Here is a 57,671-nt window from a genome sequence, read left to right as displayed (position 1 = left end):
CTTTTAAATCGCCTCCTTGTAGTAACTCTTTTGCTTTTTGTAAACGCTTATCTTTTAACCATTTTCCTGGAGCTTCTTTATATTCTGCAGTAAAATGTCTTTTAAATGTAGACAAACTCATGTTGCATAAAAAAGCAATTTCCTCTAATTTTAAATTCGAATGCACGTGATCTTCTACTATATTTTTAAAAGGTGATACTTCTTTAGAGATTAAAGCATGTAAGTAATGCTCAAACTCACTACCATATTTGTCTAGTAAGTACAATAGTATTTCGTCAAATTTAAGCGCTAATATTGCATCGCAATATGGAGAATCTTCAAAAGTTATAGAAGACAACGAACTTATAAAAGACGCAATATAATCATCATTTTCAATAACAAAATATGGCACTTTTTCTTGGTAAGGCTTAACGTTTTTGGTGTATTTGCTTAAAAAATCGGTTAGTTTTTTTCTGAAAAAAAGAAGAGTTTACAATAGTAAATCGCTTCGGTATCTAACAATTCTGTCCAAAGCCAATTTCCTTTTTTTAGTAATAAAGATTGCTCGCTATTAACAGCTTTTGATGTGTTTGCAAAATGAACTTGCTTTTTACCAACTTGCAGGAAGCTAAACATATTCATGCTCAAATTCACTTTACTTTTAACCACATCGCTAGTCATTTTAAAATCGTACACAAAAATGTCTTTGCTTTTACTAGGATTGTCAAAGTAAATTTCTGGAATGTTTTCTATTGCCATTTTCTAGTTAATTTGAGATTACAAAGGTAGTAAGCTATTTTTTAGGTCTGTTATTCCAATCCCGTTTTCTCAGGATTCCAAAACGGTTTAGTTTTTATTTGTTTGCTGTCCCAATGTAATTCTTTTCTGAAATAATGATTTAAAGCAACGCAAACTCTGCTATCTCCTGCAATATATACCATTTTTTTCCTTTAAGATTTGGTAGTTGTTCTTTTACTTTTTCTAAAATACTATCGATAGCATTTTCGTCTAATTCATAAAATTTAAAAGGTTTAGTACCATCAACATCTTCAAATAAATCGCTTAGTGTATTATTATAGATAATGCTTTCCACAGGTTTATTTTCTAAACTTCTATTTATAATATATAAATGCGATAAAGCACATAAATCTCCAATCATTAAATAACTATCAGCAGAAGTATCTAACGTAAAAGTTCCTTTTTTTGTTTTGTAATAAACCGTATCTCCAACATTACAATTTTTTACCCATTGTGCTCCAATACCATTGCTATCCGTAGCTATAGCTAGACTAATTGTATTGGTATCTTTATTAATATCCCAAATGGAATAGCTTCTAACCATATCTTTTTTTGAATTGGTGTTTGTGCCAATACCAATACCTAATCGTATAAAATAACCAGCCATAAAATCCATAGTTTTTATCGCATCGCTTGTAATATCTATTTTATAAACGCTATCTGTTAGCCTTGTTTTGGATGTAATCTGGCCTTTATCCATTATTTTTTTCATGATGGTTTCTAATAATGCCATAATTTTATTTTTTAATTTCTTTTTAATTTTAATTACCAGTCCTGTTAGTAGCGCAGGAATGCTTAGGAATACAATAACTTTTACCAATGGTAATACATAAATTAACCAGGATTGTATTGGTTTTTTAGCATTTTCAGTGGTGTTTTTAGCAGCATTTAATGTGATTTGCTGTGCCCAATTAGAGTATTCAATCCACCAAATTCCTAAAGACAAGATTATACTTAAAGCTAGTAAAAGCAATAATGCCTTACGCTGCTCTTTAACTACAGTTGCGATTTGTTTTAAGTAGTGTAAATCTGCTATTAACTTTAGTTTTTTTATGGATTGGACAATCCACTTCCAATGTAATGCTAAATGAATACCTAAAAAAGCAATAAATAAAGTAGCCGATAAATTATGGGTTGCTGTCCAAAAGGCATTGGTTTTAAAATGAATACCAAAAACAGGTAATGCAGCTTCTGAAATTACAATTCCGGAAACCGTTACTACTAACATTAAAAGATATAAAAGCCAATTAAAAACATAATCAAACTTAGTTTTCTGAATTTTATTTTTAATTAGTTTTTTAGAATGGTTTGTAATCCAATTCCAGTTAACTAATAAGTGTAAAAAGAAAGGTAACAGAATAACAAAACTTAACCATTCGTGTATTGGGATACCTGTACTTTGCGGTATCAATACTAAAACCATAAGGATAAAAAATAACAGGTCTAGAATGACACGTAATTTTGCTGAATTTTTGTTTGACTTTTTCAATATTTTTTTGGTTTTATAATTAAAAAATAGATGGCAGAAAGCAAGTATTCTCTAAAGTTTTATTTTGTGTCATTTTTACGTATTGCAAAGTGTTGATTAATCAACAATTATTATAATTTTTTTATTCTATGTGATTTAATAATTTATTTAATAAATTGTTTAGCGTTTTGGCTTCCGTTTCTGTAAAGCAACTTAATGCTTCCGTAACTGTTTCTTTAGAGGCTTCTTTAAAAACTTGTACTACATGCTCGCCATCTTTGGTTAATGCAATAGTATTAGATCTTGCATCTACACCAGATTTTCTAATCACCAATTGTTTGTTTTCTAAATTATCCAACATACGTTTTGTAGCAGCTCTATCTTTATGTTGCAATTTGGCAATTTGGCTTTGGTTCATGTCACCTTCGTTAGAAATTAAAACCAATAATAGCCATTGTTCTGGAGTGGTATTTAAATCTAAAGTATTAAAACGACCTTGCAGTTTTTGTTTTAATATTCGTGATATGGTCGTGGTTAAATACCCAACCGAATCTGTAAATATATATTTTTTAGACATTTGCAAAACTGTTGATTAGTCAACAAAATTACACAATAATTTGAATACACTATTTTTTTTAAGATAAAAATATGATTTGGATGTTTTTGAGGTATTAAAACGAACTAAAACAAGGTTAACACAAAACCCAATAAAGCGCCACCAATAACAATAAAAGCACTATTTACTTTTTTAAATATAAAAACACAAAGGATGCTAACCACAGCAATGACTATAGTGCGCCAATCCGTTAGCGTGTCTTGTCCCATAGCTACACAAACAGCTATAATAACAGCAACAGCAGCAATATTTACCGCATCTAAAAAAGCTGAAATAACTTTAGATTGTCGCATTTTAGGCACAAACGGATTTAATATAGCAACAAATACAAAGGAAGGCAGAAAGATACCAACAGTTGCAGCTATTGATCCCCAAAAACCTCCTAATTGCCAACCAATAAAAGTCGCAGTAGATAATACTGGTCCTGGTGTAAATTGTCCAACAGCAACTGCATCTATCAATTCTTGTCTGGTTAGTAAGCCAGTAGAAACTAATTCGGCATCCAGAAAACCAAATAATACATAACCACTTCCGTATAATAAGGCACCAACTTTAAAAAAGGTCCAAAGTATTTTTAATGTGCTTGGAGTTAATGCTACTTGAAGCACCACAAGAGGTGTAAAGCTGTTTAGGTTATTTTTATTGTTTTCAAAAAAGTATAATAGTAAACCTAAAAATCCGCAGGCAAACAACGCTACAATTTCGTTAGCACCAAGTAAACATGCAATTAAAGTTAATGCGCCTAAAATACCCAATTTAACGTTTTTAAGTGCTTTTTTACCAAGTCTATAAACTGCTCCCAAAATAATAGCAATTACAGCTGGTTTAATGCCATAAATAAAAGGTTCTACTTTTGGAAGTTGTCCGTATTGTTGATACAACCAAGCAAAAAGCATGGTAATAGTTACCGCAGGAAACACAAAACAAAAACCAGCTACAATTAGTCCTTGCCAACCTGCTTTTTCATGTCCGCAATGCATGGTCATTTCGGTGGAATTTGGGCCAGGAATTAAATTAGTAGCACCAACCAAATCTAGAAAATGTTGCGGTGTCATCCATTTTCTTTTTTTAACTACTTCGTCTTCCATCATCGCAATATGCGCTGCAGGACCACCAAAAGCAATGCTCCCTAATTTGAAAAACAGTTTTGCAACTTCTTTAAGGTCTTTTTTGTTGGGCATTTTTTTATATGTAGTTGATAATAAGTTTTACTTCTTTTAGAAATGGAAATATTATTCAATTTTTTATTTCTAATATTCTAACATACTTATCTAATCCGCCAATTTTCACAGTATCTCCAACAGATTTTCCGTTTAAAGCAACTCCTAATGGTGTTTTTATATTTATTTTTTGAATTCCATTTGATTTTTCAAGTTTAGACACAATCTGGTCTACTAAATGAACTTTCAAATCTTTGTTAATATTCAAATAATTTACTTTTACTTTACTATTGACAGTAATAGTTTCTTTAAATAATGTTGTTTGAACTTCCTCTTTTTTACTAACAGCTTCAATAGTTTCTTTTAATTCCTTTTTTAGGTTTGGTGAAACTTTAGAAAGCTCATTTTCGATTATCGTAATATTATCTGTAAATGCTAAACCTGATTTTGATTTATCTTCAAAAATTGAAGGACTACTATTTTCAATACTTCTTATAAATTCAACTAGTTTTTTTGTTTCCTTTTGAGGGTTTCTCCACCAATTTGTACTCCATATTCTATGAAATACAAAACCGTGTCCTTCAAGAATCTTTTGTCTATGACTATCGTGTAAATATGCTTCTTGACTTGAATGATAAGCAGCTCCATCGCATTCTATTGCGATTTTTGGAAGTCCAATATGTTTCGTGTCGTAAACCATATCAATTCTAAATCCTGCAAATTGAAGTTGAGGAATTATATTTTTTTCGTCAAAATGTTCGGTTAGAGCTTCATAAACTTCCTCCTCGAATGGTGATTCGAGATCTTCATTTAAGTTGTCGATTGTGGTACTTTTTGTAGAATTTTCTGCTAGTGTATTTAAAACTGAAATTCTTGCTTCATTATCTTGCTCACTAACAGCTTTTGAGTACGCTAAATAAGCGTATAACGCACCTCTTCTGTTATTTGAACCTTCATTTATTAAGTGTTCTTTATAATTTAAAAACACATCTTCTGGGATTGAAGAACATACATATACTTTGTATTTTGCTCTTGTAACAATAACATTTAAAAGTTTGTATCCTTTTTGATGATTTATTGAGCCAAATCTTTGTGCAAATTTCCCTTCTTTATTAATTCCATAAGTAGTTGATAGAATAATTACATCTCTTTCGTCTCCTTGAATATTTTCTAAATTTTTGACAAAAAATCCGTTTTCTTCTAGTTCAACTATTTTGTCATTAAAATTTCTATATTTTTCAAATTTTCTTCTTTCATTAATCTTTCCTAAAATTAGGTTTCTTTGATTGATGTTGAAAGTTGCTACTCCAACTGTTGGGTATTCTCCGTTTGGAAGTCTTGAAATATTGTTATCAATAATAGACAGAATCGTTTCAGCTTCTGCGTCATTTGAAGTGTCGGAATATGTGCCATTTACGGGAACATAATTTATTGGAATGTAATCAAAGCTGTTTGGTAGTGGTTTTAATCTTTGATTATAAAAGGCATAATTTGAATAATCAATTAGGTAAGGATGTCTTGAACGATAATGAAAGTCTAAATGTTTTTTCTCGAAACCTAATTCTGATGCAAAATCAAGAAGTGATTCACAATCTGAAAGTGAATTGCTTATATCGTTTTTAATTTTATCCATTTCGTCTTCAAATTCGTCTTCATCATCAATCAAACCGTCAAATACTTTGCTGAAATAATTTGAAGGTGGCATTTGGTGTTCATCTCCAGCAATGATTATTTGTTTCCCTTTTAAAAGTGCAGGTAAATTATCTTCTAATTTTAATTGACTTGCTTCGTCAAACATAACAATATCAAAATATTGATTTTTGCCTTTAAAGAGATTACTTGCTACGTCTGGTGTTGTTAGAATTATGGGAAAAAAGGTTGTGAATAAATCCATATCCAACTTTACAATTTCTCGCAATGATAATCGTTTATGTCTTTTCCCTGCTCTTTTATTGTATAGATTTTCGACAGCTAAATTTGGATTCTTATTGTCAAAATCTCTGGTTGCATCTATTTGTTTTGAGAACCAATATTCTTTAATGTATTTAATCTGTTCCTTTTCAAGTTCAGATAAAGATTTTCCTAATTCAATATGGTCGTTGTCATTTGTTGGTAAATCTGTGTTCGCAGAATTTACAAGCATAGAATTAAGATAGAATATTAAAAATGTTTTTCTCCAATTTGTTTTTTTCCTTAATTGATCAATGATTAGTTTATTATTTGTTGATAATGAATTGTAAAATTGAAACCACTTAAACTCAATAGAAAAAAGGTCATTTTCATTTGCGAAAAATTGTTCTTTTGAATCTAATAAAGTCTGAATTTGAGAACTTAAAACGTTGTGAGAATCTCCATTCAGTTCTTTGTTTGTCCAATTTTGTTCTTCTATTTTAGCTTTTAAATTACTGAAATTTGTTTTTATTGTTTGTAGTAATTTTGTGTCAAATTCCTTTTCAGTTGATTTAATTAAGTTTAGGGATTTGTATTCATTTTCTATCTTTTCTTTAAATTCTTTATCAATTCTCTCAATAATTAACTTGTAATCTTTAATGGTATCTTGATTAATTTTAATTGATTTAGAGAAATCTATACTATCAAAGTCCTTACTTTGATTAATTTTTGAGGAATATTCTTGAAAAAGTGTATTTATTGTTTGTTGGTCAGTAAGTATAGTTTTCTTTTCTTTTGAAAAGATTGAAATAGTTTTAAATAAAAATCTATTTGTTTTTTCTTCATCAAAAAAATCGTTGTTTACTTCGTATTTTGTTAGGATGTTTTGAATAGAATTTTCAATATCACTAATTAAGTTTTTTTGCAAATTAAATTGCTCATATCTAATTTTATAATATTCTTCTTCATAGCTTGAAATGTCATCTAATATGATTTTCAACTCTTTTTTATAGATTGTAAAATCTTCTTCAATCTGTTGTTCTATAATAAATGGATTGTCTCCAACTAATTTTGCAGCGTTAATAAAAGAAAGGTTTGAATGAGGTCTAAACTCGTCATATAAATTCTGTCCTTTTCTTATTAGTTCTAATAATTGATTTAATTCAGTTGATTCATAACTGAATGTGTCTTTTGCTAAATCAAGATTGTATTCTTCTGAATTGTCTTTTAATTCTGATAAAAGTGAACCAACAACGTGAGTCCAATTTTTATTTCCGACTAAATTCGTTCCTAATTTTTTGTGTTTCTTATTTATTGAATCAATTAGGTTCTTTGACTTTTCTATTATATTATCTAAAGTTTCTTTGGAATGAGTATATCTATATCTACGATATGAGGAATTATCGACTCTGTCTCTTACAGAATCAACTGCAACTCTTCTGTCTTTAACAATGTCTTTAAGCAAAACGCATTGATAATTAAGACCTTTTTCATTTAGTGCATTGTGAAGCACTTCTAAAGCTGTTCGTTTTTCACAAACAACAATTGTTTTTTTATGATTTTCTAAAGCATTTACTAAAATAGCTGTAAGCGATTGACTTTTTCCTGTTCCTGGTGGTCCTTGAATTAAGATATTTCTAGATGCCTTCAAAGAATGTAAAATTCCTTGTTGTGATGGGTCAGTTTCAACTGATGATATTGGTTGAAAAGTGTGTTCTTCCATATCTTCAAGGTCAATTGCAGCACCTTTTAACTCTAATAAATTGCCATAATCGCGAATAATATTTTGCTTCTGAACCTCGAAAATTGAAAAAAGTCCACCAAAATCTATAAATGAATTATTAGATGTTAATGGTAGCTTTTCGTAATATTTCTTTTCTGGAATCGATTTTACTTCATTTAGTTTTTTCTCAAATGTTTCACGAAGGTCATCTGGAATTGAGCTATTTATGGATTCCATGATATTTACACAAATATCTAAAAGTTCACTTTTATTAATTAAACCATCATCTAAAAACTCACTAGAAATTTGATTGATTTCAATTTTGGAATCATTTTGTAAATGATTTATTAGAACCTCGTTTATGTAAATTGGGTCGTCTTCTGTTCGCAGTATTTCCCAAGTATTAAATTCTTTTGTTCTTCGTATTCTTAATGACCAAATTAAAATAGGTGCAACTGTTAATTTGTTATCTGATTGGTCACGTCTTACAAGTATTGGAAAACCAAAACCGAATGTATTTATTCCTTTTTCTGATTCTATAGCATCAGTTTGATTGATTAGATTTTCAAAAGACTTTGTGATTTTGACCAATTGTGTTTGGTCATCTTCAAAAAGTGAATTCAAATCAGGAACATTATCTTTCCAACTAATTTTAAATTTTAAAGGTAATTCGGTTAATAATGCATTAATAAAATTTGTGGGAAGGTTTTCGTCAATGTGAGATAATCGCGTTAGGTCAAACTTGTATCTTGAACGAGCTGGAATTGCATTTAAATGTACTCCTCTTCGGCTACCAACTTTTAGTCGGTTTTGTAATTCAATCAGTAGCTTTTCGGTTATCTCCATATTTTATTTTTAAAAATATGTTGTTTCTTCTAAAACTTTTTACGGTTTACCTCAATTTACTTTAAAAAAATAAGTAAAACTGCTTTATTTAGTCATATTTAGTTTCTGAAATATGACTAAAAGTTTTCAGAAGTTTCCCAACACATTAATTAATAGCCCAACGAAGTTACCAAAAACCGAATGAAAATCAACGATTATTCCAAACAAAAAACCACCAAGCTGTCGCTAAGTGGTTTTCCTATTCATGTTTCTAAAATATTATAAAAAACTAGCTCTTACTTCTGCAACTAATTTAGTACCATCTGGATCGGCTTTTGTTTTAAGATTTGTAAAATCTTCAGCCCATTTTGAGGTACGTAAACGTAAAGGTGGGTTTTCGTTTTGTGCAACTTGTAAAGCTACATTTGCGACTTCTAAACCAGTTTGGTACACTTGTGTTGTACTTTCTTTAGCTCTTTGTTGGTTTCCAGCCATGTATGCCTCAAAAATAGGAGCGTACTCGCCAGTTGCAAATTGACCTTCGGTTACTGTTTTGTCTATAGCAGAAGTCATAAATTCGGTTGAAATTCCGCCTGGTTCTAAGCAGGTAATTTTTATATTAAACGGATCGCTAACATAGGTTGCTAAGCCTTCCATAAAACCTTCTACTGCAAATTTTGCTCCACAATACAGCTCATTGAATGGTTGACCAACCAAACCACCAACAGAGGTAATGCTTATAATTTGTCCCGATTTTTGTTTTCTCATGTGTGGTAAAACCGCTTTTGTGCAATATACTGTACCCAAATAGTTAACATCTGTTACCCATTTAATTTCTTCTTCGGAAGCTTGTTCGGTTGTTTTTGCAAAACCAGCACCAGCGTTATTATAAAGCACGTCAATTTTACCATCGTTTTTAATAATGGTATCTACAGCAGCTTTTATGGTTTCGGTTTTTGTAACATCTAAAGGCAATAGGTGGATGTCTAAATTATCGTTTTCTATCTGCTCTTTTAAAGCAGTGGCTTTGTCTAGGTTTCGCATGGTAGCATAGACTTTAAAATTGTTTTTTGCGAATAGGATGGCGCTTTCAAAACCGACTCCTGTTGATGTTCCTGTAATTAATACGTTTCTTTTCATAATGTTTGTTTTATTGGAGTGAATGTTCATTCCAAATTAATATTAAATTTTTTTATGCTTTGATGGCATCCCAAAGCATGTGCAATTGATTATTAAGTGTGACTTTTTTAGTATGGTTTTGACTAAAATACCAACGTAAATAGGATAAAATAGAACCACCAATAAACATTAATAATTCGTCTATATTTATAGATTTAATAATGCCATCTTGTTGCCCTTTTACTAATAATTTATTGACCTCTGTAATAGATTTTCCGCCTTCGTTTCTGCTCTCTTCTGTAATAATAGGAGAGGCTTGCAACTGTTCCATAAATTTGAAATAGGTAGGATTTGCTATAAAAAAATCGATCATAGCAGCGTAATACGTTTCAAATTGTGTTTTAATGGATTTGTTAGCATCGAAATCTGAAAATAGCTCTTTTTCTTGGTGTTTTATACTAACGTAAATAGTATTTATTAAAAGTTCCTTGTTAGGGAAATAGTTGTAAATAGTACCCATACCAGTTCCTGCAGCTTTAGCAATAGCAGACATTGGTGTGTTGTGTACGCCTTTTTCAGTTAGTAACGTAATGGCAGCAGATAGTATGGCTTCTTTTTTATTCACAAGGCAAAGGTATTCGTTTTGGAATGATTATTCCAAAATTTTAACTTTAATTTAAATATTTAGTTTCTAATAACGCTAAGTTCGGTTTCTAAAGTGGCTTTAGCATTGGCTTGCTCTTCCGTTAATGTCGTGTTTAGTAAGTTAATGCTTTCGTAAGGATCGTTATTAAGATTGTAAAATTCTTGTGAGCCATTAGCGTATGTTATCAACTTAAAGTTTCCGTTGTTTATCGTCCAATTATTAACATTTCCATCGTCTTTTTCAGCATATTGAAAATCTCTTATCGTAGTGTTTTCAGTCAGTAACGATTTAAAACTTTTACTATCGTTAATTTGACTTGTTCCAACACCTGCTAATTGGGCAATGGTTGCAAACAGGTCTGTGCTAGTAATTAAATTTTGATCTGTTCCTGTTCTGGTTACACCATATCCAGAAACAAAAAGCGGTACATTTATTCCGCCTTGATATAAGGTTCCTTTGGTAGTTGTGGTTAAATAAGGTGTTTGTGCGACTTCATTTGGCGTACCATTATCTCCAATAAAAATAATAATAGTATTGGCTTTTTCGGTTTCCGATAAGGTATCTAGTAAACGACCAATTTGGAAATCCATAGCCTCAATAGCTGCCATGTAATAGGGTGTTTCGTCCATTCCGTTAGCATATTCTGGCAGATTGCCTTGCGAATGCATGTTGCTTGGTGGTACATGAAACGGTGTGTGTGGTGCATTATAGGCCAACCACATAAACCAAGGTTTATTTTGTTGTTGTATCCAGTTTATGGATAAATCTGTGAAGGCAGTTGTGCTATAATCGGTTTGTAAAGTACTGCTTCCGTCTTCTGTTAAGAGCCAGTTGTAATAACTTTGTGGTTCGCCTCTAAGTAATCCAGCATAATAATCGATACCAAATATTTCGGGATTAAAAGTACTACTGTTGCCTGCCAAATGCCATTTACCAACAACTGCAGTGGCATAACTGGTACTGGTTTGATTGTTAATGTATTGTTGTAAACTGGTTTCGGAATTTTGAATAACGTCTCCAGCCCATTTTACATCGGTACGGTAACCATATTTTCCAGTTAAAATGGAGGCTCTGGTTGGGGAGCAGGTTGGATACGACCAAAAGTTATTAAATGTTAATCCTGCATTACGGATAGCGTTTATATGTGGTGTGTTGGGTTTTATGCTGCCTTCCGTGTAACCATTTATAGCATCTTTACCTAAGTCGTCAGCAATAATAAGCAGAATATTTGGTGTGTTTTGTGTTGGGTTTTCTGTTGGGTTTTGTGTTTCTACGGAAGTGGTATTATCGCTACTACAGCTAAATAGTGTACATAGGATAGTGATTATAAAAAGGTGTTTCATATTAATCTATAAACGGATTGCTATATTTTTCATCAGTAAGCATGTCGTTGTCTGTTAATGTATTTAGAAAAGCGACTAATGCATTTTTTTCTTCTTGATTAAAATTAAATTGTCCAACTTCTCCAGCATCATTTACTAAAGGCGTAATTAAATTTTGATGGTTTTGAATGCCAGAACTGTAATGCTCCACAACTTCCATTAAAGTGGTAAATCTTCCGTCGTGCATATAAGGCGGACGCACACCAATATTTTTTAACGATGGGAATTTAAATTTACCAATATCGTTGCTGTTTCCTGTGGCTTCGCTAACACCTAAATCTGTTGTAGAGGTAGCGTCTAAACCATTGGATGTTGCAAAAGTTGTAAGTGGAAAATTAGTGTTTGGAAAAGGTCCAATAAAGGCTTCGGTTTGGTGGCAACCAACGCAGTTTCCGCTAACACCATTGGTTAACGTTCGTGGTGCATAAAATAGGGTTTTACCTTGGTTTTCTTGGTCTGTAAAACTCGGGAAGTTAGCCATAGGAGAGGAGACTTCGCTTCTGGCAACATCATATTTTGAAGTGACGCTAACTAGGCTACGTATAAATTGTGCTAAGGCTTTAGAAATTTTATCGCTTGTAATAGTTTGATCGCCAAATGCATCCTGAAATAATTGCAGATAGTAATCTTGACTATTAGTTATATTAACTAATTCTTGAAGCGTTAAACCCATTTCTACGTCGTCTTGAAAAGGCATTAAGACTTGTTCTTCTAAAGTGTTGGCACGCTCGTCCCAAAAGAATTTTCCGCCAGCATAAAATCTAGCATTTACAATGCTCATGGAATGTCTTCTTGTTAATCCACCTTCAAAACCTTGACTTAATGTATTCCCATCCGAAAAACCATGTTCCGCTTGATGGCAAGAAGCACAAGCAACTGTACCATTACCACTTAATTTTTAATCATAAAAAAGAACACGACCTAAGGTTGCACCTGCATCTGTTATTGGGTTGTCTGCAGGAGTATTGTCATAAGCTGTTACTGCTTGAAACTGAAATTGTGGCGGGAATTCGCTAGCGGTATAATAACTAGGTAATGCAATGTTTGCGTAGTTAAAATAGGCGTCAGGTAGGTTTAATTGTGTTATAGTATTGTTGTCTGGAATAGGAATGTATTCTTCTGAATCTGAATCTGAATCGGAACAAGATGAAGCAAAAAACAATAAAGCGAGTAATCCACAAGATAATAAATGGTTGGTTTTCATAAATTAAAAATAGTTAGGTTGCGCTATTTGGACTTAAAAGATGAAAAAAGGTTTAATTTTAAGGAATTAGTTTTTGTTTAATAGACGCTTGTGTCCAACTGTTTAGCACAATCTATAACCTTAGTTATGGTTTTGTTGACTTCGTTTTTTCGCCAATGAATAAATAAATCAATGGTTTGATCGATGTCTATAAAACGCACATTATTAAATTTTGAATATTTAAAAGAATGTGGTAAAATAGAAATACCAAGTCCTTTGGACACCAGATTTAAAATCATACCACCAAAATCAGATTCGATGCTAATTTTAGGTTCAAAACCATACTGATTAAACAAATTACGTAATAAAGACGAAAAATAGGTGGTTTGGTGTAAACCTGAAAGTATAAAGTTTTCGTGTTGCAGTTTGTCTATAGTGTTAATGGTATCTGTATTTAACCAATGGTCGTTGGGAACAGCAATGCAAATAGGCTCTGTAAATAATTTAAGCGATTGTATATTAATATGCGAAATAGAATCGCGACTAAACGCAATATCTGTTTTGTAATTTAGGAGTAGTTTTTCGTGGTTTTCATCGGTAAGTTCGGCTAATTCTAATTTAAGATCTGGTAAATTGGTTTTAATAAGATCTAGAAAATTAGGAAGTAGACTAAAGGTGATGGAACCAGGATAGGAGATAGACACCACACCAGCATCACCTTGATTAATTTTTTTGGCTTGTTGGTAAATGTGGTCTAACTCGTTAATGGTTTTGCTCCAATGTTGTTGCAGGAATTTACCAGCATCGGTTAGTTTTACGTTTCTTTTATTTCTTTCGAATAGTGAAAAACCAAGTTCGTCTTCCAACGCTTGTATTTGTCTAGTTAATGAGGATTGTGAGATGAAGACTTTTTCGGCAGTGTTCCAAAAATGAAGCTCTTCGGCTAAAACTAAAAAATATTTTATTTGCTGTGTGGTCATAACAAATGCGTTTTTTGCATTACTGAATCAAAAATATGTATTTTTTAGCACTTATTATCATGGTTTCTTTGTATAACATTTTTTTATAATCCGTAAACTGAAATAGTATGTTAGGCATCGAGAATTTTATAACCTTTATGGTTACCGCTTTATTTTTTGTAATGACACCAGGAATTGATACTGTATTTGTGTTAAATAAATCTATTGGTCAAGGTCGTAAATCTGGAATAGTGTCAGCAATGGGTATTAATACAGGTGTTTTAACGCACACGTTTTTGTCTGCAATTGGTTTAACTGTTTTAATTGCAAAATCTGCAATAGCCTTTATGGTTATTAAGTATATTGGCGCAGCTTATTTGGTTTATATTGGTGTAAAAAAGTATATGGATACTTCTGCTTTATTTACAGAAAATACGGTAAGTAAAGCTAAAAACAGTTCTAAAAACGACTTTTGGTCTGGGTTTTTTACAAATTCTTTAAATCCTAAAGTTGCATTATTCTTTTTGGCATTTTTTCCGCAGTTTATTACACCTTCAAAATTAGAAGATCCTGTTCCTTTTGTTTTATTGGGTTTTACGTTTGCAATTATAGGTGTGATTTGGTATGTGATTTTGACCTTGTTTGCTAGTACGTTTTCAACTAAAATTAAAGGCAATCCAAACTCTGGGATTTGGCTTAATAAAATAAGCGGATTTGTATTTGTGTTAATGGGATTACAGATTGCTTTTGGGTAGTTGTAGTATAAAAACAAAAAAACCACTTGATATAAATGAAGTGGTTTTTTTGAAATATAATGTTATAATAAGTCTGCTGTGTAGCTACTTGGGTAATACTAAGTGCTGTTTTAAAAAGGAGCAATAGTATCTTTAGGGCCATCTGGCAAACTCCAACGTTGGCGGGCAGTTATTTGCTCTGGTGCATTAACAGTTGCGGCTGCATCGTTACTATTACCGTAGCTGCTTGTGCTACCTCTTGGGATTTGCATACGATCGCCATACAGCCAAACGACTAAATTATTACGTTGTCCTGTTTTTATAGCATGTGTTGCATGCGGAACATTACCACGATGAATTATGGCTTTACCAGGCTCAAAAACCGCTTGTACAGTTTGTTTTGTCGTTTTATCAAAGAAATCTACTTCCGATCCTGTAAATTTTTCATCAGGTAAGTTAATGTTGATATTTAAGGTTGCAGCAGAGGCATCTGTGTGTGCTTGTAAATCCTTGTCTTTATCTGGATTGTACTGAATAGAGAATCCAAAGGTTTGGTTATCATATCCATAAGTATCAAACAATAAACGCGAGATAGGACGCATGTAACGATCCATCATGTCATTATAAAAAGCTTGAAAATTTGGTGCAGCAAGATGACCTTCCGAACGTGGATCTAACATAAAACCATAACGGTTTAACTGGATACCATAAGGCGGACGCGCAGGTATTTTTGAATTTGCAACAGCTTCTAAATAATTACGGAATTCTGCTAAGCGTTCAACATCAAAAAATTGGATAGAATATACATCAGGAATTATTTCTTCCCATAAATCTGCAATCACATTTTCTTTTTCTGGGTTTTCCCATGCATCCTTTACAGCTTGGCGTAATTTAGGATCTAGTAATGTTTCGTCAGGAATTAATAAAGTGTCTTTGTTTTCTATTTCCCATTCTACCCATGCATCTTCCAATAGCTGTCTGTTATTGTTCCAAAATTGAGTTACAGTTGTATCACGTTTTAGCATAGCTTCTCGAGATGGTATTTCGAGCGCACGAACTTGTGCGAGTGCATTATTATTTTTCATTTTAATATGTGTTTTAATTATGGTGTAAAGGTAGAACCACAATGCACCTTTTTTTAGGTAATAAAAAGGGCTTTTTTAGTATAAAACGAAGATTTTAAGGATGAATTTGGCAAAAAAACACAAATTGAGTGATTGGAAGTTAATTTATAGGAAATGACTTTGAATTGGTTTATGGCTGTTAAACTAAAAACCACTTTACATTTGTAAAGTGGTTTTGGTAAATATTATACTAAGTGTTTTTAATCGTTTTTAGCAAAATACCCATCGTTAGAAACAGCAGTATCACTTACAGATATACTTCCTGTTTTAAACCAAACTTCGGCATAGTTACCATCCGCATATTGCTTTTGGATGTCACCACCATGTGTTTCTGCACCAGAACACCAGTTTTTATTCACTTCAGGAGATTTTCCGTTAGTCTGATTGTAACAACCAAGTTTAAAGAAACAACCTTCGCTTGTATAGGCTTCTGGACGTTCTACACCATCTTGTCCAATTGGAAAAAACAATTTTTTAGTTTGCTCTGGTATGTCTGATTTAGTAGTGTATTCTGAGAGTATTAAGTTTTTTGTAAAGGTTTTGGTTTCATGATTAGGACTTGTAAAAGTTAAATTCATTATACCATCTTTTACTACGATTTGGTAACTAAATTCTTCTCCTAATTCTATTCCTTCTTTTGGTTCTTCAGGGAAAGTAGAGGCGTCACTACCAACAACAGAAAAGTCATTACCCCAAACAGCAGAGGAGTAGTCCCAACGTTTTGCATTGTCGTCTCCTGCGGTATTAATTTCGTAATGCCAGAATACAGAACCTTTAGTTTGACCAGGGTATTTTTTGTAAAATATTTTTAATGGCTCGTTTTCAAAAGCATCTGCACTATGTATTTGGCCAACTACCACGGAGTGTGATGCAGCCACATTTGCATCTCCTGTTGCAGATACATTCATTACTTTTAATGTTGCAGATAATTTATCATTGGCAGTTTTTGGATACCATTTTTTTGTTTGGGCTAATTCGGTTCTAGTATTATTTGATGTCCCGTGGGTATCACCACCATTAGGCGATTTAAATACTACCCAGTTGTCTTTTCCATCGTTTGCAGTGTAGAAAAAATCTTTGTTTTCAAAATCAGTTGCTATTCCAGCATTTGAACCATCACCTAAAATAAGTTTCCATTGGTCAAAGAACGGAATAACACTACTAGCGTATACTGTTTTAGAAACTTCTGTTTGCTCTGTTTTAGTTTGATTTTTACTATTTATTTTGTCTTTACAGCTATTAAATACTAATATAGTAGTAATTATAAAGCAGTAAGATACTTGTGATAAGTGATTTTTGATCATGGCATTGGTTGTTTAGGTTTGCAATACCTTGTAAGGTACTAAAAATTGGTTAACCAATTAATTGTTAGATATAAAAAAACCACTTTAGTATATAAAGTGGTTTTGATAATTCTTTTTCTTTCTCTTAAGCTTACTTATCAATAGAACCTAAAACACGTTTCATAAAGTTGTTTACAGCCTCTTTTTTAGGTGTACCATCTTTAATCATTTTATTAACTTCAATTGCGCCATACATGTTAGAGATTAGCTCTCCAATAACGTCTAACTCTTCATCTTTTAAAGATGGTACTTCGGTTAGTGCTTCTAGAGTTTCAATAGTTTCAACGATGTAATCCTCGTCATTGTCTTCTATAAATTGAGCTAAATGTTTTATTACAGGTAATTTCATTGATAATTATTTTTTTTAATCCGATTGAAAATAGCCGAAGTATTTTACGCTTCGACTATACTCAACCTGACTTATTTGTTGTTATGCTACTTCGTCAACTAACTCTTTTAAAACGTCAAATTTGTTAGTCTGTGTTTGATTTACAAATTTTCCGCCTTTAAAGGTTGCGAATGTTGGTAAATTATCGACAGTAGCTAATGTTCTTGATTCCGGAAATTTTTCCGCGTCAGCGATAACAAACGTTATATTTTCCAACTCGCCAGCTAATTTTTTAACTTTTGGTTTCATGATACGACAGTTACCACACCATGTAGCCGAATATTGCACTACTACAGTGTCGTTGTTTGCTATAATTTCGCTTAAGTTATCTTGACTTAGTTCTTGTAACATAATAATTTAGTTTACGTGGTTTGCTAAATAAGCTGCAGTACCTTTAGCGTTAGCTTGCATTGCATCTTTACCTTCTTCCCAGTTTGCAGGACAAACTTCACCTTTTTCTTGTACGTGCGTTAAAGCATCTACTAATCGTAAGTATTCTCCAACGTTTCTACCTAATGGCATGTTGTTGATACTTTCGTGTTGTACGATACCATCTTCATCAATAATATAAGTTGCTCTGTAAGTTACGTTGTCACCTTCTACTTGTACAGTTCCAGTAGCTTCATCGTAAGTTTCGTTTTTGATATCTAAAATACCTAATATGCTAGATAAGTTACGGTTGCTGTCTGCAAGGATTGGGTAGGTTACACCTTCGATACCACCATTATCTTTAGATTGGCTTAACCATGCAAAGTGTACTTCTGGAGTGTCACATGATGCACCAATAACGATTGTGTTTCTTTTAGCAAACTCTTCTTGAGCAGCTTGAAACGCGTGTAATTCTGTTGGACAAACAAAAGTAAAATCTTTTGGGTACCAGAATAAAACTACTTTTTTATTGTTGTTTTTTGCTTCTTCAAGAACGTTGATTTTAAAAGTATCTCCCAACTCGTTCATTGCGTCTACGTTTAAATCTGGAAACTGTTTTCCTACTATTGCCATTTGTTTAAAATTTTAAAATTAATTACTTTGTTTTTACAGTTTGCAAAAGTACAGCATGATATTAAAAAAACAAGCCTAATAAAATTTTTAAATCTTATTAGGCTATAAATTTTAATTATAGTTTATTTGAAAAGGTATAATTTATAATGATTTATCTTTTAGCATTCTTATTTTAAGATTAAGAGCAGCAAAAAATAAGGTTGTAAATGGGCTAAGCCAATTAAAAATAGCATACACAAAATACTCACCAACACCAACACCTAAAACTCCCGATTGGTATGCACCACAGGTGTTCCATGGGATAAGTACAGAGGTTACAGTTCCAGAATCTTCCAAAGTACGACTTAAGTTTTCTGGCGCAAGTCCTTTATCTTGATATGCTTTTTTAAACATTTTACCAGGTATTACTAACGCTAAATATTGGTCGCTAGCAATAGCATTTAAGCCTAAACAACTAATAACAGTACTAGCAAACAATCCAAAAACTGTAGTAGCTAATTTTAAAAGTGCTTTAGTTAATCTAGATAATGCACCAATTGCATCCATGATACCTCCAAAAACCATAGCACAACAAATTAATAGGATGGTCCAAAGCATACCTTGCATACCACCAGCACTAAATAAGTCGTTAAGTTTATCGTTATCTGTAGTGATTTGCGTGTCTGTTAAAATAGATTTTATAATGGCAGTAAAGTTTGAGTCTGCTAATCCATTTAATACGTTTGATTGAAATATAAAAGCAAAAATAGCTGCTAGAATAACTCCAGTAACTAAGGCGATTAAAGGTTTAGTTTTAAATAATATTAAAACAATTACAACCAATGGTACAATAAATAACATTGGTGTGATATTAAATGTGCCTTCTATACTAGTTAATAAGCCACTTATATCAGCACTTCCTGTGGTTTCTATTGTCGCACTCATAATTCCAAAAGCAATTAGAGTGATTATTATAGTTGGTACAGTTGTATAGGTCATGTACCTAATGTGTGTAAATAAATCTGTTCCAGCCATAGCAGGAGCTAGGTTTGTGGTATCACTTAAAGGAGACATTTTATCTCCAAAATAGGCTCCAGATATTACAGCACCAGCAATCATACCAGGACTAATACCTAACGCGCTTCCAATACCTATTAAAGCAATACCAACGGTTGCAGAGGTTGTCCAAGAGCTTCCTGTTGCTATGGATATAATAGCACAAATAATTACAGAAGCTGGTAAAAATATAGCAGGACTTAACACTTGTAGTCCATAATATACCATTGCAGGAATTACACCACTGACTAACCAAGTACCAGCTAAAGCGCCAACTAAAAATAAAATCATAATAGGAACAAAAACACTTTGTAGGTTTTCCCAGATTTCTTTAATCATAGGTTTAACAGAAACTTTATTAAATAATCCTACAACAGTTGCAGATGCACCACCTAAAAGCAGTATAATTTGGTTAGTATAAGTTCCAAACCACTCTTGACCTTCTACAAAAAAATGTTGTATGCCAACATTGCCATAAGTATCACGACAGGAATTAGAGCTTCAATAAAATTAAGTTCTTTATTTTCAACTATATTTTGATCGTTTGCTTTAAATTCTGAAATATTGTCGTCTTGCATGTTAGTTAGTTTTTTTAGTGTTGTAATGTTACGATTTTACAATAAGTTATGCAAATGGATTTATGTACTGAAAATTAGCAAGTTAAAAGTAATTGGCAACAAAATTTATTATTCTACTAACTTCTGATTAATATTTATGTGAATTTGGAAAGGGTAATTTAGCATTGAATTTAGGTTAATTTGAAGTATAATTACAAGCTTTAATACATGTTATTTTTGTACTTTTTTAAATGAAAATATAAAAGCCTGAACATTGTATTTGCTCAGGCTTTTATTAAAAAATTACTAATCAAGTTATGCTGTTTCTAATTGTAAAACACCAACTTCAATCATACATGCTTTTATCATGTTAAAAGTACGCTCTATATCGTCATCCAATCCAATAGAAAATCTAATTAGACCTTCGCTTAATCCCATTTCTGCTTGTTCGTCTTGTGGTATTTCTGAAGATGTAGAGGTTCCTGGAGCACTAAATAAGGTTTTATAAAAACCTAAACTTACCGCTAAATAACCTACGTTTTTTTCTTGCATTAATTCCATTAACGCATTGGCTTTATCTAAAGATCCTGCATCAATAGTAAGCATACCTCCAAAACCATAGGCTTCATTCATCATAGATTTAAAAACGTCATGAGATGGGTGAGAAGTTAATCCTGGATATACTGTTTTAATGCCTAGTCCTTCAAATTTTTCGGCTAAATAAGACGCATTTTTACTGTGTTGCTTCATTCTGATATGCAGTGTTCTCATATTTTTTAAAATCGAAGCAGAGCGTAAACTGTCCATAGAAGCACCAAGTAGCATACTTGCACCATCAATGACACTTTTTAATGAGTTGACAAACTCACTACTACCACATACAACGCCACCCATAGTATCCGAAGATCCATTTATAAATTTAGTCAAACTATGTATTACTATATCTGCACCTAATTGTGCTGGCGAAATAGATAAAGGTGAAAACGTATTGTCCACAACTAAGGTTAAGTTGTGCTTTTTAGCCAAAGCAGCTAAACCTTTAATGTCTGCAACTTCCAATAAAGGGTTACTAACAGACTCGCAATACAAAACTTTTGTGTTTTTATTAATTGCAGCTTCGACTACGTCTAATTTTGTAATGTCTACAAACGATGTTTGGATATTCATTCTAGGTGTAAAATTCTTTAAAAACGCGTAAGTACCACCATAAATCGTTCGGCTAGAAACTATATGATCACCAGCACCACAAAGTTGTAATAGGGTAGGTGTTATTGCTCCCATTCCTGATCCTGCAACATTGGCACTTTCTGTCCCTTCCATAGCAGCTAATGCTTCACCTAAATAAAGGTTTGAAGGTGTAGAGTGTCTAGAGTATAAATAGCATCCATCTGTATTACCCTCAAAAGTATCAAACATGGTTTTTGCTTTTAAAAAAGTGTAGGTAGACGAGTCTGATATTGAAGGGTTTACTCCTCCAAATTCCCCAAAATATTGTAAGTCTTGAATATTATCTGCTGGTTTAAATTTCATTTGTGTTGGTTTTAGTAATGATTACATCAAATATCAATGATGTTAGATTAATAATCAATAGATATGGTTAAATTTAGATTTTAAAACTAAATATTGTTAATTATACAGAAAATAAATTATGTATATTTGATTTTAATTTAATTCCACTGAAAATTTTTCGATTATGACCTTTGATGCAATTGATAAAAAACTACTACAATTATTACAAAACGATAGTAAACAGACTAATAAAGAGTTGTCTAACAAGTTAAATTTATCCGTAACTGCTGTTTTTGAGCGTATTAAAAAACTTGAAAACAATGGCGTTATTAATAAATATGTCGCTTTAGTTAAAAAAGAAAAGGTGGAAAAAAGTTTTGTTGCTTTTTGTCATATAAAACTATCGCAACACATCCAAGAATATGTGGTACAGTTTGAAAAGGAGGTAACCAACTTAACAGAGGTTTTAGAATGTCATCATATTAGTGGTGATTATGATTACTTATTAAAAGTTATGGTTAAAGATATGGAAGCATTTAGGGAGTTTATGGTAGAAAAACTTACCAATATAAACCACATTGGAAGTACACATAGTATGTTTGTTATCAGTGAAGTAAAAAGTACTACTGCCATACCAATTTAATTTTTTTTATAACTTGTTTAATAATTAATCGCTATTAATAATTTTTAAATGAAGTATTCACAAATCAAGGAACTATATAAAAATATATTTAAATCCTATGAAAAACCGTCACTAGAAACACATATTAAAAAAATGATGGAATTGGATAGTTACTTACCCTATAGTTCCACCTTTTTTTGCGTAACCAATACACAGGATTTAAAATTTGAGTATATCAGTAAAAATCTTAGTTCTTGCTTAGGTATAGATCCTAACGTATTAAAAACACAAGGGATGCGCTATTTTTGGAGTCGCATTCATCCAGAGGATATCGAAGTTTGGTTAAGTGCAATGAACCAATTAATGGAGTTTACATTATCTGAGATTAAACCAACAGACAGGAGTAAGGCTAACTATACTTGGAACTACAGATTTAAAAACGGTAGTGATACTTACGTTAATATTGTACAAAATACAACACCATTATCTTTTGATTTAGACATGAAGCCAATAATTGGATTGGCGCATTACACGGTTTTAGACCCAAAAATAAAAATGCAAATTACAGCTTCAGCTAAATTACTAAATGCTAATAATGAGTATGAAACAATATATTTTAATAACTTTTCCCAGAAATTATTAAAAGAGTCTATTAGTAATAGAGAGCGTGATGTTATTAGATTATTAGTGTTAAACTTAACAAGCAAGGAGATTTCAGAAAAATTAAATATCAGCTCACATACCGTAGACACACACAGACGTAATATTCTAAAAAAATTAAAAATTTCTTCTACTGGCGAGTTAGTGGGTATGCTAAAATTTAATAAAAATCTAATTTAAAATTAAAATTACTCAATTTAAGTATTGTGTTAATTATCAGTATTGTGCAATTTTACAATGCTATTAATCTTAAGGGAAACCTTCATAACAAGTCTGTAATTAGTCAAATAATAATTTGATTAATATGGACTTTTATGTTTTTAAGACCTACTGTTAAGCGTATATTAAAATTAGGTGTTTCTGCTTCTTTATTACAGTCACAAATCGTACTTTTGTTTTAAATTATAACAATTATTAATTTCCGCGAAAGCGAAAAAACAAAATATATGAGTCAATACGACGTAGCAATTATCGGTTCAGGTCCTGGTGGATATGTAGCAGCAATACGTTGCGCACAATTAGGAATGAAAACTGCAATTATTGAAAAATATTCTACTTTAGGTGGAACATGTTTAAATGTAGGATGTATACCAAGTAAAGCACTATTAGCCTCTTCGCATCATTATGAAGAAGCAACTAAGCACTTTGAAGATCATGGGATCGAAATTCCGGGAGATATTAAAGTGAATTTAGAAAAAATGATTGGTCGTAAGCAAGCAGTTGTAGATCAAACTACTGGTGGAATTGATTTTTTAATGAAGAAAAACAACATCGACGTTTTTACAGGTGTTGGTAGTTTTAAAGATGCTACTCATATTGTTATTGAAGGTGAAGAAACAACTACAATCGAAGCAAAAAATACCATTATTGCAACAGGTAGTAAGCCATCAAGTTTACCATTTATAACTTTGGATAAAGAGCGTATTATTACTTCTACTGAAGCTTTAAAACTTAAAGAAATCCCTAAGCACATGATTGTGATTGGTGGTGGTGTTATTGGTTTAGAGTTAGGTCAAGTTTACAGACGTTTAGGTGCAGAGGTTACTGTTATCGAGTATATGGACAGAATTATTCCAGGAATGGATGGAGCTTTATCTAAAGAGTTGAATAAAGTCTTTAAAAAGGCTAAGTTTAACATGATGTTATCTCACAAAGTACAGTCAGTAGAGCGTGTTGGAGATGAAGTAATCGTAAAAGCAGAAAACAAAAAAGGAGAAGTTGTTGAGTTTAAAGGAGACTATTGTTTAGTATCTGTTGGACGTAAACCTTATACAGACGGTTTAAATGCTGAAGCTGCTGGAGTTAAATTAACAGACAGAGGTCAAGTAGAAGTTAATGACCACTTGCAAACTAATATATCTAACATTTACGCTATTGGAGATGTTGTAAAAGGTGCAATGTTAGCACATAAAGCAGAGGAAGAAGGTGTTTTTGTAGCTGAAACTTTAGCAGGTCAAAAACCACATATAGATTATAACTTAATTCCTGGTGTGGTTTACACATGGCCAGAAGTTGCTGCTGTTGGAAAAACAGAAGAAGAGTTAAAAGAAGCAGGTGCAGATTACAAAGTGGGTCAATTTCCGTTTAGAGCGTTAGGTCGTGCTAGAGCAGGAGGTGATATAGACGGATTTGTTAAAATTCTTGCAGATAAAAAGACAGACGAAGTATTAGGTGTACACATGATTGGTGCACGTTGTGCAGATTTAATTGCAGAAGCAGTAGTTGCTATGGAATTTAGAGCATCTGCCGAAGATATTTCACGTATGTCACATGCACATCCAACATTTGCAGAAGCGGTAAAAGAAGCTGCTTTAGCTGCAACGGATGATCGTGCTTTACACGTTTAAAAATTAAATTAATATTCCGCTTTCGCGGAAATAAAAAAAGCGAACCTAATAGGTTCGCTTTTTTTTGTTAAAACTGTAACATATAATTATTTGCAATCTCTTTATTAAGTAATTAATCAAGTAATGCCTAACCAATAACAATTAATCATGAAAATTAGCATAACTAAAAGTCTTATTTATTTACTATTATTAGGAGTAATAAGTTCCTGCAAAATTAAAACCGTTATAAAAGTAGACAACGTAAAGCCTCAGGAGATTGTAAATAAAACCTTGTATAATACAATTTTAGAGCAAGATCGTATTTATTTTGAAGCTTATAATACATGTGATTTAATCTTACAAAATAAAATGATTCCTGAAAATTTGGAATTTTATCATGATAATGGTGGTTTAATGACTTCTAAATCAGATTATATGGAAGGCTTAAAAAATAATATTTGTGGTAAAGTAACTAGACAATTGGTAACGGGAAGTGTTGAGGTATATCCAATTAATAATTTTGGAGCAGTGCAAATAGGTATGCATACATTTTATAATAATCAAGAACCTAATGCCATATCCAAGCCTAGTAAGTTTATAGTGATATGGAAAAAAGAAGCAAATATATGGCAAATGAGTCGTGTGGTTAGTTTACATTAAAATTTGGAAACTTATTTAAATAAAAAAAGCGAGCTAAATAGCTCGCTTTTTTTATTTTTTATTACGTTTATTGTAATTTTTATCACCTCTTGTTTTTGGCTTTTTATACTTGGCAGCAATTTTAAATTTATAACTACCACCTAAATTTTCTTTACTATTTTTTTCTGATTTTTCATGAAAAGCAGGTCCAGGTGCATCAATGTCTTTACGTTTGGTTGGATTGTTGCGTTCTTTAATTACAGTACGTTCTTCTTCAATCAACTCAGTAGAAATTTCAACTTCCTCTGGAATTTGTAATTCCGGAATGTCCATTTGCATTAGACTTTCAATTTTTTCAAGACTGTCTTGTTCTTTTTCGGTACTAAAAACAACTGCTTGTCCTTCGCGTTCTGCACGACCTGTTCTACCAATTCTGTGCATGTAGTTTTCAGGATAGTCTGGTGTATCAAAGTTAAAAACGTGTGTTACGTTATCAATATCTAATCCACGTGCCATTACATCAGTAGCAACTAAAACACGATTTATACCTTCTCTAAATTGCTCGATACTACGTAGTCTGTAGTTTTGCGTTTTGTTTGAGTGGATAACACATAACTCTTCTTTAAAAAACTCGTCTAAAGCTTCAAAAAGTCTATCTGCCATACGTTTATTAGATACAAAAACTAATACTTTATTATACGTTTCAGCATCTTGTAATAAGTGTACTAATAAATTAAGTTTAGTGTAATAATTAGGGACACTATATTTTGTTTGTGCTATGTTTTCTAGTGGAGTACCAGAAATAGCAATAGATACTTTTTGTGGTGCTTTAAAAAAGTCAGTAATTAATTCGTCAACATCTTCTGTCATTGTTGCAGAAAACATAATGTTTTGTCTACGTTCTGGAAGGATATCAAAAATATTAATTAACTGATGTCTAAACCCTAAGTCTAACATAACATCAACTTCGTCAATAACTAAACGCTCTAAAGATTTAAGTTGTAATACACGACTAACTGCTAAATCATACAATCGTCCAGGCGTTGCAACAATAATATCTTGACCTTGCGCAACTGCTTGTTTTTGTGTGTTAATGTTGGTTCCTCCATAAACACCAAGCACACGCGTGTTTATGTATTTTGCTAATTTTTCAATCTCATCAACAACTTGCACTACTAATTCTCTAGTAGGTACTAAAATTAAAACACGAGGATTATCTTGCTTAGAAAATTTTAGGTTTTTAAGTATTGGTAACATATAGGCAAAAGTTTTACCAGTACCAGTTTGTGCAATACCAACCATATCTTTACCACTTGCAACTACATTAAAAGCTTCTGCTTGTATTGGAGTTGGTTGTGTAAACCCTAGGTCGTCAATTGCGTTATATAAAGGGGTATTTAAATTTAAATCTCTAAAGCTCAAAACGTGTTATTTTAGCCTACAAAATTACCACTATTATTTTGTTTACCCTAAATGATGCTCATGTATTTGTATACTGTAGCTTGCATTAAAGGTTTCATTTTGTGGTAATTTAATAATACCTTCTTTTTCGATTAGTTTTTGTAATGTGTTTTCAGCGTCAGCAATACCTAACCAAGGTTCTATACAAACATAAGGTGCGTTTGGTTTAGCCCAAATACCCAAATAATTAAAGTCTTTATAGGTTACATTTAGTATTTCGCCATGAGTTTTACTCACTAAAGCCACTTTTCTGGATTGTAAATCTTTAAAAATAAGCGCATCTTTATTAAATAAATCTGGTTTTAAATTGATGCTGTTTTTAGTATTAAAAACTGGCTTTGTTTGATTGGTAACTAAACCATTATCCATATTTAATACATAGGTTTGGGCTGTTTCTTCGTTTTCAAAAACCAAACTGTAATCAGTATAATTTTCATTGTTATAAACAGGACATTTAAAAGCAGGATGTCCACCAATACTAAAATAGATTGTTTTATTATCTAAGTTTTTAACGGTGTGTTTGATATCTAAAGTGTTGTTTTTTAAAGTGTAAGTGATTAAAAATTCAAACTTAAAAGGAAACTGTTTCAATAAGGCTTCATTATAAATTAAGCTAAAAGTTAAGCTATTGTTGGTTTGCTTTACTAATTTTATATCGTCATTATGCCTTACAAATCCATGCTTTGGCATGTTGTAGGTTTTACCTTCAAAAGTGTATTGGTCATTTTTTAATGCTCCAATTATTGGAAATAAGTTTGGTGCAAAACTTCCCCAAATGTCAGGATCTGCATGCCACATAAATTGATTGTCATTTTTTACGGAAGCAATTTCGCATAATTCTGCGCCTTTAGGTTTAACCGAAATTTTTAATACGTTATTTGTTAACTGAAACATCTGTCTTATATTTAATCTCATGACTAAAATACTCGTTTTTTTAACATTTCTGTTTAACTTTACGCAACATTTTACTTCGTGAGAACAACTACTATACATAAACTAACTAACCCTGAGGACTTCAAACAAAATTTATTGTCTTGGAGCCAACAATTTGACGATGTCGTTTGGCTGGATTCTAATAACTATCAACAACAATATTCAAGTTATGATGCAGTATTGGCTGTAGACGCTTTTACAGGAATCCAAACCGATTATCATAACGCTTTTGAGCAATTTAAAGAGTATCAGTCGCTTACTAACGATTGGGTTTTTGGTTATTTATCATACGATTTAAAAAATGATGTCGAGCCTTTAAAATCTGCTAATTATGATGGTTTAGGATTTCCTGAATTATATTTTTTTCAACCTAAAAAAATCTTTTTATTTAAAGGAGACACTGTGGAACTGCAGTATTTAAAAATGGTTGATGATGAAGTGGAAACCGATTTAAATGAAATAAATAGTTACAAGGACGACGAAAGAAACAATTTTTCGATTGAAAACGACCCTATTAAAATAAAACTCAGAATACATAAAGAGGCGTATTTTGATAAGATTAAAACCATGTTAAGTCACATACACAGAGGTGATATTTACGAGGCTAATTTTTGTCAAGAGTTTTATGCAGAGGACACCGTTATAAACCCGTTAGAGATTTACAATAAACTTAATGCCATTTCAAAACCACCATTTGCGACGTTTTTAAAGCTAAATGATAAATACTTATTGTCTGCGTCACCAGAGCGTTACATTAAAAAAGAGGATACTAAAATTATATCGCAGCCTATTAAAGGGACTGCAAAACGTGAGGATGATTTTATATTAGATTCTATTTTAAAAAACAATTTAGTATCGGATCAAAAGGAACGTAGCGAAAACGTAATGATTGTCGATTTGGTGCGTAATGACTTATCGCAAACCGCAACAAAAGGGAGCGTAAAAGTTGAAGAATTATGCAAGATTTACACCTTTGATCAAGTACATCAAATGATATCTACAGTAACCTCTCAGGTAGATAAAAACACACATCCAATAGATATTATTAAAAGTACGTTTCCTATGGGAAGTATGACTGGAGCACCAAAAATTTCGGCAATGAAAATTATTGAAAATTTAGAAGAAACCAAACGCGGTTTATACTCTGGTGCAGTCGGCTATATTTCGCCAACAGGCGACTTTGACTTTAATGTCGTAATCCGTAGTATTTTATACAATGCCAGTAATAAATACGTGTCATACTCGGTTGGAGGTGCCATTACTGCAAAATCTGATCCTTTAAACGAATATGAAGAATGTTTGCTTAAAGCCAAAGCTATGAGGACGGTTTTAGAGAGTTAAATAGAAATCTTTACATTTATACATGCAAGAACACTTCCAGAATCACATAAACAACACGCTTCCTTTTCTTAGAAGCAGCAAACTATTGCTTGCTATTTCAGGAGGTTTGGATAGTGTTATTTTAACGCATTTGTGTAAAACATCTGGTTTAGATATTACATTGGCGCATTGTAATTTTAATTTAAGAGGTATTGAAAGTGATGGTGACCAAAAATTTGTTGTGGATTTAGCCGATAGCTTGGAATTAGAAGTATTTACTGAAAGTTTTGATACTAAGGCTTACGCCAAAAGTAATAAGGAATCCATCCAAATGGCAGCAAGAACATTGCGTTATGATTGGTTTCAGGATTTAGCTGAGAATCTAGATTTTGACTACATTTTAACTGCCCATCACGCAGATGATAATTTAGAAACGTTTTTAATTAACTTGACTCGCGGAACAGGTTTAGAAGGTTTAAAAGGTATTCCGGAAATAAATGATAATATTGTTAGACCATTGTTGCCATTTTCTAGAGAAACTATCGAAGATTTTGCGGTGTCAAATCAGATACTTTGGAGAGAAGATAGTAGTAACGCATCTACAAAATACCTACGTAACAAGTTAAGACATGATGTTATTCCGGTTTTAAAAGAATTAAATAATAATGTTTTAACCAATTTTAAAAACACATTAAATAATCTTAATGATACAGCAGATATTGTTGAAGAAAGTGTGCAAGCGGTTTTAAAACGAGCAATTATCGATATTGATGATATTCAGGTTAGTTATAAAATATCAGAGTTTATTAAAGTCAGTAATCCTAAAGCTTATTTATATGAAGTTTTTAAAGATTACGGATTTACACAATGGACAGATATTGTTAATTTGTTGACCGCACAAAGTGGGAAGCAAGTGTTTTCTGCAACACATCAATTACTTAAAAATAGAGAGACTTTAATTTTAAGTGAATTAAAAACGAAGGAGGATCTACATCAAAATGAAGGGTCTGTTATAATCAATAATTTGGAAACCGAAGTAAATGTTTTGTCAGGTGTTTTATCTTTTGAAACAGTAACAAATATTGATAAATCTGATGCATCTACCGTGTTTATTGATAAAGAAACGTTAAAATTACCATTAACTGTAAGACATTGGCAAGAAGGAGACTATTTTTACCCTTTAGGCATGCTAGGTAAAAAGAAGTTAAGCAAATATTTTAAAGACCAAAAGTTATCGATATTAGAAAAACAGAAGGTCTTATTATTGTGCAGCCAAGATAAAATTGTTTGGGTTATTAATCATCGTGCGGACGATAGATTTAAGGTAACCAATCAAACTAAATCAATACTAAAAATTAAATTATCATAATGAAGCATATAACCGCTTTTATACTATTTTTTATCACTATTTTAAGTGTTAATGCACAGGTTTTAAAACCAGTAAAATGGAGTAACGAAGTTCAGAAAATATCCGATCAAGAGTATGTTTTAGTGTATACAGCAAGTATTAAGGAGCATTGGCATTTATATTCTCAACATTTAGACGAAGGTGGTGCGTTACCAACCGAGTTTGTTTACGATTCTGTAAATAAAACCAATAATTATGAATTGATTGGAAAAGCGTTTGAAAGCGAATCTATAACGCAATTTGATAAGGTGTTCCAAATGGATTTAACCTTTTTTGATGGCGAAGCAACTTTTGCTCAAAAAATCAAATTATTAAATCCAGAGCAAAAAACAATTAAAAGTGAGGTTGCTTATCAAGCATGCGATGACTCAAAATGCATTTATGAGTTTGAAGAAGTTGTTTTTAATATTGCTGAAGCCAAGCCAATATCAGAAACAGTTAACGCATTAATATCTACGGAAAACATTTTTAGTCCAACATCTAAAATATTTGATCCTGTAAGTTGGAAAACAGGAGTCAAAAAACTAAATGACACGCAATATGAATTAACATATACTGCTGTTTTAGATCCAAAATGGCATATTTATTCTCAGGATAATAAAGAGCCAATGGGTCCAATACCTACTGAGATTACATTTAAAAATGAAAATAAAGATTTTAAATTAATAGGTGATTTAAAAGAATCTGAAACGGTTGAAAAGTTTGAAAACGCTTTTCAAATGAATGTAAAATACTTTGAAAAACAAGCAGTTTTTACTCAAATAATTGAAGTGTTAAATCCAACGTTAAACACTATTCAAGCCGAAGCGTATTATCAAGCTTGCGATGACGAAAAATGTTTGGCTCCTGCTTTTATAGATTTAGATATTAATTTAAACGGTTTAGCCACAGAGGACACTAAAGCAACTAATAATAATGATGATGAAAGTAATGACAACAAAGGACTATGGAGTATCTTTTTTATAGCGTTCTTATCAGGATTTGCAGCGTTGTTAACACCATGCGTGTTTCCTATGATACCAATGACAGTTAGTTTTTTTACAAAGCAAAGTAAAAGCAAGGCGTCAGGTATTAAAAATGCTATAATTTATGGGTTATGTATTATAGCTATCTATTTACTTTTAGGTACAGCGGTTACAGCTATTTTTGGTGCAGATGCTTTAAATGCATTAGCAACTAATGTTTGGTTTAACCTTATCTTTTTTGGATTATTAGTTGTATTTGCGTTTTCGTTTTTAGGTGCATTTGAGATTATGCTACCAAATTCTTGGGCAAATAAAGTAGACTCGCAAGCTAATAGAGGAGGTTTTATTGGTATCTTTTTTATGGCATTAGCTTTAGCAATCGTTTCTTTTTCATGCACAGGACCAATTGTTGGTACATTATTGGTGGAGGCAGCCTCTAAAGGTGGTATTGCACCAATTATAGGTATGCTTGGCTTTTCTTCCGCTATAGCGTTACCATTTACATTATTTGCAGCGTTTCCAGGATGGTTAAACTCGTTACCAAAATCAGGAGGTTGGTTAAATACTGTTAAAGTCGTTTTAGGATTTTTAGAGTTAGCTTTAGCATTCAAATTTTTATCACAAGCAGACCTAGTATTGCAATTACATTTGCTAGAGCGTGAAGTATTTATAGCTATTTGGATTGCTATTTTTGGGACTTTAGCCTTGTACCTTTTCGGAAAAATACAATTACCACATGATTCGCCTTTACCACATATTTCAGTTGGTAGATTAAGTCTTGGATTGATTGTTTTAACGTTTACAATTTATATGATTCCTGGACTTTGGGGAGCACCTTTAAACCTAATTAGTGCTTTTCCACCACCATTAGATTATAGTGAGTCGCCTTACGGAGTAGGTAACTCAAAAGGAGAACGCAATGCTAGTAACACTCATGATGATTTACCAGAAGGTGCGCATTTATTAGCACCACATGACATATTAGCATTTAATGATTATGATTTAGGTTTAGCGTATGCTAAAAAAGTGAATAAGCCAGTTATGTTAGATTTTACAGGTTGGGCTTGTGTTAATTGTCGAAAAATGGAACAAAACGTTTGGCCAAAAGGGAATATTTTAAATGTCCTAAAAAATGACGTGGTTTTAATCTCATTATATGTTGATGATAAAAGAGAATTAGAAGCAGATGAAATTGTAGACTCTAAATTAAGACCAGGTAAAAAACTTAAGTATATTGGTCAAAAGTGGAGCGAATTTCAAACCATTAAATACAAATCTAATACACAACCCTATTATGTGTTAATGGGTCACAACGAAGAGAATTTAAATACTCCAGTTGCTTATACTCCAGATTCCGACACCTATTACAATTGGTTAAAAGAAGGAATTAATAATTTTTAATTGAATAAAACTATCCTGCAATTGCAGGATTTTTTTTACTGTTATATAGTACAACATGAAAACAATACAAGGACAAATAGTAGACATACAAAACAAACTTATTTTTAGTGGAGAAATCACTGTGGATTCAGGTAAAATACAATCTATCACAGAAAAAGAACACGATGTAAAACATTATATTTTACCAGGTTTTGTAGACGCGCATATACATATTGAAAGTTCGATGTTAGTACCATCAGAGTTTGCTAAAATAGCAGTTAAACATGGAACTATTGCTACGGTTAGTGATCCTCATGAAATTGCCAATGTATTAGGTGTCGCAGGTGTCGAGTTTATGATTAAAAATGGTAAAAAAACACCCTTTAAATTCAATTTTGGAGCACCAAGTTGTGTGCCAGCAACTACTTTTGAGTCGGCTGGAGCAGTTATAGATTCGGATGACATTAAAACCCTAATGGCTAATCCAGATATTAAATATCTAGCCGAAATGATGAACTATCCTGGCGTACTGTTTGATGACGAGGAAGTACTAAAAAAAATAGCTTGGGCAAAACATTATAACAAACCCGTAGATGGTCACGCACCTGGTTTAAGAGGTGATGATGTTACTAAATATATCAATGCAGGAATTAGCACAGATCACGAGTGTTTTACCTATGACGAGGCGTTAGAAAAGCTTCAAAAGGGAATGAAAATCTTGATTAGAGAAGGTAGTGCAGCCAAAAACTTTGAGGCTTTAATATATTTATTACCTGAGCATTATCAAAATATGATGTTTTGTAGTGACGATAAGCATCCTGACGATTTATTATTAAATCATATAAATGCACTTTGTGCTAGAGCAGTAGCAAAAGATATGGATGTTTTTAAAGTGTTACAGGCAGCGTGTATCAATCCTGTAAAACACTATAATTTAGATGTTGGATTACTACAAAAAAATGATGATGCCGATTTTATTATTGTCGAAGATTTAAAAGACTTTAAAACATTACAAACGTATATAAATGGTGAGTTAGTGTTTGATAACGGAACGTCTTTAATTAAGCACGTTGCATTTAAAAATTTGAATAATTTTGATACTAAGAATAAAACGGTTGAAGACTTTAAAGTCGAAAGTACAGCCAAAAAAATACGAGTAATTGAAGCTTTAGAAGGGCAATTAGTAACTAATCAATTAATTGAAGAAGCAACAATCCAAAACGGAAACTTAGTATCAAACACAACTACTGACGTGCTAAAAATGACAGTAGTTAACCGTTACAAAAATGATGAGCCATCGTTAGCATTTATTAAAAATTTCGGTTTAAAAGAAGGTGCAATTGCAAGTTCTGTTGGACATGATTCTCATAATATAATTGCGGTTGGTGTTAGCGACGAAGCCATTTGCAAAGCAGTTAATTTAATTATTAAAAACAAAGGTGGGATTTGTGCAGTTTCTGATACAGATCAAAAAATAGTATCGCTTCCTGTTGCCGGAATTATGAGCGATAAAAATGCAGAAACTATTGGTCACGCTTACGCGGAATTGGATGCGTTTGCTAAACAATTAGGTACAACATTAAATGCGCCTTACATGACCTTATCTTTTATGGCTTTATTAGTAATTCCTTCATTAAAATTGAGTGATAAAGGCTTGTTTGATGGCGGAAAGTTTGAGTTTACTAGTTTAGAGGTTTAGTGTTTTATAGTCGTTTAACAATTGTCATTTTGAGCGCAGCCGAAAAATTTGAGATTTCAGGTTTTGTAGCATTCTGATTACGCTCAATGTGACAGTTTAAAAACAAGTATTGCTTTAGTAGCTAAATAGTTGTCATTTTGAGCGCAGTCGAAAAACTTGTAACCTTTGGTTTTGTAGCATTCTGATTACGCTCAATGTGACAGTTTAAAAATAGTATTGCTTTAGTAGCTAAATAGTTGTCATTTTGAGTGCAGTCGAAAAATTTGAGATCTTTGGATTTGTAGCATTTCGACTGCGCTCAATGTGACAGTTTAAAAATAAGTATTGCTTTAATAGCTAAATAGTTGTTATTTTGAGCGCAGTTGAAAAACTTGTAACCTTTGGTTTTGTAGCATTCTGATTACGCTCAATGTGACAGTTTAGAAATAAGTATTGCTTGAGTAGCTAAATAGTTGTCATTTTGAGCGCAGTCGAAAAACTTGTAACCTTTGGTTTTGTAGCATTCTGATTACGCTCAATGTGACAGTTTAAAAACAAGTATTACTTTAGTAGCTAAATAGTTGTCATTTTGAGCGCAGTCGAAAAACTTGAGATTTCAGGTTTTATAGCATTTCGACTGTGCTCAATGTGACGTTTTTTTTAATAGAATCAATAAACAACAATAAATGCCAATCCTAAAATCCACATATAAACCCAAATTTATCTTCAGAAATGGACATATTTCTACTATTTATTCTGGTGTAATGCGCAAGGTAGAAGGCGTAACTCAAAAACGAGAACGCATTACTTTACCAGATCAAGATTTTATAGATTTAGATTGGAGTTTCGCAAACAAAAAAACCAACAAATTACTAATTATTTTGCATGGCTTAGAAGGTAATGCACAACGCCATTATATGCTAGGATCAGCTAAAATAGCTAATCAAAATAATATGGATGCGGTTTGCGTCAATTTTAGAGGATGTAGTGGAGAGGTAAACAAAACCTTTCAATCGTATCACTCAGGTAAGACAGACGACTTAGCTTCAGTCATAAAACATATTACGACTCAGTTTAATTATGACACCATTTATCTAAACGGATTTAGCTTAGGTGGTAATGTTATTTTAAAGTATTTAGGTGAAACATCTGATTTGCCAAAACAAATTAAAGCAGCAGTAACAGTATCAGTTCCTGTGTATTTAAGAGGGTCTTTAGAGCAGTTAATGTCCTCTAAAAACTATGTGTATTCTAAGAAGTTTCTAAGAAATTTAAGAACTAAATTAATAGAGAAACAACACTTATTTCCGCAGAAAATTAACAATCAAGATTTAAGTGCTGTCAAAACTTTAAAAGATTTTGACGATGTGTATACTTCAAAAGCGCACGGTTTTAAAGATGCTTATGATTATTACGAGCAAGCAAGTAGTCTACAATATTTAAAAAATATTGCGATCCCGACGTTATTAATAAATGCTCAAAACGATTCTTTTTTGTCAAAGGAATGTTACCCAATTAATGAAGCCGAGCAAAACGCTAATTTTTATTTAGAAATGCCTAAATATGGTGGGCATGTTGGTTTTTATGATGAACAAAATACCTATTATTCGGAAAAACGAATGCTTCAGTTTATTACTAATTTATAGTATAGTAATGTAATTTCAATTTAGTAATAAAATACCTATCTTTAGTTTTTTAAAATCAAAAATTAATGAAACGTATTCTTCTTTTACTAGCCATAACGCTAGTGTTTTCGTCTTGTAAAGACCAACTAAAATTAGACACCGCAACTTCTGAGGTCGCAAAAGACACATTTATTGTTGCTGAACATTACAATAAAAAAGAAGTGTCAATTGCTATGCGTGACGGGACAAAATTACATACCACAATTTATTCGCCAAAAGACACTTCAAAACAATATCCTATTTTAATGCAACGTACACCTTACAGTTGCAGACCTTATGGCGAAAACGAGTTTAAATCTACAATCGCTCCGAATCAATATTTAATGAAAGAAGGTAATATTGTGGTGTATCAAGATGTACGTGGACGTTGGAATAGTGAAGGTGTTTATGATAACATGAGAGCCTTTATTCCAAACAAAACAGGCGAGCAGTTTGACGAAGCTAGTGATACGTATGATACTATTGATTGGCTAATTAATAACGTAGAAAATAATAACGGTAATGTGGGGACTTGGGGAATTTCTTATCCAGGTTTTTACACAACTTATTCTGCATTATCAGGACATCCTGCTTTAAAAGCAGCGTCGCCTCAGGCTTGTATTAGTGATTTCTTTTTTGATGATTTTTTCCATAATGGTACTTTTTTATTAAGCTATTGGAGAGCAACATCGCTTTTTGGACACATGAAAGACCAACCAACAAAGGAAGCATGGTATAAGTTTCCGGAGATTGGTACAGAAGATCAATACCAATTTTTTTTAGATGCAGGACCACTTAGTAATTTAAACAAATATTACGGAGAGGACAATGTGTTTTGGAATCAAATAAAGAGCCATCCAAATTATGATGAGTTTTGGCAGAGTAGAGGCATTATTCAGCATTTAAAAGATATCAAACCAGCAACTTTAATTGTAGGAGGTTTGTTTGATGCAGAGGATTTATACGGACCGTTTAACACGTATAAAACTATCGAGAAAAACAGCAAAAACTATAATGGTGTTGTTTTTGGACCTTGGAGTCATGGTGATTGGGCTAGAAATAAAGAACGTCAAGTGATTGGAAATATTCATTTTGGAGATAATATTTCGGATGATTTCCAGAAAAATATTGAAACTAAATTCTTTAATCATTTCTTAAAAAATAATGGCGAAGGGACTTTAGACTTACCTGAAGCGCACTTTTTTAATACAGGAACAAAACAATGGGCAGATTTTACAGCTTGGCCACCAGAAAATAGTGTTAAAGAAAGCTATTTTATGCAACCAGATCAACGTTTAACGCAAAAAGCAAATCGTATGATTGCTTCAAGCGATTTTATTAGTGATCCTAAAAAGCCTGTACCTTATAGTGAAGATGTAAAAGTAGTATTTACACCACGTAAATTTATGACCGACGATCAACGTTTTGCATCAAGACGTCCTGATGTTTTAACTTTTGAAACTGAAGTTTTAGAAAACGACATCACTTTAGCAGGCGATATTTTAGCTAAACTACAGGTGTCTACAACAGGTACTTCTGCAGATTGGATTGTTAAGGTTATTGATGTTTTTCCTGCTGACACAGAAAATACTGAAGACGTACAAGACCACTTAAAATTAAGTAATTACCACATGCTAATTAGAAGCGAAACCATGCGTGGACGTTTTAGAAATAGTATGACTAATCCAGAACCTTTTGTACCAAATCAAAAAACAGCTGTAAACATAACGTTGCAGGATGTGTTACACACCTTTAAAAAAGGACACAAAATACAAGTACAAGTACAAAGTACATTTTTTCCTTACATAGATATCAATCCACAAACGTACGTGGATAATATATTTGAAGCTAAAGCTTCTGATTTTAAAGCGCAAACGCACAAAGTTTACAACGATTCTGCAATAGAGTTTACGGTATTAAAGTAGAGTATTGAAACTTTTTTCCTACTTTTATTATCTAAACTAACCATTTTATGCTAAGAAAAGTTTTTGGAAGTGCTGTCTTTGGTGTCGAAGCCACAACAGTAACCGTAGAAGTTAATATAGATAGTGGTATTGGATACCATCTTGTTGGGCTTCCGGATAATGCCATTAAAGAAAGTAATTTTAGGATTGCTGCTGCACTTCAAAATAATGGGTATAAAATTCCAGGTAAAAAAATAATTATAAATATGTCACCAGCAGACCTTCGTAAAGAAGGATCTGCTTATGATTTGACTTTGGCTATGGGTATTTTGGCTGCGTCAAAACAAATAGCTGCGGATAATTTAGAGGATTTTTTAATCATGGGCGAGTTGTCCTTGGATGGTACTTTACAACCTATAAAAGGGGCTTTGCCAATTGCAATCAAAGCCAGAGAGGAAGGTTACAAAGGTTTTATACTACCTATACAAAACGTAAAAGAAGCAGCAATTGTTGATGGTCTTGAGGTTTATGGAGTAGAAAATATAAAACAAGTCATTAATTATTTTGATAAAGGAGAAGCTTTAGAACAAACTATAATTGATACAAGAAAAGAATTTGAAAAAAACTTAGACTTTCCTGAGTTTGATTTTAGTGATGTAAAAGGTCAAGAAAGTATAAAACGTTGCATGAAAATTGCAGCAGCTGGTGGACATAATATTATTTTGATAGGTCCTCCAGGAGCAGGTAAGACTATGTTAGCAAAGCGTTTGCCTAGTATTTTACCACCAATGACTTTACATGAAGCTTTAGAGACTACAAAAATACACAGTGTAGTTGGTCGTGTTAAGGACACTGGTTTGATGGCTCAAAGACCCTTTAGAAGTCCGCATCACACCATTAGTGATGTAAATAATATGTTGTGGGGGTAAGTTGTTTGTTGTAGGTTTGTGTAAATTAAAGACTCTATTCCATGTTAGCCATATACACAAGACTATCTAAAGAAGATACAGATTCTACTTCCATTTTAAACCAACAAAATGAAGGAGTCAAGTTCGCTGAAAAACAAAACATGTCTTATAGACTATTTGATGAAGGTGAAGGGATTTCAGGTACTTTACCCATGGAACAACGACCTGTTCTGATGGAGTTGGTTTCACAAGTTTCTTCTAAACATATTACATCAATTTGGATGCGGAATCAAAACAGACTATCTAGAAACGAACAAACATACCATGGTTTTATAGCTATAATGATGAAGTATAAGGTGAATTTATACTTCGATAGTAAGTTGGTCGATTTTTCAGACCCAACGCAGAGTCTAATGGGGTCTATCATATCTAGTATAAATACTTATCAAGCAAAACTTCAAGGATATCAAACTAAGAAAGTACTAAAGAACAATGTTGAGAAAGGTAAAGCTTGGGGAGTAATACCTTATGGATATACTACAGATGAAAATTCTATGTTGATGATTGATGAAGATGAAGCAAAGGTTGTGAAAAGGATTTTCAATATGGCTCTTAATAATCATGGTGCTAGATATATTTCAAATCAATTAAATAAAGATGATGTACCTACAAGATATAATAAGATAGGTAAACCAATTAAACGTAGGAATAAGTACACAGGTAAAATCTCAATCCAAGACCCTAGTTCTATTAAATGGGTCGATAAAACAATTGTTGACATTCTAGGAAATAAATGGTTTATCGGTGAGCGCATATACGGTGGTATCAAGTATAATACACCGAAGATTATTGATAAGAATTTATTTGATGATGTTCAAAGTATTATCAAGAAAAGGAAATATAAACGAAAAGGGGAAACTAAATACAATTACCTGCTTAAAGGAAAAATACGGTGTACTTGTGGTAAGAACTATTATGGCAAAATCAAACCGAATAAAGGGGACTATAATTATATATGTTCTTCTAACAGGAACACCCATACTAAGTGTGGTGCAAGTGGTATAAACATATTTAAACTAGAATCATTCATTATAAAACATCTTTTCAAATCAAATGATTTAATGAATCACTTGATGAAAGTTGTTAATAATACCGACTTTATTTCTGATTATAAAAAAGAATTAGAATCGATTAATGCCGAACATAAAAAATTAGAACGTGCTGTTAAAAAATATGCAAAATTACTAGTGGATGAATTAGATGGTGATACAACCATACTTGATTTTTATAAGAAGTCTAAAGTTAAACTTGAACAATTGACTGATAAAAGGGACAAAGTACAAAATAAGATTGATATTAACTCATCTTCTAAAGGTCTTGATGATTATGAACAACTTTATAAGAAGTTTAATAATCCGAAATATAAATTTAAAAAAGAAGATTTTAATGTTATTCGTGATGCTGTGTGTACAATAGTTGATGAGATTATTATAGATTCTTATAAGAATGCGAATAATCAAGTTTGTTTTGATTTGAAAATGACTTATAATTATATAGACACTTCAAGAAATGTTGTTGTTTGGAGTACGAAAAGACCTCTTAATAAATGGCATGTCATTATTAAGATTGATGATGTTAATGCAGAATTATTAAGTGATGATATGATAAGTTTTCTTAAAGCTATTGGTTCTGATTTAGATGGTAATATAATTGAGAGTTCTTTTGAAACAATCACTGTAACTAAAGATGAAATGTATAAGTTTAACTAGTACATTAAATTATTATGTTAAAATATTTATTGGTAATGTAGGAGCAATTTCATACAATACTATTGTGTAAGATAATTCAAATCCTTAGTTAACTAAGATAAATGATAAAATATACTTTCGAATAATTAAAATATTATAAATTAGTGAATGGGAAATTAATTATAAGCCAGTTATGAAATTAATAATAGCATCTGTAGATTCGATATTTAAGAAAGGTACTACCGAGTACTTTGATGGCATTAAAGACGCTTTAAAAATATTTGAAAACCATCAAGAAGGTAATAAAGTTGTCATTATATCTATAAATAAAAATCTGTTAGACCAGTTACCTAATGACTTTCAAAAACAACTAATAAGAAATACTCTTAGAAGAAGAGGAGAATTAATAAATATTATTGTTGAAAACACAAAATTTGACTTTAAAGATATTTTCATTCTTGGGTCAAAGGATACAGATATGCAATTAGCTGCAAACGCTAAACTTATTCTCTTGACAGCCGATTATGCCAAAGAAAACAATCCAGATGATAGAATTTATACAGAAGGATATGGAATCGGAATTCTCAGCCCCGAAAGACTGGTAAACTTTACAACTAATTACCTTGATATTGATAAGCCTTGGTTTTATTCATTAAAAATTAATGATAATGCGAGCTTGTATGGACTTACTGATGCAATGACAAATAATCAGCCTGATGCAGAAGTTAAAGTAATCTGCGAAGAACTTAGAACCTTTTTAAAACAACATAATATAAGAAACAAAAGCCCTTTCTTTATTTATTCTTTATTGAGTATATATCAGTTGTATAAAGAAATGGAAGATGTTAAATATTGGGGATATTATCCATCTTCTAAAACAGAACCAAATCAAGACCTTTTTGAATTAAAAGAGATTTTAAGAAAATCGTTTAACTCATCCCGTAACCAATATGATATTTTAATTAGACATAAAAATTCAATTGAACGTAAGAAAATGAGTGCGGCTAGCAGAATTTCTGACGGTTGTAATTCTCAGTTTGACTCTATATATTTAAATCCATGGTTTAAAGGTAATATTGAAAATACTCATGTATGTATAATTGATGATTTTACTAATCATGGTACATCTTGTGAAACTACACGAATTTTACTAGAAAAAGCAGGAGTTAAAAGAGTCACTTTTATAACTCTCGGAAAATTCAGATATGATTATAAAATGTATGATTATGAAATAGAAGGTGATATATATAAGCCAAACGGATATACGTTCGAGAAGAAATCAGAAGCAAAAACGATAAAAGGTTTAGTAAACAACAAATCGTCTAAAGAATTATTGATAGCCCTAAAGGATTTAGTTAATTGAAAGTAAACATATCACATAAAAATATTATCATTCTTACATATCTTACTAATTATAATATTAGAGTGATTAAGGATTATATATCCCTGTATAACAATTTTGATGTTTTGTTAGAAGTAATATCTAAAAATTTCAATTATACAGACAAAGCTATACTAGAAGCTAAATCAAAAGCTTGTACAAGTATTGACAAACTTAAATATCACGATATACAATCTATATCTATCTATGATGATAATTACCCTAAGCTTGTTAAGAGAATTGCAGATGCTCCCCCAATACTATATTACAAGGGGCAATTGAGAGATTGTGATTTATCAGCTATTGTCGGTAGTAGAAATGTTTCAAAACATGCAAATAAAATAACTTCTGAGATAACTGATTGGTTAAACGAGGTCAACCATGGTGTTGTATCTGGTCTGGCATTGGGAATAGATTCTTTTGCACATAAAAGAGCATTATTAAATAATCAATATACTGTAGCTGTATTACCAAATTCACTGGATTCTATATATCCATCGGAGAACTATGATTTAGCTAATCAGATTTTGGATAAAAAAGGATGTCTCATTTCCGAAATGATTTTTAACATCAATAGAGGTAAGCGAAGTTTTGTTCAAAGAAATAGAATTCAATCAGCTTTGTCGCAAGCAGTGATTCCAATTGAAATGGGAATTAACTCAGGAACAATGCACACAATAAATTTTGCTAAAAAGTATGGTAAAAAAATAATGTTGTTCAATCCAACTCCGATGTTAAAAGATATGAATGAATACGAAGGAATACTGCATTTAATAAATAACCCTCACAAGAACCAGAGAATTTTTAATAACAAAGAGGAGTTTATACTGCGAATAAATTCTAGCCTCAGAGATAGTCAAATAGGAATGAATTTTGATTAACTATGTTCTTATATAGACAGAAAATAAAAATCTTTTAAATAAGATGTTTTTTTATAATCAATGTTTAACTTATTTAATATGTAGAAGAAACATTTGTCATTGCTCCCTTTACCTTATATATATAATTAGGTGAACATTCAACAATCCTTGCAATCTTTCTGACACCTATATCTTCATTAAGCAACGTCATTATCTTTTGAACCTTAGGCTTCGATAAGAAGGTCTCAACACTTTCTGTGCTACCAGTTTTTCGTCCTTTATATTTACCATCTAATTTAGCACGTTCAATTCCTGCTAATGTTTTTTCTCTAGTCTGGTGATATTGGAACTCACTTATTGAGCTTAAAATATTAATTAATAAATTAGACATTACGCTCTCTTTACCATCGATAAGAGTAGTTATACCCTCGTTTTGTGATGTGATAGGCACATTATAACTATGGATAGTTTTAATGGTTTTAAGCATGTCTTCTAAGTCTCTTCCAAGGCGGTCGATACGAAGAACGATTACTTGATTTATCTTACCGTTTGCAATATCATCAATGAGACGTTTACCACTTGGACGTTCAAGGAATGGGATACGCCCGCTGACACCTTTATCCTCGTAAATTTTCCAACCCTCTTCAATTTTATCCACCTGTGTTCCTATGTTCTGGAGATAGTGAGAGGTTCTCATATAATATGCAATTTTGCTCATAAAATGTTATTAATTTAGGTTGTGTTAAATAATAACACTAATATAGTGATAATTCCCTGACAAGTGTATGTTTACGGCATTTATCTTATGGTGATTATGTATATTGAATAGAGTAGACTTATAAATAATAACATTACAAATCTTGACCTGTGATTATACTTTAATTAGTAATCTAAAAGCACAGGTCACAATTTGTAATACAAGTTTTTAATTTAATTATTAATACAGAGTGTTTATGACTGCCATATAATTGGTATGAGGTTGCTATCTATATTAATAATGGATAGTTTGCTCAATTAATTAAATTATATAGGAATCTTTTTTATTACCGTATAATTCCTACAAGAATTTAACTTATCTGTTTTATTAAAATTATTCAGTTTTTCAAAGTTGTAATTTTGAGGACTCACCATTTTAGATAAAATACCTTTATCACTTAATTTTGAATGTAATAATTTCATGCTTTTTTCTATTATCACATCTTCTGTTCCGTTGTTAATAATTGCATAGCAAAATTTACTTCTTTTATTCTCAGGTTTTTCTCTAAAATCAGATAATTCTTTATTGTATTTTAAACAAAAATCGGTTATACTAATGGATACGGTTTTGTTAGAATTAAAGTTATCCTTTTCTATTTTATAATCAACTAATATATGTTGATTCAATCCTTTTTTAGGATATTTCTCAGAAAGCTCCCTAAGAAGTTTTTCAAATAAATCTGCATTACTTAAAGAGTTACTATGCATATCAAACCCTAAAAAACTTAAAATAAGGGAATCATTGACATCTGACTCAATTTTCCAATTACTCTCTAAAATATTCAAACTCTCTATTTTCAATTCTTCCCTATCTGTCTTTGAGGTAGAAGTTTTATATAATTTGAGAAAAGAGTCATTAACTTTATTGATAATATGTTCTTTAAAAAAATGTTGAAATTGTGGTTCACTTATAACCTTAACATTTTGATAATTAGCTTTTATTAATTCATCAGAAAGATTCTTTGAAAAATGAGAGCTTATTTCATTTGGTATAATTGAATTAAGGGTGTTTTTTAAAGTTATCTTATTAATACAATCTCCTTTTGAGCTAATAACACTGTCTGTCATTTGTGTTATTATGCTATCTTCATGAATGGTTTTATAAGTGTTTATATAATCTACAATTCTTTTGTCTATTGCTTTTTTACTTGATGTATTAATAATAAAATTGAAAACGTCTTTAAGTTTATCTTTTTCCCTGTAATAATACATTAAGGTGTTATAACTCCTTCTTATTTTTTGTAATAATGGATGAAAAGCAGAATGATACGCACATTGATAATACCTAATTTCGTCTCTAATTTGTAGGCTATTCTGGTCTAAACTAAATGTAGGCTCTATTTTATCAGCAGTTGATTGTAGTCCTTTTTCAAAATAAATTCTTTGACCTATATCTAAAGTTAGCAATTCATTAATGACATTCAATGAAAATTCGTTTGATAAATCTCCTGTTTTCAATTTTGAGTTTCTTGTATCTGAATTCAACACATAATAAACCTTACAGTCATGAGTTACTGCTTGTTTAATAAAGGTATCCAATCTCTTTTGTTCTGTGATTAACTGCTCATTTAGTTCAAGTGTAGCTGTTGCACAATCTGATACTTCTTCAAAATGACTAAAACTCACCTCACTATATTTAGTGCTTTTTGCTAGCGTTTTATTTTCATAAGTTTTATCTAATATATTCTTATCAAAGATAGAATTGACTTCATCGTTTTTGATTGCAGGTTTATTAATTTTGAACAAATTAGGATTTGAAGTATCCATCAAATTAGAGAAACAATGTATTTCAGTTAATCTAGAACGGTTTCTAAATAATAATTGAATTTGCCCTATAGCTGTGTCATAGCCATTATTAGAACTATAATCAAAAATAAAACTTACCCCTTTTTCTACCCCTGATGATATGTTTACACCAACATTTAATACAGAGGTACTATACATTACATCTACATTAAGATTTTCATTTTTCACTAATTCTTTATAAAGGTCTAGCTCTTTTGATTCTGATGAAACATAACTTCTTGAAGGAGGTTTAATCCCCATATCATTACAGTATTCCTCTAACTTGTTCCATTGTAAATTTATTTGATTTTTATTTTCACAAAAAATTACAACTTTCTTTCCTTGGTCTAAATCAGATACTACTTGCTCAAATATTTGTATATCTTTTTTTACCCTCTCTGTATGACTAAAATTATGTATATATAAAGATGGAATCTCTTTATGAGATTTGACAATATTTAAAAGTTTAAAATCATTTCTATGATATTTAGATATTGTCAATAATTCTATACTAGGAGTTGCAGATAATAAAATAAATTTTGCCTCTGAGTTTTCTTTTTTAACTTCTTCAATTTTTAAAAATGATTTTGGAATTGCTTCTCTATAAGAATCTGAAGTTAATAAGTGAGCTTCGTCAAAAACAATGTAATCATATTTAGAAACTAAATCATTTGGAAGATGAACAAATTGGTCATAGGTTAAAATTACAGATTTAAGATTATTTTTATCATCATATAATTTTTCTGAATTATTGCCAATTGACTGAATATATTCAATACCATCATTAGTTTTAATTTTTTTATCTCCTGTAGACGCAACTATTTGACATAAACCATTTGCTGTTAGAGCTTGTTGTTCTACCATCATTTTACGAGGTACTATAAATAAAACACTAAAATCTTTCGTTAAGCCATCTATATTAGGATTGTTTTTACCCAGAAAGGTTGTTGTTTTTCCTAATCCACAACCTGCATATATATAGTTTATATATGATGTACAATTGTTGATGATTAAATCTGTTGTTAAAAATCCTTCAACCTTTAAAGTTGTACATATATCAGTATTTTTAATTATGTCAAGGACAGGATATTCGTAACCTGTGGATTTATATGTTCTATGAAGAGATAATTCAATATCACGTTCTATTATTCCTAATAATTCTTTTGCAGTAGTATCTACAACTTCAAATTTACCATTATCGTCAATATTAAAAGAAGTAAAAATTGTATTTGAACCAATGATTTCATTTAACTCTACTAATGAGTAAGCTTTTTCAAGACTCTCCATTGGATGGTCATAAAATTTATCTTCATCATCAATCAATTCCCAATTATTTAGAGCAGATTTTGAATCAAATACATCTTTGTCATTTTTTTCTTCATAAATACTCTTAACATTATTATAAGCCTCTCTGGAATCGCCATTAAATTCAAGTTGAGACAATAAATCAAATGAGGTAGAACCCTGAAGACTTTCAGAGAAACATTTAAAAGTATTGTACTTATTTGACAGTGATATAGAATCATTTTTCTTACCTGTCTTTGATAATTTAGAAAATCCTTGAGAATTTTCTTCTTTAGTTATTTCATATCCATTGTTCATGAATATTTCATGACAGAAATGTTCCTTGTTATATTTTTTAATTAATGGTTGATTGTTATATTTTTGATTATAAACATCATCTGTGTATGTGTATGTTGATTCCTCTCTTTTATTTTCATGTTTAACTTCATTTAGTTCTTTATCAAATTCAATAGACTCAATTTTAAATTCGATAGCATCTTTATTTAATTCTATTTTATCCCAATTATATCTGTCATTGTTACTATAAAACTGAACAGGAAACGAACGTCCTTGAGTAAACTGAGCTTGAGCTTCATCAAATTTAATTTTACAAGGTAGGTCTAGTTTATTATTAATGTAATCATAAACTGCAATGCCCATACTTTTATGACGTCTATTGTTAGTTACATTCGCTAAACTAGGAACATACATAATACCACAAATACCAAGTCCACTTGCTGACCTAGCTGTTATTAATGCGATAGTTTTTAAATACTCAAACACTTCGGTATTTAACTTATTAGGTATTCCATCGCTTGTATATAGTTTTATGTTTTCTTTTGCCTTAACATCTATATCAAAAAATAAAAATGGAGACCCCTGACAAATAGAATTAGATTGTGTACTTATCCCTCCTTGCATTAATCGTTTTGAAATAACTAATCCCTTGGCTTTGTAATTGTACTTTGGAGGTGTTTCGAAATCAAATCCTTGTTTAATAGACTTGTTCTTGAGATTTTCCAATTCCTTTTTCATAGAATAATGATGAGAAATATTTTGAGCAGAAAATGCATTTAAAGCTATAAGCAACTCATTAACACTATAATGCGCATATACACCATCAACATGAAAATCTTTTTCCTTCCTAGTTCTATGCTTTTCTATTTTTGCCTCATGTTCGAAGATGGATAATTCAGCTCTTTTAGCCTCCTCTACTTCGGACTGAAATCTATATTTAAGAGAAGTACTTCCGTAGAATAACACTTTACGACCAAAATCCTCAATATCTTTCTTGAATCTAGCATTGTAGTCAGTAAAGTATTTTTTATCATAATCAATTGGTACATAGTCATTTTTATCTTTTCTAACTGATGTTATTTTAAATTGAATGCTTTTATGTGTCATATTTATATTGTTGCAAAAATTTAAGGGTTACGTTTCATGAATACTTCCAAAATTCAACCCTTGCTAAAGTAATATTTTGAAAATATAGTTATTCACTAATTATTGATTCTTATATCTAAACTTATCTACTTACTACTAAATCATATTAGCTTAAAGTATATATATAGTATAACGCAATAAGAAATATAACAAATATGAAAGAAAAATTATATACACGTAAAGAGCTTCAGTCTTATTTTTCAGTATCTATATTCACAATAGACAACTGGATAAAAAAAGGAGAGTTAAAAAGTTACAAAATCGATAATACCGTAAGAATATCTGAAGGTCAATTATCAGAATTTCTAGGAAATATAAAAAACAATAAAGATGAATAAAGTAGAAAAAGCAAAAGAAATATTATTTAAAATATTAAGGGAAGAAGACATGTCTGGTGATTCTTCGGAAATAGCACAATTCCATTGGAAACGAAATTATGGTGTTTATAAAGATTTACCTTTTTATGAATCTGATAACTCTTATTATTTTGAGGAATCTAAAGGTATTATTCCTTACAATGAAAGGAATGAACATTGTGTAGATTATCTTGAATGGTTTAAACCAGAATTTGATAGAGGAAAATTATTATTTGTTCCACATATTACTATATTTCATAAAGGAGCTGTAAAATATGTTCTTATTATAGTCGATGGTAAGGATACACCACATTCTGAGTTAAAGGTGATGGATGATTTTTTCTCTGGATATTGGAATTGCTATCAAATAGAAGCAGATGATATTTTAAATTGTGAAAATTTAGAATCTATTGATAGGATAAAAGTTAAGACGATTGTGGATTGGTGGGGAGAAGATATAGGAGAATAATAATTCAGCTATCTTATTCCAGAAAAATTATTAAAGAAAAATTTGGTACAAAAAAACCACTCAAATACTGAGTGGTTTTTTTGTTTTAAGCTTTGATTATTAATCTACAATCCAAAGAGTATAACAGCACCTCGTAAAACTTGATTAAATTGAACCATGACTTCTTTTGTGTCCATGTCTAACAGTTGCATAAAGTCGTAATAGTTGTCATCATTATTATCATATAATGCTTCTACTTTTTTCTGAAGAGCTTGCCCCTTTTTAGTAGCGTCATAAGCTGTTTTAGTTTTACTTCTATACTCCGCTATTTTATCCACAAGATAATTCATCTCTTTCTTATAGATTTTCATTTTGTTAACGATGGTTTTTTCTTTAGAAGTAAGTTTTTTAGGTTTACGTTCTACAGCGTAAGGGTCATAAATATCAATATTACTATTATAAAAGTCCGTACCAGAGCCATCAACACTTTTAAAATAATTATAGATGCTATATTTAGAATAGTCTTTATCTCCTTCTAGTATTTGGTCTTTGTAAGTATTGTCGTCAGGATTATAAGAATAAGAGACTTTTATTCTGTCTGCTATGTAATAATCTCCTTTTATATTTGATTTGTCTCCCAAATAAATAAGCTTCTTAAATGTTACTCTCTTTTTAGGGATTTTATTTAGCAGTTCATTTTCTGTTAAATGTTTTGCATTCAAATTTGTCCCTTCTATTTTCTTAAGCACTTTTTTACTTTCTTCTAATAAACTGGGACTATTAAAATCTACTCCTACAAAGTGCCATTTTGATTTTAATCCATTAAAGTAAGGTGCATATTTTGATAGAATTTCTGATTTTCTAATATTCAACGATTTTCTAAGTTTTCGCCCCTCTTTACCCTTTAAAGTTTCAGCGTAATCTAAATCAATTAAAATATCTTTATAATTTACTATAAACTCTTTTACGCCTTCATTATAAATACCTTCATACATTGGGTTTTTAATTTCCGCATCATAATCAGGCATATACAATGTCACTTCTTCTATGGTGTAAACACTATATCTACTAATGTCTCTAAGTTTAAAAGTTTCTTGACTAATACCCTGTAAGTAATTGAATAGAAGTAGAACAATTAAAATTTTGTATTTCATATTTATGTTAATCTATTTTAGTGTATGTTTCTTCTACTAAGATTCCGCCATCATCAAAACTAATTATTAAGGTAGTGTCATTTAATTCATTTACTTGATAAGTGTCTGTTGATGCATCATCATAAGCAAACACAAGCGACTCTGCATTTATCGTAAAATCACCATAATCAAAGTCCTCATTGCAATTATCGTCAAAATATCTTTCTGTAAACATATTGTCTTCATCAAAAATGTAGCGTTCTCTTTGATTGTTACAAATTACTTGGGTTTCACTATCAACTCCGTCATGTGTAACATTACTCTCTTCCCATGTTCCTTTTAAAAGGTCTAGTTGTGTTGTTGGTTCTGCTCTTTGCTCGGTTGTATCGTCATCAGAACAAGACATAGTAAATAAGCTTGTTGCCAATAAAAGCATACTAAAAGTGATTGGGTTGTTTTTCATTATTATAATTTATTGATTAATATTTTAAGGTTTTCAAATATATTAAAGCAGGTTTTACCTTCTTTATGGTTTTCCGTAAAACCAAAGTTTAATTACACAAATGTAAAATAAAAAAAGGTTGTATTCAACCCATTGCATACAATTGGTTAAAAGTAACTAATTGTAAGCAAATTTGAATATGATAAAAAGAGAGCGAAAAAAAGACATTCCCGAATTTTGTATTCAGTTAGGCAAACACATTAGGACTTTGAGAAAAGAAAGGAATTTATCCATTGAAGAAATTGCTTTTAAAGCAGAAATTGATGCGCAAAACCTTAGGAAATATGAACTTGGCAAACAAGAAATGAAAATTTCAATGCTAAAACGTATAGCCAATGCTTTTGATATTTCAACCTCACAACTTCTGTCTTTTGATAAGTAACATATAACTATTGTTTTTCTTTTTAAATTGTAATTTGACTAGATTTAAACAATAAATTATATCTTTAACACTCCCTTAATTACTCTAATAGTTTTATGAATATAAATTCTATTTTATTCAAAAAACGTTCTAACGATGTTTTTGAAGAATAGATGGAAGTCATTATGGCAAGAGAAGACTATTCTAGAGAATAATCTGAAGACGACACCTATTTTTAACTTCCAGAAGAGTCTAAATTGGACACTCTTAAAAACAACCCTAAAGAATTGATATTATTTTAGATATAGAAATAATTAGATGATAAGACACATGGGCTGAAGTTGTAAAAAAATACGTTTATTAAAAAATGAATTATAGAAAAAAAGTAAGTGAAATATTAAGAAACAGAGCCACAACTCTACCTCAGAAAATTGACCAAATTAAGCGTAATGTAAATTCAGGTCAATTTAAAGAAGCTCTTTCTCTTAATCCCTCGTTCAAACAATTTTTATACAAAACCCCCTATTTTAAATCAATTGAAGATATACAACTGAAAGAGCCTTTTACTTTTTCTGAAGATTTGAAGATTGAGTTTAGATGGCTAACTAATATTTTAGAAAATTATTTTGGAGAAATAAATGAGTTCATAAAATTGAAAAATCATTTTGAGACACAATTAATATTAGATAAGTATGATGAAGCCAGATTAATAGTTGAAGAAATAGAATCTAAATTTGGAATTAGCCTTTGGAGTATTGAAGCTAATTTATTGTTAGAAGATAATATAAATGGGACTGAAGCCAATTGGAATTTGCTAAGTAATTACCTTACTAAGATTAAGAATCCTATTTATGAATTCATCATTAACTCCAGTAGTAAAAGAGTTGAATCTAAGATGAATTTTGAGAGCTTTTTAAATCAATTTCAAAATGACATTGACACTATAAATGCAGATGGAATGATTGAAGATTTTTTTGTATTTAAAAATTTTAATTATCCTTATTACGAGTATTCTTATAAAAATTTAGAAAGTGTTTATTACGTAGCAAATACACTATCTATAGTAGACCAATATTTGATTTTAATTGATGCTATTATTTACAATATACACAATGTAAGTAAATACGATAGATTCTATCAAGTCTTCCTTAAAAAAGCTAAAACAATTATTCATAATGACGGTAGACTAATAAATCTTTATAATTTAGTAAATGATAAAGGCGATTATGATAAAGCTAATGACAATGAACTTTTTTAAATTGTTCGAACTCTTATTACAAGGGGTTATTTAAAAAGACTCTTGAATTGTCTACAGAAGGATTAAAAGAAAACCCATTAGAGTTTGAATTTTACGAATTTTACTGCAAGTCTTTAATTAATTTAGAATCCGATTTTATTGAGATAGGTATTAGTGAAGGTGTTGACAAAATTCTTTTTAGTGTATTTCAGATATTTAGGTTTGAAAATGATGAAAAAGAACATTTTGATTTCCTGTTAACAATTGCATTAAAATATATGAACACAAGTTTTGGGAAACAAGTATTCAGTTTACTTTCTGAAATAGAAGCAAATAACAATAGACACTATATTAGAGGTTTGTTTTCATCTAGTTATACAACATGTAAATTTCTTTTCTTCCATCATACAAGGGAGAACATTATAAAAAATCTTGAACCTGTTAGAGATAATTTATCATTCCAAGTAGCTGAATACAAATTAGGTCTAAACACCAATTTAAAAGGATTGATTTCAAACGATTATAGACAAAATAAGACTTTTGAAGCTATAAGGTATTTTAGTAAAAAAGAATATGCTAAAGTTATAGGATTATTAGAAAATGAACCAAAACTTGATGCAGTTAATTATTATAAAGAAAGAAAAGTTAGTTTGCTTTTCAGCGCTTATCTTCATCAAAATTTAATAGGCAAAGCATTAAAATTATATGGACTTGTTTTTTTTGATGAGAATTTTAGTTCAAGAAAAATTAACACATCCCTTTTATTTACTAAAATTAAAGAGTGTAAAAATAAACAAGAGTTTGAGGCGCATATTGAGTTGCCTATAGTGATGTCATTACACAGTAAAGAGTTTGACCTTTATGAAATTTATGATGATTTTTTATTCGCAAATGATATTGAAGACCTTAAAGATTTAGATATTAAATCTTTTGTACATCGTTTTGGTTTAAGAAAAACTATCTATTTCCTTGAAAATGTATCAATAATTGACACCATTAAATATTCTTCAGACTATGGTTCTATTAGCGAAGTTGAGGAGGATAGAGTTATGGTACTTAAGATTTTGATAAAATTAAATAAAGGTTCCAAATTAGAATATGAAAAGGAAATAAATGAAATATTAAGAATCAATTCAGTTAGAAAAGTTTTAAAAGAGGTAGATGAAGGACGATTATATATTGACGTGGACAACCTTAAAAAGAATCAGATTAAAAAATTTAAAGATGATTTTAAAAGATTTAAAGAAATAGAACAATCCTCATCAGTTCAAAAATTAATTAGTTTTAACTCTTCTAATAAACAAAACTGGGACACTTTATTGTCTTTTAGCAATACCGAAGTTAACTCATTTAACTCGGCTGAATATTTAGCTTTTAAGAATATTTATTTAGAATCAAGAGAAAATTTTTTATTCAGTAAAGAACATGGGCTTGATAGTTGTCTAAGTACAAGAATTCGCCATGGGGCTCTCAAAAATCATTTAAGAAGTGTTTTTGAAAAATTAAATTTAGTTACATCTAAATTAAAGAGTGAGTACAAAGACAATGAAGTTTGGGAGCAACAATTAAATAATAATTTTGTAGAAAATATTAGAGTTCAAAAAGCATTAAAGAGCTTCTCAGCTGAAATAGATGAATACACAATATTCATTGTTGATAAGCTTATACAAATTAGAACTGAAAAATCTATTGATAAAGAATACGGGATTTTTGAATTTTTGACTAATGATGAAGTTCTTCTAGATTACTACATGAGAAATAAGGCAAATTTTGATAGTACTGAGAAAATTATTGATATGTTATTAGTCTCTTTAGTAAATCACACTTTAATTACTCTTCAAGAGGATATTGTAAGCAGGTTTAATGGAGAAATCAGACAAGTATTTCAAAGTATAATTGATAAATACATCCAGGAAATAAGAGGGTATAATTTACCTCCAGATTGTGAGCTAATACCAAATTTAATCAAATCTGGTACTGAAATTCAAAAAGAATTAGAAGTGATTTCAAATTGGTTTTATTTAAATACTACAGACTCTAAATCATTACTGAGTATAAAAACAGTTATTGATGCAAGTATTGTTTTAACTAATGGTATTAATCCAAATTTCCCTATTCAACCAATAGTAAAATGTAATATAGAGCCTTTTGGGGTTTATTCTAGTTTAATCTTTGTTTTTAATATTTTTTTAAACAATATCATATGTCACTCAAAATTAAGACCAGAAGAAACATGTATTAATATTACTATAGAACAATTTGAAGATTCATTCGCAAAGGTCTCCTTTCGAAATAATTTAAAGAAGGGTCATGACTATTCGTTGAATTTTAATAGACTACAAAAGGTTAAAGACAATTGGAATGACCATACTAATATCGATAGGTCAAATAAAGAGGATAAGAGTGGGTTTGATAAAATAAAAAGGATTTTACTATATGAGACTTATTCTAAAACAGATAAATTCGACTTCAGTATTTCTGAAGATGAATTATCTATAGATTTATTCTTTAAAATAACAAAAACGAATTCTAATGAATAAAGTATTAATTATAGAAGATGATGTAACTAAAATTGCTCGACTAGTTAAGTATTTTTCTAAAGATGACATCACTTTAGAAGAATCATTTCAAGGAGGTGTTACCAAATTGAAAAACAATTTTAAAGACTATGATTTTTTAATTTTAGATATGACTATTCCTTTATGGGAAAAAGGCAAGAATGATTTAGGTGGTAATTATGAGCAATTTGGAGGAGAGAAAATTCTTCGGGAAATGAAAAGGAAGAAGTACTTTTTACCTACAATACTGTTTACGATGTTTGATGTTTTTCCCACAAATAATGGAGCTATAACATTTAAAGAACTAGATAAAAGGTATAAAGAATCTTATGAAGAGTTTTATATTGGTGCAGTTCTTTTTAAGACAAATGAAGATAATTGGATTGAGAAATTGAATGAATTGATAATCAAGATAAAAAAATGAGTTTTATAAGTATTCTTATAGTTGACGATGATATAAACAAAATCACTTCGATTATAACCGCAATAAAAGAAGAGGTTACGGAAACTTTATCTATAAACCAAGCATCTTGCGTTCAAGAGGCAATTGAATATTTACAAAGAAAGGAGTTTCATCTTTTAATTACTGACTTAAAAATGCCGATTAAACATGATGATTCACCTGATGATTCAGGAGGAGAGTCATTAGTAAGAAGTTTGTATAAAAGGAGAACAAAAGCAAATGTCCCAATGTACATTATAGGTTTAACTCAATTCATAGAGTTAAAAAAAGACTTAAAGAATGTTTGGAATGTTTGGTATTATGATGCAAGTGAAGAGAAATGGAAAGATAGTTTAAGAGATTTAATATTTCATATCAGTTTAGTTAAATCAAGGATAAACGTCGAAAAAATAGAAACCTTATTTGTAGAAGGAACAACTGATAAGAAAATAATTGAATTCACTATTTCAAAGTTTTATCCTGATAAACAAAAGCTATTATTCATAGACACTATAAAATATGGAGGAGGAGCTTCTTGGGTTGAAAGGCAGTTATTTATTTGGGGGAAACAGTTAGCTATAAAACCAAATGATAAACAATATTTAAAAGCAATTGGACTATTTGATGATGATAAAGCAGGTAAAGATTCAATTGATAAACTAAGAAGTCTTATCGATATAAACTCTGCTGAATCTAAAACATTTCTAATAAGAAAATGCAGCGCTAAATATTCTCCAATATTAAAATCCATAAAGAAAAAGGGGATTACATTCCCTACTGTTATTGAGGATTTGCTTTCTGAAGGCATTTGGGAACAAGCTAAAACGAATGGGTGGTTAGAAAAAAGAGATTTAACTAAGTTGGTATTTGATGATACAAAAATTAGTATATCGATTAAAAAGGATATTACCGAAAAGGAATTAGAGAAATTAGGATTTACTAATTTGGAATCTCTTATTATTTTATATAAAATCGATGATGATTATAAAAAAACATTTGCAAACCTAATTCTTGAATTTGAAAAGGAATCACTTATGCCCATGAAGTATCTTGTAGATGATTTTTTTGAATCATTAAATTTATAATTTTAATAGGTCTTTAGGGAAATAATAACTAGCAGAATACTGTAGTTCTTCTCCTGTATTTACAAATTCACTAAAAGCTTTATTGTACCATGATGGGTCGGAGGGCTTACATGAATAGTCATCATATAATTTCACACCAAAATAATGATTATCAGAATCCCATGGTTCGATTCCGTATATACCAATTCTTAAATTCTCTACTCGAGATAAAAGAACTTTAAAATCTGATTTTGTAAAATAATAAATTGAAGATGCATCCCAACCTGTATTTAAATTAGTTAGTCCTTTGTAAATATTTTCTGTTAAGAATTTTTCTTTTTGTTTATCAGTCATCTATAGTCTCTTTTTTAAGTAAATAATCTACAACCAAATTCCAATTTTCAAAATTCTTCTGACCAAAATGGATATGTTCTCCAGAAAAACGGTCTACACCATTAGCTAACCTATCATCAATAAGATAATGACCTATGTTTAAATGTTTATTATGTGATAATATTAATCGCTTATAGGCTAATTCAGGTAAATACTTTTTAACCCATGCTACTTTTTCTGATGCTGCTGTTTGGTTGTCCCAAGGGCTGGTGGAAAGAATGTATACATCAAAATGCTTTGCTAATATTTCAAAGGATTTAATTGCGTTCTTCATTGGTTTCATAAGAGAAAAAATCCCTTCTATGTCATCCATATTATTTTTAAATTTCTCCTTTACAGTATCGTCTAAAAAAGGGAACGCTGAACGGAAGTCTACCAATACATTGTCCATATCAATGTAGAGGATTTTTTTGTTTGTTTTATTCAAATATTACTCTTTTTTGTTAGTCTTAAAAATACAAAAAACTACACAAACATTATAGCAAACTATCCGTTTTAATTTTTGATATTGTTTGCCATCAACGCACATGATTTGGTGGCAAATAATGCCATTACTTGCAAGTTTGCCGTCTTTTAGCTAGCAATTTTATGGATATTGACAGATTTATGACATATACTTCTTTGGTATACTATTGAAATATAGATTTTTAAAGGCAAATTATTTGTTTCTGGCATGTTGATGGCACGTAAGTGGCATCTGTAAAAAACTAATAATAAGGGTTTTGTTGTCTGTCTGCCATATAGTAAAAAAGCATAATTATTTTTGATACTTTACAAATACACTTTAAAATTATTATTCAAAATAATGTATTTTGTTAGACACTTAATTTGGTTCTTAGTTTAACATATTTAACTTTGTAATATTCCACTAAGTATTTCACAAATCTCAATAAGACAAAATTTGATTTCAGAATTAAGGGTTAAGCAAAAGGAGTATTCTAAAAAAAGGTAAAGAATCTCAAAAAGAACTAGGTCAATATTTTACGGATGCACCTATAGCTTCATTTATGAGTTCGCTTATAGATGTTGGGTCTTTAAATCCCGAAGATGTTAAATTATTAGACTGTGGTGCAGGTCATGGTATGTTAACTGTCTCAACTGCTCTATTTTTA

46 protein-coding genes and 4 pseudogenes (2 of these 50 only partly in view) are annotated in these 57,671 nt (G+C 30.9%); 23 read left to right on the top strand and 27 right to left on the bottom strand.

Annotated elements, in window-relative coordinates; all coding sequences use genetic code 11:
• The 12 genes and pseudogenes from AC0L3M_RS05450 to AC0L3M_RS05395 all read right to left on the bottom strand — a co-directional run.
• Positions 1-738: pseudogene (locus AC0L3M_RS05450) on the bottom strand (helix-turn-helix domain-containing protein); it reaches 95 nt to the left of the window's first position.
• Between the two features lie 50 nt (positions 739-788).
• Positions 789-920 carry a hypothetical protein gene (locus tag AC0L3M_RS05445; protein WP_473432119.1) on the bottom strand — a complete coding sequence of 44 codons (132 nt, stop codon included), beginning with the start codon at positions 918-920 and terminating at the stop codon, positions 789-791.
• Positions 878-2,266, bottom strand: coding sequence for a DUF4405 domain-containing protein (locus AC0L3M_RS05440; RefSeq protein ID WP_473432118.1), 1,389 nt, complete (start codon positions 2,264-2,266; stop codon positions 878-880). The genes AC0L3M_RS05445 and AC0L3M_RS05440 overlap by 43 nt, the downstream gene beginning before the upstream one ends.
• A 121-nt stretch (positions 2,267-2,387) precedes the next feature.
• Positions 2,388-2,822, bottom strand: a complete 435-nt coding sequence (locus AC0L3M_RS05435) for a MarR family winged helix-turn-helix transcriptional regulator (RefSeq protein ID WP_473432117.1) — start codon at positions 2,820-2,822, stop codon at positions 2,388-2,390.
• Positions 2,823-2,926: 104 nt separating this feature from the next.
• The gene (chrA, locus tag AC0L3M_RS05430) at positions 2,927-4,042 is read right to left on the bottom strand and encodes a chromate efflux transporter (RefSeq protein WP_473432116.1); all 1,116 of its coding nucleotides are present in this window, start codon (positions 4,040-4,042) and stop codon (positions 2,927-2,929) included.
• A gap of 55 nt (positions 4,043-4,097) precedes the next feature.
• Complete coding sequence (locus AC0L3M_RS05425; RefSeq protein ID WP_473432115.1) at positions 4,098-8,480, bottom strand: AAA domain-containing protein; 4,383 nt, start codon at positions 8,478-8,480, stop codon at positions 4,098-4,100.
• 258 nt (positions 8,481-8,738) lie between these two features.
• A complete protein-coding gene (locus AC0L3M_RS05420; protein ID WP_473432114.1) occupies positions 8,739-9,599 on the bottom strand; it encodes an SDR family oxidoreductase in 861 nt (286 codons plus the stop codon).
• Between the two features lie 52 nt (positions 9,600-9,651).
• Positions 9,652-10,203: a TetR/AcrR family transcriptional regulator gene (locus AC0L3M_RS05415; protein ID WP_473432113.1), complete on the bottom strand. Its 552-nt coding sequence runs from the start codon at positions 10,201-10,203 to the stop codon at positions 9,652-9,654.
• Between the two features lie 59 nt (positions 10,204-10,262).
• The gene (locus tag AC0L3M_RS05410) at positions 10,263-11,567 is read right to left on the bottom strand and encodes a sulfatase-like hydrolase/transferase (protein ID WP_473432112.1); all 1,305 of its coding nucleotides are present in this window, start codon (positions 11,565-11,567) and stop codon (positions 10,263-10,265) included.
• Position 11,568: 1 nt separating this feature from the next.
• Positions 11,569-12,444, bottom strand: a pseudogene (locus tag AC0L3M_RS05405) (cytochrome-c peroxidase); the annotation flags it as partial.
• Between the two features lie 60 nt (positions 12,445-12,504).
• Positions 12,505-12,810: a hypothetical protein gene (locus tag AC0L3M_RS05400; protein WP_473432111.1), complete on the bottom strand. Its 306-nt coding sequence runs from the start codon at positions 12,808-12,810 to the stop codon at positions 12,505-12,507.
• Between the two features lie 77 nt (positions 12,811-12,887).
• Positions 12,888-13,769 carry a LysR substrate-binding domain-containing protein gene (locus AC0L3M_RS05395; protein ID WP_473432110.1) on the bottom strand — a complete coding sequence of 294 codons (882 nt, stop codon included), beginning with the start codon at positions 13,767-13,769 and terminating at the stop codon, positions 12,888-12,890.
• Positions 13,770-13,876: 107 nt separating this feature from the next.
• Here AC0L3M_RS05395 and AC0L3M_RS05390 point away from each other — a divergent pair, with 107 nt between their 5' ends.
• A complete protein-coding gene (locus tag AC0L3M_RS05390) occupies positions 13,877-14,503 on the top strand; it encodes a LysE family translocator (RefSeq protein WP_473432109.1) in 627 nt (208 codons plus the stop codon).
• Between the two features lie 110 nt (positions 14,504-14,613).
• Here the strand turns inward: AC0L3M_RS05390 and AC0L3M_RS05385 are convergent, their stop codons facing one another.
• The 7 genes and pseudogenes from AC0L3M_RS05385 to AC0L3M_RS05355 all read right to left on the bottom strand — a co-directional run bounded on the left by AC0L3M_RS05385 (position 14,614) and on the right by AC0L3M_RS05355 (position 21,461).
• Positions 14,614-15,567: a 2OG-Fe(II) oxygenase gene (locus tag AC0L3M_RS05385; RefSeq protein WP_473432108.1), complete on the bottom strand. Its 954-nt coding sequence runs from the start codon at positions 15,565-15,567 to the stop codon at positions 14,614-14,616.
• 239 nt (positions 15,568-15,806) lie between these two features.
• Positions 15,807-16,910 (bottom strand): polysaccharide lyase family 7 protein, encoded by a 1,104-nt coding sequence (locus AC0L3M_RS05380; RefSeq protein ID WP_473432107.1) that lies wholly within the window; start codon positions 16,908-16,910, stop codon positions 15,807-15,809.
• Between the two features lie 130 nt (positions 16,911-17,040).
• The gene (locus AC0L3M_RS05375; protein ID WP_145001895.1) at positions 17,041-17,298 is read right to left on the bottom strand and encodes a DUF6952 family protein; all 258 of its coding nucleotides are present in this window, start codon (positions 17,296-17,298) and stop codon (positions 17,041-17,043) included.
• An 81-nt stretch (positions 17,299-17,379) separates the two neighbouring features.
• Positions 17,380-17,688, bottom strand: coding sequence for a thioredoxin family protein (locus tag AC0L3M_RS05370; protein WP_145001894.1), 309 nt, complete (start codon positions 17,686-17,688; stop codon positions 17,380-17,382).
• Positions 17,689-17,694: 6 nt separating this feature from the next.
• Positions 17,695-18,339, bottom strand: coding sequence for a peroxiredoxin (locus AC0L3M_RS05365; RefSeq protein ID WP_339807923.1), 645 nt, complete (start codon positions 18,337-18,339; stop codon positions 17,695-17,697).
• A 141-nt stretch (positions 18,340-18,480) separates the two neighbouring features.
• Positions 18,481-19,952, bottom strand: a pseudogene (gene nhaC / locus AC0L3M_RS05360) (Na+/H+ antiporter NhaC).
• Between the two features lie 294 nt (positions 19,953-20,246).
• Positions 20,247-21,461: an aminotransferase class I/II-fold pyridoxal phosphate-dependent enzyme gene (locus AC0L3M_RS05355; RefSeq protein WP_473432106.1), complete on the bottom strand. Its 1,215-nt coding sequence runs from the start codon at positions 21,459-21,461 to the stop codon at positions 20,247-20,249.
• 163 nt (positions 21,462-21,624) lie between these two features.
• Between AC0L3M_RS05355 and AC0L3M_RS05350 the strand changes: the two genes are divergently transcribed.
• From AC0L3M_RS05350 to AC0L3M_RS05335, 4 genes are all read left to right on the top strand, one after another.
• On the top strand, positions 21,625-22,083 hold the full coding sequence (locus AC0L3M_RS05350; protein WP_028281948.1) for an Lrp/AsnC family transcriptional regulator: 459 nt from the start codon (positions 21,625-21,627) through the stop codon (positions 22,081-22,083).
• 48 nt (positions 22,084-22,131) lie between these two features.
• Positions 22,132-22,902 carry a response regulator transcription factor gene (locus tag AC0L3M_RS05345; protein ID WP_473432105.1) on the top strand — a complete coding sequence of 257 codons (771 nt, stop codon included), beginning with the start codon at positions 22,132-22,134 and terminating at the stop codon, positions 22,900-22,902.
• Between the two features lie 266 nt (positions 22,903-23,168).
• Positions 23,169-24,569, top strand: a complete 1,401-nt coding sequence (lpdA, locus tag AC0L3M_RS05340; RefSeq protein ID WP_473432104.1) for a dihydrolipoyl dehydrogenase — start codon at positions 23,169-23,171, stop codon at positions 24,567-24,569.
• Positions 24,570-24,716: 147 nt separating this feature from the next.
• On the top strand, positions 24,717-25,208 hold the full coding sequence (locus AC0L3M_RS05335; protein ID WP_473432103.1) for a nuclear transport factor 2 family protein: 492 nt from the start codon (positions 24,717-24,719) through the stop codon (positions 25,206-25,208).
• 51 nt (positions 25,209-25,259) lie between these two features.
• On the opposite strand, the gene AC0L3M_RS05330 is transcribed toward AC0L3M_RS05335, so the two are convergent.
• Entirely contained in the window at positions 25,260-26,609 is a 1,350-nt protein-coding gene (locus AC0L3M_RS05330; RefSeq protein ID WP_473432102.1) for a DEAD/DEAH box helicase, read from the bottom strand.
• A 42-nt stretch (positions 26,610-26,651) separates the two neighbouring features.
• Positions 26,652-27,563: an aldose 1-epimerase family protein gene (locus tag AC0L3M_RS05325; protein WP_473432101.1), complete on the bottom strand. Its 912-nt coding sequence runs from the start codon at positions 27,561-27,563 to the stop codon at positions 26,652-26,654.
• A gap of 57 nt (positions 27,564-27,620) precedes the next feature.
• Between AC0L3M_RS05325 and AC0L3M_RS05320 the strand changes: the two genes are divergently transcribed.
• The 10 genes and pseudogenes from AC0L3M_RS05320 (at position 27,621) to AC0L3M_RS05275 (ending at position 42,818) form a co-directional block, all read left to right on the top strand.
• Positions 27,621-28,922: an anthranilate synthase component I family protein gene (locus AC0L3M_RS05320; protein WP_473432100.1), complete on the top strand. Its 1,302-nt coding sequence runs from the start codon at positions 27,621-27,623 to the stop codon at positions 28,920-28,922.
• A gap of 22 nt (positions 28,923-28,944) precedes the next feature.
• Positions 28,945-30,270 (top strand): tRNA lysidine(34) synthetase TilS, encoded by a 1,326-nt coding sequence (gene tilS / locus AC0L3M_RS05315; protein ID WP_473432099.1) that lies wholly within the window; start codon positions 28,945-28,947, stop codon positions 30,268-30,270.
• Positions 30,270-32,675: a protein-disulfide reductase DsbD family protein gene (locus AC0L3M_RS05310; RefSeq protein ID WP_473432098.1), complete on the top strand. Its 2,406-nt coding sequence runs from the start codon at positions 30,270-30,272 to the stop codon at positions 32,673-32,675. Before tilS ends, AC0L3M_RS05310 begins: the two co-directional genes overlap by 1 nt.
• A gap of 55 nt (positions 32,676-32,730) precedes the next feature.
• On the top strand, positions 32,731-34,353 hold the full coding sequence (gene ade / locus AC0L3M_RS05305; RefSeq protein ID WP_473432097.1) for an adenine deaminase: 1,623 nt from the start codon (positions 32,731-32,733) through the stop codon (positions 34,351-34,353).
• A 665-nt stretch (positions 34,354-35,018) separates the two neighbouring features.
• On the top strand, positions 35,019-35,978 hold the full coding sequence (locus tag AC0L3M_RS05300; protein WP_473432096.1) for a YheT family hydrolase: 960 nt from the start codon (positions 35,019-35,021) through the stop codon (positions 35,976-35,978).
• 65 nt (positions 35,979-36,043) lie between these two features.
• Positions 36,044-37,921, top strand: coding sequence for a CocE/NonD family hydrolase (locus tag AC0L3M_RS05295; protein ID WP_473432095.1), 1,878 nt, complete (start codon positions 36,044-36,046; stop codon positions 37,919-37,921).
• Between the two features lie 47 nt (positions 37,922-37,968).
• Positions 37,969-38,808, top strand: a pseudogene (locus AC0L3M_RS05290) (YifB family Mg chelatase-like AAA ATPase); the annotation flags it as partial.
• A 62-nt stretch (positions 38,809-38,870) separates the two neighbouring features.
• The gene (locus AC0L3M_RS05285; protein ID WP_473432094.1) at positions 38,871-40,577 is read left to right on the top strand and encodes a recombinase family protein; all 1,707 of its coding nucleotides are present in this window, start codon (positions 38,871-38,873) and stop codon (positions 40,575-40,577) included.
• A 172-nt stretch (positions 40,578-40,749) separates the two neighbouring features.
• On the top strand, positions 40,750-41,919 hold the full coding sequence (locus AC0L3M_RS05280; RefSeq protein ID WP_473432093.1) for a phosphoribosyltransferase: 1,170 nt from the start codon (positions 40,750-40,752) through the stop codon (positions 41,917-41,919).
• A gap of 104 nt (positions 41,920-42,023) precedes the next feature.
• A complete protein-coding gene (locus tag AC0L3M_RS05275; protein WP_473432092.1) occupies positions 42,024-42,818 on the top strand; it encodes a DNA-processing protein DprA in 795 nt (264 codons plus the stop codon).
• Positions 42,819-42,891: 73 nt separating this feature from the next.
• Here the strand turns inward: AC0L3M_RS05275 and AC0L3M_RS05270 are convergent, their stop codons facing one another.
• Positions 42,892-43,515 (bottom strand): recombinase family protein, encoded by a 624-nt coding sequence (locus AC0L3M_RS05270; RefSeq protein ID WP_473432091.1) that lies wholly within the window; start codon positions 43,513-43,515, stop codon positions 42,892-42,894.
• 305 nt (positions 43,516-43,820) lie between these two features.
• Positions 43,821-48,026, bottom strand: a complete 4,206-nt coding sequence (locus tag AC0L3M_RS05265; protein ID WP_473432090.1) for a DEAD/DEAH box helicase — start codon at positions 48,024-48,026, stop codon at positions 43,821-43,823.
• A 194-nt stretch (positions 48,027-48,220) separates the two neighbouring features.
• Between AC0L3M_RS05265 and AC0L3M_RS05260 the strand changes: the two genes are divergently transcribed.
• Positions 48,221-48,403 (top strand): helix-turn-helix domain-containing protein, encoded by a 183-nt coding sequence (locus tag AC0L3M_RS05260; protein WP_473432089.1) that lies wholly within the window; start codon positions 48,221-48,223, stop codon positions 48,401-48,403.
• A complete protein-coding gene (locus AC0L3M_RS05255) occupies positions 48,396-48,890 on the top strand; it encodes a hypothetical protein (RefSeq protein WP_473432088.1) in 495 nt (164 codons plus the stop codon). Before AC0L3M_RS05260 ends, AC0L3M_RS05255 begins: the two co-directional genes overlap by 8 nt.
• Positions 48,891-48,994: 104 nt before the next feature.
• On the opposite strand, the gene AC0L3M_RS05250 is transcribed toward AC0L3M_RS05255, so the two are convergent.
• Together AC0L3M_RS05250 and AC0L3M_RS05245 are read right to left on the bottom strand one after the other, a co-directional pair.
• Positions 48,995-50,023 carry a hypothetical protein gene (locus tag AC0L3M_RS05250; protein WP_473432087.1) on the bottom strand — a complete coding sequence of 343 codons (1,029 nt, stop codon included), beginning with the start codon at positions 50,021-50,023 and terminating at the stop codon, positions 48,995-48,997.
• A gap of 7 nt (positions 50,024-50,030) precedes the next feature.
• On the bottom strand, positions 50,031-50,465 hold the full coding sequence (locus AC0L3M_RS05245) for a lipocalin-like domain-containing protein (protein WP_028284068.1): 435 nt from the start codon (positions 50,463-50,465) through the stop codon (positions 50,031-50,033).
• Positions 50,466-50,643: 178 nt separating this feature from the next.
• On the opposite strand from AC0L3M_RS05245, the gene AC0L3M_RS05240 reads away from it, so the two are divergent.
• From AC0L3M_RS05240 to AC0L3M_RS05220, 5 genes are all read left to right on the top strand, one after another.
• Positions 50,644-50,886 carry a helix-turn-helix domain-containing protein gene (locus AC0L3M_RS05240; RefSeq protein ID WP_036597659.1) on the top strand — a complete coding sequence of 81 codons (243 nt, stop codon included), beginning with the start codon at positions 50,644-50,646 and terminating at the stop codon, positions 50,884-50,886.
• A gap of 346 nt (positions 50,887-51,232) precedes the next feature.
• Complete coding sequence (locus AC0L3M_RS05235; protein WP_473432086.1) at positions 51,233-52,123, top strand: hypothetical protein; 891 nt, start codon at positions 51,233-51,235, stop codon at positions 52,121-52,123.
• Positions 52,124-52,170: 47 nt separating this feature from the next.
• A complete protein-coding gene (locus tag AC0L3M_RS05230; protein ID WP_473432085.1) occupies positions 52,171-54,642 on the top strand; it encodes a hypothetical protein in 2,472 nt (823 codons plus the stop codon).
• Positions 54,635-55,084 (top strand): response regulator, encoded by a 450-nt coding sequence (locus AC0L3M_RS05225; RefSeq protein WP_028284066.1) that lies wholly within the window; start codon positions 54,635-54,637, stop codon positions 55,082-55,084. Before AC0L3M_RS05230 ends, AC0L3M_RS05225 begins: the two co-directional genes overlap by 8 nt.
• A complete protein-coding gene (locus tag AC0L3M_RS05220) occupies positions 55,081-56,187 on the top strand; it encodes a PleD family two-component system response regulator (protein WP_473432084.1) in 1,107 nt (368 codons plus the stop codon). The genes AC0L3M_RS05225 and AC0L3M_RS05220 overlap by 4 nt, the downstream gene beginning before the upstream one ends.
• On the opposite strand, the gene AC0L3M_RS05215 is transcribed toward AC0L3M_RS05220, so the two are convergent.
• Both AC0L3M_RS05215 and AC0L3M_RS05210 read right to left on the bottom strand, forming a co-directional pair.
• Positions 56,182-56,520, bottom strand: coding sequence for a hypothetical protein (locus tag AC0L3M_RS05215; RefSeq protein ID WP_473432083.1), 339 nt, complete (start codon positions 56,518-56,520; stop codon positions 56,182-56,184). The two genes, AC0L3M_RS05220 and AC0L3M_RS05215, sit on opposite strands and share 6 nt — an antisense overlap.
• The gene (locus tag AC0L3M_RS05210) at positions 56,513-56,950 is read right to left on the bottom strand and encodes a 5' nucleotidase, NT5C type (protein ID WP_473432082.1); all 438 of its coding nucleotides are present in this window, start codon (positions 56,948-56,950) and stop codon (positions 56,513-56,515) included. The genes AC0L3M_RS05215 and AC0L3M_RS05210 overlap by 8 nt, the downstream gene beginning before the upstream one ends.
• A 616-nt stretch (positions 56,951-57,566) precedes the next feature.
• Between AC0L3M_RS05210 and AC0L3M_RS05205 the strand changes: the two genes are divergently transcribed.
• Positions 57,567-57,671 carry the start of an Eco57I restriction-modification methylase domain-containing protein gene (locus AC0L3M_RS05205; RefSeq protein ID WP_473432081.1) on the top strand. The gene runs 1,275 nt beyond the window's last position, so only the first 105 of its 1,380 coding nucleotides appear in the window; it begins with the start codon at positions 57,567-57,569; the stop codon falls past the right edge of the window.

The organism is Olleya sp. KJ81-1, from assembly GCF_055808135.1.
This window is presented reverse-complemented; position numbering and strand designations above follow the sequence as displayed.

Bases quoted from the DNA above. Each gene is read 5' to 3' on its own strand.
- tilS (WP_473432099.1), top strand. From the start codon at position 28,945: ATGCAAGAACACTTCCAGAATCACATAAACAACACGCTTCCTTTTCTT.
- AC0L3M_RS05445 (WP_473432119.1), bottom strand. From the start codon at position 920: ATGGTATATATTGCAGGAGATAGCAGAGTTTGCGTTGCTTTAAATCAT.
- chrA (WP_473432116.1), bottom strand. From the start codon at position 4,042: ATGCCCAACAAAAAAGACCTTAAAGAAGTTGCAAAACTGTTTTTCAAA.
- AC0L3M_RS05325 (WP_473432101.1), bottom strand. From the start codon at position 27,563: ATGAGATTAAATATAAGACAGATGTTTCAGTTAACAAATAACGTATTA.
- AC0L3M_RS05280 (WP_473432093.1), top strand. From the start codon at position 40,750: ATGAAATTAATAATAGCATCTGTAGATTCGATATTTAAGAAAGGTACT.
- AC0L3M_RS05390 (WP_473432109.1), top strand. From the start codon at position 13,877: ATGTTAGGCATCGAGAATTTTATAACCTTTATGGTTACCGCTTTATTT.
- AC0L3M_RS05215 (WP_473432083.1), bottom strand. From the start codon at position 56,520: ATGACTGATAAACAAAAAGAAAAATTCTTAACAGAAAATATTTACAAA.
- AC0L3M_RS05245 (WP_028284068.1), bottom strand. From the start codon at position 50,465: ATGAAAAACAACCCAATCACTTTTAGTATGCTTTTATTGGCAACAAGC.
- AC0L3M_RS05365 (WP_339807923.1), bottom strand. From the start codon at position 18,339: ATGGCAATAGTAGGAAAACAGTTTCCAGATTTAAACGTAGACGCAATG.
- AC0L3M_RS05335 (WP_473432103.1), top strand. From the start codon at position 24,717: ATGAAAATTAGCATAACTAAAAGTCTTATTTATTTACTATTATTAGGA.
- AC0L3M_RS05425 (WP_473432115.1), bottom strand. From the start codon at position 8,480: ATGGAGATAACCGAAAAGCTACTGATTGAATTACAAAACCGACTAAAA.
- AC0L3M_RS05375 (WP_145001895.1), bottom strand. From the start codon at position 17,298: ATGAAATTACCTGTAATAAAACATTTAGCTCAATTTATAGAAGACAAT.
- AC0L3M_RS05220 (WP_473432084.1), top strand. From the start codon at position 55,081: ATGAGTTTTATAAGTATTCTTATAGTTGACGATGATATAAACAAAATC.
- AC0L3M_RS05370 (WP_145001894.1), bottom strand. From the start codon at position 17,688: ATGTTACAAGAACTAAGTCAAGATAACTTAAGCGAAATTATAGCAAAC.
- lpdA (WP_473432104.1), top strand. From the start codon at position 23,169: ATGAGTCAATACGACGTAGCAATTATCGGTTCAGGTCCTGGTGGATAT.
- AC0L3M_RS05380 (WP_473432107.1), bottom strand. From the start codon at position 16,910: ATGATCAAAAATCACTTATCACAAGTATCTTACTGCTTTATAATTACT.
- AC0L3M_RS05410 (WP_473432112.1), bottom strand. From the start codon at position 11,567: ATGAAACACCTTTTTATAATCACTATCCTATGTACACTATTTAGCTGT.
- AC0L3M_RS05210 (WP_473432082.1), bottom strand. From the start codon at position 56,950: ATGGACAATGTATTGGTAGACTTCCGTTCAGCGTTCCCTTTTTTAGAC.
- AC0L3M_RS05420 (WP_473432114.1), bottom strand. From the start codon at position 9,599: ATGAAAAGAAACGTATTAATTACAGGAACATCAACAGGAGTCGGTTTT.
- AC0L3M_RS05385 (WP_473432108.1), bottom strand. From the start codon at position 15,567: ATGAAAAATAATAATGCACTCGCACAAGTTCGTGCGCTCGAAATACCA.
- AC0L3M_RS05400 (WP_473432111.1), bottom strand. From the start codon at position 12,810: ATGAAAACCAACCATTTATTATCTTGTGGATTACTCGCTTTATTGTTT.
- AC0L3M_RS05345 (WP_473432105.1), top strand. From the start codon at position 22,132: ATGAAGTATTCACAAATCAAGGAACTATATAAAAATATATTTAAATCC.
- AC0L3M_RS05235 (WP_473432086.1), top strand. From the start codon at position 51,233: ATGAATTATAGAAAAAAAGTAAGTGAAATATTAAGAAACAGAGCCACA.
- AC0L3M_RS05260 (WP_473432089.1), top strand. From the start codon at position 48,221: ATGAAAGAAAAATTATATACACGTAAAGAGCTTCAGTCTTATTTTTCA.
- AC0L3M_RS05395 (WP_473432110.1), bottom strand. From the start codon at position 13,769: ATGACCACACAGCAAATAAAATATTTTTTAGTTTTAGCCGAAGAGCTT.
- AC0L3M_RS05350 (WP_028281948.1), top strand. From the start codon at position 21,625: ATGACCTTTGATGCAATTGATAAAAAACTACTACAATTATTACAAAAC.
- AC0L3M_RS05265 (WP_473432090.1), bottom strand. From the start codon at position 48,026: ATGACACATAAAAGCATTCAATTTAAAATAACATCAGTTAGAAAAGAT.
- AC0L3M_RS05270 (WP_473432091.1), bottom strand. From the start codon at position 43,515: ATGAGCAAAATTGCATATTATATGAGAACCTCTCACTATCTCCAGAAC.
- ade (WP_473432097.1), top strand. From the start codon at position 32,731: ATGAAAACAATACAAGGACAAATAGTAGACATACAAAACAAACTTATT.
- AC0L3M_RS05355 (WP_473432106.1), bottom strand. From the start codon at position 21,461: ATGAAATTTAAACCAGCAGATAATATTCAAGACTTACAATATTTTGGG.
- AC0L3M_RS05310 (WP_473432098.1), top strand. From the start codon at position 30,270: ATGAAGCATATAACCGCTTTTATACTATTTTTTATCACTATTTTAAGT.
- AC0L3M_RS05300 (WP_473432096.1), top strand. From the start codon at position 35,019: ATGCCAATCCTAAAATCCACATATAAACCCAAATTTATCTTCAGAAAT.
- AC0L3M_RS05285 (WP_473432094.1), top strand. From the start codon at position 38,871: ATGTTAGCCATATACACAAGACTATCTAAAGAAGATACAGATTCTACT.
- AC0L3M_RS05250 (WP_473432087.1), bottom strand. From the start codon at position 50,023: ATGAAATACAAAATTTTAATTGTTCTACTTCTATTCAATTACTTACAG.
- AC0L3M_RS05295 (WP_473432095.1), top strand. From the start codon at position 36,044: ATGAAACGTATTCTTCTTTTACTAGCCATAACGCTAGTGTTTTCGTCT.
- AC0L3M_RS05225 (WP_028284066.1), top strand. From the start codon at position 54,635: ATGAATAAAGTATTAATTATAGAAGATGATGTAACTAAAATTGCTCGA.
- AC0L3M_RS05255 (WP_473432088.1), top strand. From the start codon at position 48,396: ATGAATAAAGTAGAAAAAGCAAAAGAAATATTATTTAAAATATTAAGG.
- AC0L3M_RS05435 (WP_473432117.1), bottom strand. From the start codon at position 2,822: ATGTCTAAAAAATATATATTTACAGATTCGGTTGGGTATTTAACCACG.
- AC0L3M_RS05240 (WP_036597659.1), top strand. From the start codon at position 50,644: ATGATAAAAAGAGAGCGAAAAAAAGACATTCCCGAATTTTGTATTCAG.